The sequence below is a fragment of the Pseudomonas sp. W2Jun17 genome (assembly GCF_023127795.1).
Lineage (GTDB): Bacteria > Pseudomonadota > Gammaproteobacteria > Pseudomonadales > Pseudomonadaceae > Aquipseudomonas > Aquipseudomonas synxantha_A.
On the sequence record NZ_SPKO01000025.1, the window covers coordinates 335,799 to 392,852 of the forward strand.

Sequence of the window (57,054 nt, forward strand, 5' to 3'; positions counted from 1 at the left end):
AGGTCCAGCCGGCCGGCAGGTAGCCGTTGAGCGGGTCGTGGGCGCTGGTCTGGTCGGTGACCATGTCCGGGCGCACGCCACGCTTGACCAGCTCTGGCAGAATTTCGGCGGCGTTGCCCAGCAGGGCGATGGAAATGGCCTTGCCTTCCTTGGTGTACTTGGCGATGCGCGCCAGGGCGTCATCGAGGTCGGTGGCTTGTTCGTCGACATAGCGGCTGGCCAGGCGGAAGTCGATGCTGACCTGTTGGCACTCGATATTCAGCGAGCAGGCGCCGGCCAGGGTCGCGGCCAACGGTTGCGCGCCGCCCATGCCGCCGAGGCCAGCGGTGAGGACCCAACGGCCCTGAAGGTTTGAATCGTAGTGCTGACGGCCAGCTTCGACGAAGGTTTCATAGGTGCCCTGGACGATGCCTTGGCTACCGATGTAGATCCAGCTGCCGGCGGTCATCTGGCCGTACATGGCCAGGCCCTTGGCATCCAGTTCGTTGAAGTGCTCCCAACTGGCCCAGTGTGGTACCAGGTTGGAGTTGGCGATCAGTACGCGCGGGGCGTTGCTATGGGTCTTGAACACGCCGACCGGCTTGCCGGACTGCACCAGCAGGGTTTCGTCATCGTTCAAATGGGTGAGGCTCTCGACAATCTGGTCGTAACATTCCCAGTTGCGCGCCGCACGGCCAATACCGCCGTAAACCACGAGTTCCTTGGGGTTCTCGGCCACTTGTGGGTCGAGGTTGTTCATCAACATGCGCAGCGGCGCTTCGGTCAGCCAGCTTTTGGCGGTGAGCTTGTTACCGCGGGCGGCGCGGATTTCGACGTCACGGTATTTTGTAGACTTGGTCACTGCTAGGACTCCTCGGCGATCGATGCGCGAACATGGATGGTGCGAAGGAAGCTCTTACGCACACATCTTTACTTGTATGTACAAGCATATGCAATCGAGCGGCCAACTTTAGCCGGGAGTGGTTGGGATTTTTTTGCACGGGGCGTGCGAGCCTTGTAAATCAAGGCTTCAACGCTTGATGAAATTTCTTACGGAGGTTTTTTGCAGCAAGGGAAATTTGTCACGGCAGCGAAGCTTTGCGTCACGCTGGGGCATTCGGTAACAAATTGGTGCGCGGGCTGGAAACAGATTTTGTGAACAATGCAAAAACAAATGTGGGAGCTGGCTTGCCTGCGATAACAGTGTGTCAGTCAGCACATCCTAGGCTGATACACCGCTATCGCAGGCAAGCCAGCTCCCACAGTTTTTAACCGAGTGCGGTCAATTCGATTACGCAGCTGCGGCCGCTGACCGAGATATCCAGCAAGCCAGTGTTACCGTCCACTTGCAGGCAATCGTGATGGCCGAGCTTCTCGCCCAACACCTTCACCTCATCCGCCACGCTGAACACCAACACCGTCTGCGCCGTGCTGAAAAACTGCTGCACGCCATCCACCCACTGCAACCGTGCATGGTAACGCTCGGGCGAGTAGATCAGGTTGAAGTCGCGGATCGGCCCAGTGATCAAGCGGCAGGAAACCTGGCTTTCACCCTGGAACGCGAACGGCTGCAACGGTAACAAGCCGCGCTGCTCCTCGCCGTCCACGGTCAACACCATGCCCGCGCCCTTGATCACCGTGATCACGCGCTGGTAACCGGCGAAGGTGGAAAAACCACCCGACTCAGCGATATCGGCAATCGACACACGCCAGCCAAATCCATCCAGGCCGGTGCCGGCGTCGCGGCTGATTTCTTCGGTGCTGCCGCCACCGTTTTTCCACGGCATGCGCACGTAGTCGGCGGCGCGCCAGACCTTCACTGTACTCATTTGCTGAAACGTCCTTCCAGGCTGTGACGGGAACCGGGGTGGATCAATCGCGCAGCGGTTACCGGCTGGCGACCCGACCAGGTGCGACGGCGAATCAACAGGCACGGCTCGCTCGGCTCGATCTGCAACAGCTTGCACTCGGCTGCGTCGGCAAGGATCGCTTCGACCACATGCTCACCCTCGGTCAACGGCGCGACCTGGTTCAGATAGGCATAGGGGGTTTGCTGGGTGAAGTCCTGCTGCAAATATTGCGGCGCAACCAGGGCGTTGACGAAACGATCTTCGATTTGCACGGGAATATCGTTCTCGTAATGCACGATCAACGAGTGGAACACTCGCCCACCTTCACGCATTTCCAGGGCGACGGCGCGTTCGGAACCCGCGGCCTCTTCGCCCAGGGTGATGACCTGGCACGTGTGCCGATGCCCGCGGGAAGCGATTTCATCGGCAATGTTGTGCACTTCAAACAGCGCCGACTGGCTCTTCGGCTCGGCCACGAACGTACCCACGCCTTGCATGCGCACCAGCAGCCCTTCGGCGGTAAGCTCACGCAGGGCGCGGTTAATGGTCATGCGGCTGAAACCCAGCTGGCTGACCAGTTCGCTTTCCGACGGCACGCGGTAATGGGGCGGCCAGTTGCCGTTGAGGATCTGCTGGCTGATCATCTGTTTGACGCGGGCATACAAGGGCGCCGGACTTTCGTCCATGTGGGCAGCCAGCGAAGACTTGGCAGGCGGAGTCGGCACGAGGAATCCTTGCAGGGGAAAAAGATGCATAGATTGCCGGAGTTTACCGAGCAGGCAAACGTCTGTATATGTATATACAAATAAACACACGACCGGGGTGCCTTGATCATGTCCGCTTTCTTTGCCGAACGCGCGCTGCTGCCTAATGGATGGGCCAACGATGTACGTCTTGAAGTCAGCGCCGATGGCCTGCTGACCCATGTTGAGCCCAATGCCAGTGCAGACGCTGCCGAACGGCTCAGAGGCCCAGTATTGGCGGGCATGCCAAACCTGCATTCCCATGCCTTCCAGCGCGCAATGGCAGGTCTGGCCGAAGTGGCCGGCAACCCCAATGACAGTTTCTGGACTTGGCGCGACCTGATGTACCGCATGGTCGGCAAGATCAACCCCGAGCAGTTACAGGTCATCGCCCGCCAGCTGTATATCGAAATGCTCAAGGCTGGGTACACCTCGGTGGCCGAGTTTCATTATGTGCATCACGATACCAACGGCCAGCCTTATGCCGACCGTACGGAACTGTCACGCCAGATCAGCCTGGCAGCCGCCAGCAGCGGGATCGGCCTGACCTTGCTGCCGGTGCTCTATACCCACGCAGGTTTCGGTGGCCAGGCGCCGAATGAGGGGCAGCGCCGGTTTATCAATAGCACCGAGCACTACCTGGACCTGCAAGCGCGTTTGCAGCCGATCCTGGCGGCACAACCTGCGCAGCAACTGGGCCTGTGTTTCCACTCCCTGCGTGCGGTCACCCCCGAACAGATCCAGCAAGTGCTGGCGGCCAGTGACAAGACCTGCCCGGTGCATATCCATATCGCCGAGCAGCAAAAAGAAGTCGACGATTGCCTGGCTTGGAGCGGCAAGCGCCCGCTGCAATGGCTGTATGACAACGTTGAAGTGGACGAGCGCTGGTGCCTGGTGCACGCCACTCATGCCGATGCTGACGAAGTGACGCGCATGGCCAACAGCCGAGCGATTGCCGGTTTGTGCCTGACCACCGAAGCCAACCTGGGCGATGGGATTTTCCCGGCGGTGGATTTCCTTGCCCAGGGCGGACGCATGGGTATCGGCTCCGACAGCCATGTTTCACTGAGCGTGGTGGAGGAATTACGTTGGCTGGAATACGGCCAGCGTCTTCGCGATCAACGGCGTAATCGCCTGTATCGCAGTGATCAGCCAATGGTTGGCCGCACGCTGTTCGATGCTGCGCTGGATGGTGGCGCACAGGCGCTTGGCCAGCCGATCGGGCGGCTGGAAGTCGGTAAACGGGCGGATTGGATTGTGCTGGACGGTAGCGACCCGTACCTGGCGACCGCCAGTGAGGATGGGATTCTCAACCGCTGGCTCTTCGCTGGTGGCGATCGGCAGGTGCGCGATGTGCTGGTCAATGGCAAGTGGGTGGTGCGGGATAGGCGGCATGCCGGTGAAGAAGAAAGCAACCGGGCATTCACCCAGGTCTTGAAGGCTTTGTTGGGCTAACGGCCAACACCTAACAAATGTGGGAGGGGGCTTGCTCCCGATAGCGGTGTGTCAGTATCAGATGTACTGGCTGACACACTGCATCGGGAGCAAGCCCCCTCCCACATTTGATTACTGCGAACTCTTGGCCATTTGTTTATCTGAAGTACGCCAGATCAACCGCGTGGTGTCATACCCCTGCTGGCGCGCCCTACTGAGCAAGTCTTCACGCGTCTCGGCACTCACCGTCGGCGTGCGCGACAGGATCCACATGTAGCGCCGGCTCGGGCTGCCGACGATGGCGGTCTTGTAGTCATCGCTGACATACAGCACCCAGTAATCGCCCTTGGCAACGCCCGGCAACAGTGACGTAAACCAGTTATTGAATTCCACCCAGAGCTTGTCGGTTTTGCCAGGCACCTGCGGCGTGGCCGTGCCTTTGGCTTCTTGCCACTTCCATTCAGGCGTCAGGCAGCGGTTGAACACCGACATGTCGCCATCCGGCAGCAAGGTGTAACGCGCCTCGGACTGCGCGCAGTTGCGCTGGAAGTACATCGGCAATCGGGCCAACTCATACCAGGTGCCCTGGTAACGCTTGAGGTTGACGTTGGTTGCCGTCTTGGGTTGCAGATCATCGCCAGAATGGCTGGCGCAGCCCGCCAAAAACAGGCTGGCGCAAAGGAACAAAACAAAACGCATCATTCTTCTTCTCCCGCAGGCTCGCGCCCCGGTTTACTTCAGGCCTTGCCCGGAAAACATCAGAACTTTGTCACCGGCGTACTGCACGCTGATAAAGCTGTTTTTATCGCCCCAGGTGCAGCTGGACATGCCCAGCGCACCGGAACAATCGGTCGGCTTACCCAGCAACGACTCCACCTCGGCCTTGGCCATGCCAGCCGACAGTTTCTGGTAGTTTTCTTGAGTGACCTTGCTGCAAGCGGCTAACAGCACGCAAAAAGTCAGCAGGGCGAGACGGCGTAAAGACATGGAAAAGCTCCTGGAGAGACAAAGCAGCTGGGGTATCTGCCAGAAGCTTAGAAGGGAAAAGGGGTGTCTGGTTCCCGACGAGCGAAAACAAAAAAGCCCCGAAAACGCTGAAACGTTTCGGGGCTTCTTCAAGGGTGAACGGCCTCACAACACAGTGGATAACTTATCGCCGTGTATTACTTCTTGTGGTAGCTGGTCACACGCTCAACTTCTTCCTTGGAACCCAGGAACACCGCCACACGCTGGTGCAAACCTTCAGGCTGGATGTCGAGGATGCGCTGGTGGCCATCGGTGGACGCACCGCCTGCCTGCTCAACCAGGAACGACATCGGGTTGGCTTCGTACATCAGGCGCAGTTTGCCCGGCTTGGACGGCTCGCGGCTGTCTCGTGGGTACATGAACAGGCCACCACGGGTCAGGATGCGGTGCACATCGGCAACCATCGCAGCGACCCAGCGCATATTGAAGTTCTTCTTCAACGGGCCTTCTTCGCCTTCCATCAACTCGTTGACGTAGCGTTTCACCGGTTCCTCCCAGTGACGCTGGTTAGACATGTTGATGGCGAATTCCTGGGTAGAAGCAGGAATCGAAATGTCTTCGTGGGTCAGCACGAAGCTGCCCATTTCGCGGTCCAGCGTGAAGCCTTTGACGCCATCACCCAGGGTCAGCACCAGCATTGTCTGCGGGCCGTAGATGGCATAACCGGCAGCGACCTGCTCGGTGCCCGGCTGCAGGAAGGCCTTTTCGTTCAGGGCTTCGTTCTGGCTCAGGTATTCATTCGGGCAACGCAGTACCGAGAAGATGGTGCCGACCGGTGCATTGATGTCGATGTTGGAAGAACCGTCCAGTGGGTCGAATACCAGCAGGTAAGCGCCTTTCGGGTACTTGCCAGGGATCTGGTAGGCATTGTCCATTTCTTCGGACGCCATGCCGGCCAGGTGACCGCCCCATTCGTTGGCTTCGAGCAGGATTTCGTTGGAGAGTACGTCGAGCTTCTTCTGCACTTCACCTTGGACGTTTTCAGTGCCCATGCTGCCCAGGACGCCGCCCAGTGCGCCTTTGGAAACGGCGTGGCTGATTTCCTTGCAAGCACGCGCCACCACTTCGATAAGGAAGCGCAGATCGGCAGGCGTGTTGTTGCTGCGGGTCTGCTCGATCAAATAGCGACTCAGGGTAACGCGGGACATGGAAGGCTCCGGAGAATGGGGGGCTGAAAACCCGCGCAGTTTAACGCGAGTCGAGGGTTATTTCCTCTAATCAGAGGATTTAACGCCAATAGAGTTCACGACCTGGCGCCACGACCCTCTCCAACATCGCAGAACCCATGTGGGAAGGGGCTTGCCCCTCCCACATTTTTTAACCGCAGTGGTCAGTCGAGGGCTTTCCAGATATCGGTGGCGTACTCGCGGATGGTCCGGTCCGAGCTGAACCAGCCCATGCGCGCGGTATTGAGCACCGCCGAACGCCACCATTCCTTGGAATCGTGCCAGTGGGCTTCGACCCGCGCCTGGGCGTCCCAGTAGGAATCAAAGTCGGCACACACCAGGAAACGGTCGTAGTCGATCAGCCCATCGATCAGGCCCACATAGCGCCCCGGATCATCCGGCGAGAACACCCCGCCACGGATCGCTTGCAACACGTCGTTCAAGCGATGGGACGCGGCGATGTCCGGCCCGGCGTTGAACTCACCGGCGTGCTTGCGGGCTTCCACCTGCTGGGCACTGAGGCCGAAGATAAACATGTGCTCGGCACCGACCCGCTCGTGCATCTCCACGTTGGCGCCGTCCATGGTGCCGATGGTCAGCGCGCCGTTGAGGCCGAACTTCATGTTGCTGGTACCCGAGGCCTCGAAGCCGGCAGTGGAAATCTGCTCCGACAAGTCCGCCGCCGGAATGATGCTCTCCGCCAGGCTGACGTTGTAGTTGGGCAGGAACACCACTTTGAGCAGACCGCGCACGGTCGGGTCGTTGTTGACGGTACGGGCGATGTCGTTGGTCAGCTTGATGATCAGCTTGGCCTGGTGGTAGCTGGCTGCAGCCTTGCCGGCGAAGATTTTCACCCGTGGCACCCAGTCGGTGCCCGGCTCGGCGCGGATCGCCTGGTACAGCGCCACGGTGTGCAGCAGGTTGAGCAGTTGGCGCTTGTACTCATGAATGCGCTTGACCTGCACATCGAACATCGCCGCCGGGTTGATCGCGATACCCAGGCGCTCATGGATGATCTGGGCCAGTGCACGCTTGCTGTGCAGGCGCTGTTCAGCGAAGGACTTGCGAAAAGCCTGCTTCTCGGCGAACGGCTCCAATTCGATCAAGCGCTGCTCGGGCTGGTCGAGAATATCCGGCCCCAGGGCTTCCACCAGCATATCGGTCAGCTTGGGGTTGGCCTGGTACAACCAGCGGCGGAAGGTGATGCCGTTGGTTTTGTTGTTGATGCGCTCGGGATACAGCTTGTGCAGCTCGGAGAACACCGTGCTGCGCATCAACTGGGTATGCAGGCCCGATACACCGTTGACGCTATGGGAGCCGAGGAATGCCAGGTTGCCCATGCGCACGCGGCGGCCGTTGTCCTCTTCGATCAGCGAGACGGCGCGCAGTACGTCGAAGTCGTGGATGCCCTTGGCGCGCAGCGAGTCGATGTGTTGGGCGTTGATCAGGTAGATGATCTGCATGTGCCGGGGCAACATGCGCTCCATCAGACCTACGGGCCAGGTTTCCAGCGCTTCGGGCAGCAAGGTGTGGTTGGTGTACGACAGGGTTTCGACGGTGACATCCCACGCAGCTTCCCACGGCACGTCATGCAGGTCGACCAGTTGGCGCATCAGCTCGGCCACAGCGATGGACGGATGGGTGTCGTTGAGCTGGATCGCCGCGTGTTCGCCCAGGCTCAGCACCGAACCATGCATGTTCTTGTGGCGGCGCAGCAAATCCTGCAAGGACGCCGAAACGAAGAAGTACTCCTGGCGCAGGCGCAGTTCCTGCCCCGCTTCAGTGCTGTCGGCCGGGTAAAGCACGCGAGAGATGCTTTCGGCACGGGCCACCTCGGCGACGGCGCCCAAGTGGTCACCGGCATTGAAGCGCTCCAGGTGCAAGTCTTCCACTGCCCGTGCACGCCAAAGGCGCAGGGTGTTGACGCTGGCGCCACGCCAGCCGACTACCGGGGTGTCATAGGCAACAGCCCTGACAGTTTCGTTGGGCGACCACACCTGGATCATCTTGCCGGAGGCGTCCGCCAGGGTTTCGACGCTGCCGCCAAAGCCGATCGGGTAAATCACTTCGGCGCGTTCGAACTCCCAAGGGTTACCAAAATCCAGCCAGCGTTCGGTCTGCTCCTGCTGCCAGCCATCAACGATGGCCTGGCGGAACAAGCCGTGTTCATAGCGAATACCATAGCCATGGCCGGCAATCCCCAAGGTCGACATGCTTTCCATAAAGCACGCCGCCAGACGGCCCAGGCCACCATTGCCGAGCGCCGCGTCGGGCTCAAGCAGGCGGATGCGCTCCAGATCGACGCCCAACTCCGACAGCGCTTCACGGGCGATCTCCAACACGCCCAGATTGCTCAGGCTGTCGTACAACAGACGGCCAATGAGAAATTCCAGCGAGAGGTAATAAACGCGCTTCTGGCCTTTGCGATAAATACGCCGCGTGTGGTCCATCCAGTGATCGACCATCTGGTCGCGGGCGGCCAGGGCAATGGCTTCGAACCAGTCATGGTCAAAGGCGTGATCCGGGTCTTTGCCCACCGCGTAGGTGAGTTTGGTCAAGACAGCATCGCGGAATGCGGCTACCTCTGCTTCTCGTGCAAGCGGTTCCTGAGACATCGGTGCGACCTCGGGCGAGATTGAAGGAGTTGCTAGAGCCTAGTCGGTCTGACAGACGGTAGACGTGCTGGTTCGGCAGTTTTTTAACTCATTCACCATTGGCTGAATTTGATGCAGGGGTCGTGCCCGATCAGGCCGCGGCGAAGCCTTTGAGCTGAAACCGTAAAATATTGTTCAAAAAACCACCAATCCCGGTATGATCCCGCGCCCTTATACCGCCCCACCCTGGAACCCTGATGAAGCCTCAACTGATCGCCGCCGCGGAACTCGACCGTCTCGAAACGTGGCAGAAATATTCCGCCCACATGTGCGGCGGCTGCGTGTCCAGCTGTTGCACCCTGCCGGTTGAGGTGAAGATCAAGGACCTGATCCGCATTGGCATCGTCGACGAGTTCGAGCGCGGCGACCCGCCGAAGAACATCGCCAAGCGTTTGCAGAAAGAAGGCATCGTCGAGCGCTACAACAACAAATCCGAGATTTTTACCCTGCAGCGCATGAGCAACAACGACTGCCTGTATCTGGATCGTAAGACGCGCTTCTGCACTATTTATGACAAGCGCCCGGATACTTGCCGCAACCACCCGAAAATCGGGCCGCGGCCGGGGTATTGCGCTTACAAGCCCAAGGAAGTGGTACGCGAGACCAACTTCAAGACTCTCGATAAATTCTGACTCGGGTTTTGTAGTGTTCTGAAGGGCCTCATCGGGGGCAAGCCCCCTCCCACATTTTGATTTGGGAACACATTCAAATGTGGGAGCTGGCTTGCCTGCGATGGGGCCAGTAAAGACAACACACAAACTGCGGGCACAAAAAAACGCCCCCGGCCTTTCGACCGGGGGCGTTTTTCATTCAGCCTGAGTTAACTCAGTTCTTGGCTTTCTTGGCAGCGCGGGTACGCTCGCCTTCGTCCAGGATCTTCTTACGCAGGCGGATCGACTTAGGCGTGACTTCGCACAGCTCGTCGTCCTGGATGAATTCCAGGGCCTGTTCCAGGGTGAAGCGAACAGGTGGAACCAGAGCGATGGTTTCGTCTTTGCCCGAAGCACGCATGTTGTCGAGCTTCTTGCCTTTGGTTGGGTTGACGCCCATGTCGTTGTCACGGCTGTTCAGACCAACGATCTGGCCGTTGTAGATCTCTTGACCGTGTTCAACGAACAGCTTGCCACGCGCCTGGAGGGTTTCCAGGGAGTAGGTCAGCGCCTTGCCGGTTTCTACCGATACCAGAACACCGTTCTGACGGCCGGACATGTCGCCGGACTTCATGGTGTCGTAGCGATCGAAGATCGAGGTCAGGATGCCAGCACCGTTGGTCAGGGTCAGGAACTGGTTACGGAAACCGATCAGACCACGAGCAGGGATGTTGTATTCCAGACGTACACGGCCTTTGCCATCCGGCACCATGTTGGTCAGGTCGCCCTTACGCAGGCCCATCTCTTCCATGACCTTGCCCTGGGATTCTTCAGGGGTGTCGATGGTGACGTTTTCGAACGGTTCCTGCTTCACGCCGTCAACAGTACGGATGATCACTTCCGGACGACCAACACCCATTTCGAAGCCTTCGCGACGCATGGTTTCGATCAGTACCGAGAGGTGCAGCTCACCACGGCCGGAGACCTTGAACTTGTCAGCCGAGTCGCCTTCTTCAACGCGCAGAGCAACGTTGTACAGCAGCTCCTTGTCCAGACGCTCCTTGATGTTACGGGAGGTCACGAACTTGCCTTCTTTACCGCAGAACGGCGAGTCGTTTACCTGGAAGGTCATGGAAACGGTTGGCTCGTCAACGGTCAGAGGCTTCATCGCCTCAACGTTGTCCGGCTGGCACAGGGTGTCGGAGATGAACAGCGAGTCCATGCCGCTTACGCATACGATGTCGCCAGCGAAAGCTTCTTCAACGTCGATACGGTGCAGACCGTGGTGACCCATCAGCTTCAGGATACGACCGTTACGCTTCTTGCCGTCGGCGCCGATAGCCACAACCGGGGTGTTCGGCTTGACGCTACCACGAGCGATACGGCCAACGCCGATAACACCCAGGAAGCTGTTGTAGTCCAGTGCCGAGATTTGCATCTGGAACGGGCCGTCACGGTCAACTTTCGGCGCGGGTACGTTGTCGACGATCGACTGGTACAGCGGGGTCATGTCTTCAGCCATGTCGGTGTGGTCAAGACCAGCAATACCGTTCAGGGCCGAGGCGTAGATGACCTGGAAGTCCAGCTGTTCTTCGGTGGCACCCAGGTTGTCGAACAGGTCGAAGATCTGGTCCAGAACCCAGTCCGGACGCGCGCCTGGACGGTCAACCTTGTTGATGCACACGATCGGACGCAGGCCGGCTTCGAAAGCCTTCTTGGTCACGAAACGGGTTTGCGGCATAGGGCCGTCTTGAGCGTCAACCAGCAGCAGAACGGAGTCAACCATCGACATTACGCGTTCTACTTCGCCGCCGAAGTCGGCGTGGCCCGGGGTATCCACGATGTTGATGTGGTAGCCGTTCCAGTTGATGGCGGTGTTTTTTGCCAGGATGGTAATACCGCGCTCTTTTTCCTGGTCGTTGGAGTCCATCACGCGCTCGTCGTTGAGCTCGTTGCGCTCCAGGGTGCCGGATTGACGCAGGAGTTTGTCTACCAGGGTGGTTTTACCATGGTCAACGTGAGCAATGATGGCGATGTTACGTAGATTTTCGATCACTTGTGTATCTCGATCAGAGGATTCGGTGTGCTGACAGGTCGTGGCAGCGATTAACAGTAGAGTCAGGCCTTGCCGTTACAGCTTGACGGCAGAGTCGGGGGGCCGGTGACGCAGGCCACAGGCAAACAGCCCCGGGCTCTTAGCTCGGTCGATAAACGCGCACATTGGCATGCCCCTCACTGAGCAAATGGTGGGCATGCAGGCGACTCATCACGCCTTTGTCGCAATACAACAGGTACTGACGGCTGTTATCCAGTTCCTTGAAACGCGCGTTCAGTGCGTAGAACGGCAGCGTTTGCACGTCGATGCCGGCGATTTCCAGCGGCTCATCCTCAGCGGCATCCGGGTGACGGATGTCGATGACGATCTGGCCGGCCAGGGCTTCGCTGACTTCTTCGATTTTTACATCCTGGCCCAACTCGTCGATCACCCGATCGATTGGGACCAGCTTGGCGTTCTCGAGCGCACGCTCCAGAATCGCCATGTCGAATTCTTTCTCTTCATGCTCCACGCGGTGACGCTTGGCGTGGGTCTTGGGGTTCACCGAGATGACCCCACAGTACTCGGGCATGTGCTTGGCAAAGTCGGCGGTGCCGATTTGCTCTGCCAGGTCGATGATGTCCTGCTTGTGGCTGGCGATCAGCGGGCGCAACACCAGCTTCTCGGTGACGCAGTCGATGATCGACAGGTTTGGCAGCGTCTGGCTGGACACCTGGGAAATCGCCTCGCCGGTCACCAGCGCGTCGATCTGCAATTGATCGGCGATTCGGGACGCGGCGCGCAACATCATACGCTTCAATACCACGCCCATATGACTGTTATCGACTTTGCCGAGAATTTCGCCCAGCACTTCCTCGAACGGCACGCTTACAAATAGCACGCGCTGGGAGCTGCCGTACTTCTTCCAGATAAAGTGCGCAACTTCCATCACGCCCAATTCATGGGCACGCCCGCCCAGGTTAAAGAAGCAGAAGTGGCTCATCAGGCCGCGGCGCATGATCTGGTAGGCCGCCACCGTGGAATCGAAACCGCCGGACATCAATACCAGGGTCTGTTCCAGGGCGCCCAGCGGGTAGCCGCCGATGCTGTTGTGCTGGCTGTGGATCACAAACAACCGTTGGTCGCGAATTTCCATGCGCACTTCAATTTGCGGCGCTTTAAGGGAAATTCCAGCGGCGCCGCACTCGCGACGCAGCTTGCTGCCGACGTATTTCTCGACATCCATGGAGCTGAAGGTGTGCTTGCCGGCACGCTTGCAGCGCACCGAAAAAATCTTCCCTTCAAGTGCACTGCCGTAGTGCTGCTTGCACTTTTCGGTGATGTCGTCGAAGTCGCCCAGCGGGTACTCATCCACCTGCAGGAAATGCGCGATGCCCGGCATGCAGCTCAGGCGCTCGGTCATGTCCTTCAAGGCTTTGGCGTCGGTAATGCGGGTTTCCAGCTCGAGGTTGTCCCAAACACCGTTCACCACCACAGCCGGGTCCAGGTCACGGAGCACGGCACGGATGTTCTTGGCCAACTGACGGATGAAACGCGTCCGTACCGGTCGGCTTTTGATGGTGATCTCGGGGAAGACTTTAACGATTAATTTCATGGAAACAGCGCGCGCCGGGCCTGCTGAAAAAGGGGGGCGCGGATTATAGCGGAAATCGCTCAAGGTTTAACCAGTTAATATGCATCGAACGTGCAACGCACCAAAACGGGTCATTTACACAAATAAACGCTACATTGCAGTGCGCTATTTCTCGCGCTTTGGCCTATTGCACCGCTATAGGGGCCATTTTGAGGCAAAAAGACCATGTTGGCGCACTGGCATGTAATTTGCTCTCTTGTGAGGCAGGTTGCCTTGGCGGAGTATCCGCGCCGGCATCACCCACATTCTAAGGGCTAACTCCACTACCCAAGCCCGAAGCCACCCGGAGGACACCATGTCGAAGTCGGTTCAACTCATCAAAGATCATGACGTTAAATGGATTGATCTGCGCTTCACGGACACAAAAGGCACTCAGCACCACGTGACCATGCCGGCTCGCGACGCGCTGGATGATGCTTTCTTCGAAGAAGGCAAAATGTTCGACGGCTCCTCCATCGCCGGCTGGAAAGGCATTGAAGCTTCCGACATGATCCTGATGCCGGACGACAGCACTGCCGTGCTGGACCCGTTCACCGAAGAGCCGACCCTGATCCTGGTCTGCGACGTGATCGAGCCGTCGACCATGCAAGGCTACGACCGCGACCCACGTGCGATCGCCAAGCGTGCCGAGGAATACCTGAAGTCCACCGGTATTGGTGACACTGTATTCGTGGGCCCGGAGCCAGAGTTCTTCATCTTCGACCAAGTGAAGTTCAAGTCCGACATCTCCGGCTCCATGTTCAAGATCTACTCCGAACAAGGTTCGTGGATGTCCGACCAGGACGTGGAAGGCGGCAACCATGGCCACCGTCCAGGCATCAAAGGCGGCTACTTCCCGGTTCCACCGTTCGACCACGACCACGAAATCCGTACCTCCATGTGCAACGCCATGGAAGACATGGGCCTGGTCATCGAAGTGCATCACCACGAAGTGGCGACTGCCGGCCAGAACGAAATCGGTGTGAAGTTCAACACCCTGGTGGCCAAGGCTGACGAAGTTCAGACCCTGAAGTACTGCGTACACAACACTGCCGTCGCTTACGGCCGTACCGCTACCTTCATGCCCAAGCCTCTGTACGGCGATAACGGTTCGGGTATGCACGTTCACCTGTCCATCGCCAAAGAAGGCAAGAACACCTTCGCAGGTGAAGGTTATGCCGGCCTGTCCGACACCGCCCTGTACTTCATCGGCGGCATCATCAAGCACGGTAAGGCCCTGAACGGCTTCACCAACCCGTCGACCAACTCCTACAAGCGTCTGGTCCCAGGTTTCGAAGCGCCGGTAATGCTGGCCTACTCGGCGCGTAACCGCTCTGCCTCGATCCGTATTCCTTACGTGTCCAGCCCGCGCGCTCGCCGTATCGAAGCTCGCTTCCCGGACCCGGCTGCCAACCCATACCTGGCCTTCGCTGCACTGGTCATGGCCGGCCTGGACGGTATCCAGAACAAGATCCACCCTGGCGACGCCGCCGACAAGAACTTGTACGACCTGCCGCCTGAAGAGGCCAAAGAGATCCCACAAGTGTGCGGCAGCCTGAAAGAAGCCCTGGAAGAGCTGGACAAGGGCCGTGCGTTCCTGACCAAAGGCGGCGTGTTCAGCGACGACTTCATCGACGCTTACATCGCCCTGAAAAGCGAAGAAGAAATCAAGGTGCGCACCTTCGTACACCCACTGGAATACGAGCTGTACTACAGCTGCTGATCCGGTAGCGCTGCTTCTTAAGAGCGGCGTGACGAAAAAGACCTCCCCCGGGAGGTCTTTTTTTTGCCTGGGCGTTATGCAGCTTCAAATCTGCAAACCCAATCAAAAAGGTGGGAGGGGGCTTGCTCCCGATGGCAGAGTGTCAGGCAATATGTGTGTTACTGACACACCGCCATCGGGAGCAAGCCCCCTCCCACAAGGAGATCTGCGTTGAAACATAAATTCGTGTTCGCCCTGCTGTTCGTCAGCGCCGGTGTTTACGCCGCCCCACCTACCTTGGAGCCACTGCTCAACAGCATCGCCGAACGCCTGGAGATTGCCGATCAGGTGGCCTTGAGCAAATGGGACAGCCACAAGCCCGTCGAAGACAAAAAACGCGAGCAGGAAGTGATCGCCAGCGTCGTCGCCCAAGCCCCGAGCTACAAGCTTGACCCTGCCGCCGCCGAGCAGTTTTTCTCGGCACAGATCGAGGCGAACAAACTGGTGCAATACACCCACCTGTCCGACTGGCAGTTCCAGGGCAAGGCCCCCGACGATCCGCGCCCGGATTTGGTCAAGCAGATCCGCCCGCAACTGGACGAGTTGCAAAAACGCCTGCTGCAACAACTGGCCGACTTCACCCCGCACCGTGCCGATCCACAGTGCCCCCAATGGCTGGCCACCGCCGTGCATGAGCCTTTGAACGATCCGCTGCGCCAACTGGCAATGATCCGCGCCACCGCCGAACTCTGCATCTACAAAGGTTAATGACTGCAAACCCGGTAAAAATGTGGGAGCAAGCCCCTTCCCACATTTGGACTGTATGCATTCAGGGCCATCTCTGGCAGCTTCCTGAACAACCTTCACAAAACCGCACTATATTGGTGCGATAGGTTGCACCCTTACTCCAGCCACAGCCCATTTTGGTTCGAATCTTCCCGACAAAGCTGGCAGAACGCCACAGTTTCGCGCCACAAACCCCTATTTCAGGGCTTTAACGCTTCTTTTCGGAGCCTTGGTTTGGTTTTTGCATTTTCCTTGTATCAGCGTGTGCCTCAAGCCTGCGCCTTGCTCCAAAAGAGGTCCCGATGACCATCAGCGATGCACTGCACCGTTTGTTACTCGACAACCTGACCACCGCGACCATCCTGCTCAATGCCGACCTGCGCCTTGAGTACATGAACCCGGCGGCGGAGATGCTCCTGGCCATCAGCGGCCAGCGCAGCCATGGGCAGTTCATCAGCGAGCTGTTCACCGAGTCGGCCGAAGCCTTGAGCTCGTTGCGCCAGGCCGTGGAGCAGGCACATCCGTTCACCAAGCGCGAAGCGATGCTCACCGCCCTCACCGGCCAGACCCTGACGGTCGATTACGCCGTAACCCCCATTCTGAGCAATGGCGCCACGCTGCTATTGCTCGAAGTACACCCCCGCGACCGCCTGCTGCGCATCACCAAGGAAGAGGCGCAGCTGTCCAAGCAGGAAACCAGCAAGATGCTGGTGCGCGGCCTGGCTCACGAGATCAAGAACCCGCTCGGCGGGATTCGCGGCGCCGCGCAGCTGCTGGCCCGCGAGCTGCCCGAGGAGCATCTCAAGGACTACACCAACGTCATCATCGAAGAAGCCGACCGCCTGCGTAACCTGGTGGACCGGATGCTCGGCTCCAACAAGTTGCCGTCATTGGCGATGACCAACGTGCATGAGGTGCTGGAGCGCGTCTGCCAACTGGTCGAGGCCGAAAGCCAGGGCTGTATCACCCTGGTACGCGACTATGACCCAAGCATTCCCGATGTATTGATCGACCGCGAGCAGATGATCCAGGCGGTGCTCAATATCGTGCGCAACGCCATGCAGGCCATCAGCAGCCAGAACGAGCTGCGCCTGGGCCGCATCAGCCTGCGTACCCGCGCCCTGCGCCAGTTCACCATCGGCCATGTACGCCATCGCCTGGTAACCAAGGTCGAGATCATCGACAACGGCCCCGGCATTCCCGCCGAACTGCAGGAAACCATCTTCTTCCCCATGGTCAGTGGCCGCCCGGACGGTACCGGGCTGGGCCTGGCCATTACCCAGAACATCATCAGCCAGCACCAGGGCCTGATCGAATGTGAGAGCCATCCCGGCCACACCACGTTCTCGATCTTCCTGCCATTGGAACAAGGAGCCCCCACGACATGAGCCGTAGTGAAACTGTCTGGATCGTCGATGACGACCGTTCTATCCGTTGGGTCCTGGAAAAAGCCTTGCAACAGGAAGGCATGACCACCCAGAGCTTCGACAGCGCCGACGGAGTGATGAGCCGCCTGGCACGCCAGCAGCCGGACGTGATCATCTCCGACATTCGTATGCCCGGCGCAAGCGGCCTGGACTTGCTGGCGCGCATCCGCGAGCAGCACCCGCGCTTGCCGGTGATCATCATGACTGCGCACTCGGACCTGGACAGCGCTGTCGCGTCCTACCAGGGCGGCGCCTTTGAATACCTGCCCAAGCCATTCGACGTGGATGAGGCGGTGGCGCTGGTCAAGCGCGCCAACCAGCACGCCCAGGAACAACAGAACCAGGAAGCCCCGCCAACCCTGACCCGTACCCCGGAAATCATCGGTGAAGCGCCGGCGATGCAGGAAGTGTTTCGCGCCATCGGGCGCTTGAGCCACTCCAACATCACTGTGCTGATCAATGGCGAGTCGGGCACCGGTAAAGAGCTGGTGGCCCATGCTCTGCACCGCCACAGCCCGCGTGCGGCCTCGCCGTTTATCGCGCTGAACATGGCGGCGATCCCCAAGGACCTGATGGAGTCCGAGCTGTTCGGCCATGAGAAAGGCGCGTTTACCGGCGCGGCCAACCTGCGGCGCGGGCGCTTTGAACAGGCCGACGGCGGCACGCTGTTTCTCGATGAGATCGGCGACATGCCGGCCGATACCCAGACCCGCTTGCTACGGGTGTTGGCGGACGGTGAGTTCTATCGTGTCGGCGGGCACACACCGGTCAAGGTCGATGTGCGCATCATTGCGGCCACCCACCAGAACCTCGAAACCCTGGTACACGCGGGCAAGTTCCGTGAGGACTTGTTCCACCGCCTCAATGTGATCCGTATCCATATCCCACGCATGTCGGACCGCCGCGAAGACATTCCCACCCTCGCCCGCCACTTCCTCAGCCGCGCCGCCCTGGAGCTGGCCGTAGAGCCGAAGCTGCTGAAAAGCGAGACCGAGGAATACCTCAAGAACCTGCCGTGGCCCGGCAACGTGCGCCAGCTGGAGAACACGTGCCGCTGGATCACCGTAATGGCCTCCGGGCGTGAAGTGCATATCAGCGACCTGCCGCCTGAGCTGCTGAGCCTGCCGCAGGATTCGGCACCGGTAACCAACTGGGAACAAGCGCTGCGCCAATGGGCCGACCAGGCGTTGGCGCGCGGCCAGTCGAACCTGCTGGACAGCGCCGTGCCGGCATTCGAGCGGATCATGATTGAGACCGCGTTGAAGCATACCGCCGGCCGCCGTCGCGATGCGGCCGTGCTACTGGGTTGGGGGCGCAATACCCTGACGCGCAAGATCAAGGAGTTGGGGATGAAGGTGGATGGTGGGGATGATGATGAGGGTGATGAGGCCTGATCACACATCCCAGTTCCACTGAAAGTCTAATGTGGGAGGGGGCTTGCTCCCGATAGCAGTAGTTCAGTCACCACATCTGTGTCTGACCCACCGCTATCGGGAGCAAGCCCCCTCCCACATTTGGATCTCTGCAATTCCACGACTGTGCACCGCTTCAATGCACCATGAACCGGCATCGGGCACGGGCTGGATACGTGGAAGACCGTTATCGCGGGACAACTCTCGCAAGCTGAAACCACCAAAGCCCCGGATTACGGGGCTTTGCGCTTTTTGGAAAAATTTTATGGGTGAAATTGCAAACTCTGGCACGCGCCCTGCAATAACCCTCGTACAACCCAGTTTCGGGGACCTTGGTACAGGCAGGCCGAGAATCCCCTCTTTAACACCGAAGCCTTAGGCTTCACCCCGTTTTGGGAGCCCTGGTACAGGCAGGCCGGGAACTCCCTCTTTTATTGCTCCTGGAGATGGACCTCCAGCCGCCAGCGGTCATCGACCTGCTCGCCTTTCCACTCCCCACGCAACGGTCGCGCCGCCACCAGGTTCAGCAGCAAACCGCCATCGGTCTTGCGCACACGCCAGTTCACGTCCTTGTCATTGACCTTGAGCTGCCCGCTGGCCGCCTTGCCCTGGGCGTCAAACAGCAGCGCCACGGTGCCGTCGATATGCTCACCGTGCAGCTTGGGCTCACGGTTGAACCACACCGCTACACCGTCGACAGCAGGCACCACCTCCAGTAACTGGACTGGGGCTGGCGTGGTCAGGCGACCGATCATCAAACCCACCATCAAGCCGACAATCGCCAACGAGCCCAAAACCCTCGGCAATAGCTTCGGCCTCGGGTCTTCTTCAGGGGTAGAATGCAGCGCATCTTTGCCTTCGGAGCCGTGCATGTTTCACGTCATCCTTTTTCAACCAGAAATTCCGCCGAATACCGGCAACGTTATCAGGCTGTGCGCCAACAGTGGCTGCCACCTGCATTTGATCGAGCCGTTGGGCTTCGACATGGACGACAAGCGCCTGCGCCGCGCCGGGCTGGACTACCACGAGTACGCCACCCTCAAGCGCCATGCAGACCTGGCCAGTTGCCTGGAAAGCCTGGGCCATCCGCGCCTGTTCGCATTCACCACCAAGGGTTCGCGACCATTTCACGATGCCAGCTTTGCCGAGGGCGATGCCTTCCTGTTCGGCCCGGAAAGCCGTGGCCTGCCGGCCGAGGTGCTCGACGCCCTGCCCGATGGCCATCGCCTGCGTTTGCCGATGCGTGAGGGCTGCCGCAGCCTGAACCTGTCCAACACCGTAGCCGTCGCCGTCTACGAAGGCTGGCGCCAACTCGGTTTCAAGTAGCACGCAAAACAAATGTGGGAGGGGGCTTGCTCCCGATGGCGGAGTGTCAGTCGACATCTAAGTGACTGTTCCACCGCTATCGGGAGCAAGCCCCCTCCCACATTGAGTGCTGCGTCGGGTTCGAGATTACTGAACCGTCGGCGCGCCTTCCTGTTGCATGCGCTGCAGCTCTTGGGCGTACAGGGCATCGAAGTTCACCGGAGCCAGCATCAGCGCCGGGAACGAGCCACGGGTAACCAGGCTGTCCAGGGTCTCACGGGCATACGGGAACAGGATGTTCGGGCAGAACGCGCCCAGGGTATGGCTCATGGACGCTTCGTCCAGGCCCTGGATCAGGAAGATACCGGCCTGTTGCACTTCAGCGATGAAGGCCACTTCTTCGCCGTTCTTGACGGTGACCGACAGAGTCAGCACCACTTCGTGGAAGTCGCCTTCCAGGGCTTTCTGACGGGTGTTCAAGTCCAAGGCAACGCTTGGGGTCCATTCCTGACGGAAGATCGCCGGGCTTTTCGGCGCTTCGAACGACAGGTCACGCACGTAGATACGCTGCAGCGAAAACTGTGGGCCTTGGTCTTGCGCTGCTTCGGTGTTCTGTTGATCAGTCATCGCAGATCCTTCTTTATCTTGGGGTTCTTAAGGGGTTAGCAGTCAGACGGACAGCAGCGCATCAAGTTTACCGGCGCGCTCCAGGGCGAACAGGTCATCGCAACCACCGATGTGCTTGGCGCCGATCCAGATCTGCGGGACCGACGTGCGGCCGGCCTTCTGGGCCATTTCGGCACGCACCTGGGGCTTGCCATCGACCTTGATCTCTTCGAAGGCAACACCCTTTTTCTCAAGCAGGGCCTTGGCCCGCATGCAGTAAGGGCACCAATCGCTGGAATACACGACAACCTTATTCATGTCACTTCACCAACGGCAGGTTATCGCCACGCCAGCTGCTGATACCACCCGACAGCTTGGCGGCGGTGAAGCCGGTCTTGAGCATCTCGCGGGCGTGGGTGCCGGAGTGCTGGCCTTGGGCGTCGACCAGAATGATGGTCTTGGCCTTGTATTTTTCCAGCTCGGCCAAGCGTGCGATCAGCTTGTCCTGGGGAATGTTCAGGGCGCCAACGATATGGCCGGCGGCATAATCCTTGGCCGGGCGAATATCGACGACAACGGCCTCATCCTTGTTGACCAGCGCGGTCAGCTCCGACGTGCTCAGGCTGCGACCACCGCGGCTCAGTTCATGTGCGATCAGCAACGCCAGCAGGATGACGAAGGCACCCACGAGCAGGTAGTGGGCAGTGGCAAATGCAATCAGGTGATCAACCATCAAGGAGGTTCCAGGGCGTTAAAATGGCGGTAAGTATACACAGCCGCCAAGGAGGGCCAACCCCCGTAAAGCGGTGACGCGCTCGGAACTTCGCTTTAAACTGCCACTCCCTTTTCCATTGTCTTCCTTTATTACCGCCGCGAGAGGATCTATGACTACCACGCCTAAACCTTTGGTCCTGATAATTCTCGATGGCTTCGGACACAGTGAAAGCCACCACGACAACGCCGTGTACTCGGCCAACAAGCCCGTGCTGGACCGCCTGAGCGCTACCGTCCCCAACGGATTGATCTCCGGTTCCGGCATGGACGTGGGCCTGCCGGACGGCCAGATGGGCAACTCGGAAGTCGGCCACATGAACCTCGGCGCCGGACGAGTGGTATACCAGGACTTCACCCGCGTCACCAAAGCGATCCGCGATGGCGAGTTTTTCGAGAACCCGACCATCTGCGCCGCGGTGGATAAAGCCGTGGCCGCCGGCAAGGCCGTGCATTTCATGGGTCTGCTGTCGGACGGCGGCGTACACAGCCATCAGGATCATCTGGTGGCAATGGCCGAACTGGCCTTCAAGCGCGGCGCCGACAAGATCTACCTGCACGCCTTCCTCGACGGTCGCGACACCCCGCCGAAAAGCGCGCAATCGTCCATCGAACTGCTCGACACCACCTTCGCCGCCCTCGGCAAGGGCCGCATCGCCAGCCTGGTGGGCCGTTACTTCGCCATGGACCGCGACAACCGCTGGGACCGCGTGTCCCAGGCCTACAACCTGATCGTCGACGGCCAGGCCGAATTCAATGCCGCCACGGCCCAGGAAGGCCTGGAAGCGGCCTACGCCCGTGGCGAAAGCGACGAGTTCGTCAAGGCCACTACCATCGGCGAGCCGGTGAAGGTCGAAGACGGCGACGCCGTAGTATTCATGAACTTCCGCGCCGACCGTGCCCGCGAGCTGAGCCATGTGTTCGTCGATGAAGGTTTCAAGGACTTCGAGCGCGCACGCCAGCCGAAAGTCGAGTTCGTCATGCTCACCCAGTACGCCGCCAACATCCCGGCCCCGTCGGCGTTCGCCCCGGGCAGCCTGGAAAACGTGCTGGGTGATTACCTGGCGAAAAACGGCAAGACCCAGCTGCGCATCGCCGAGACCGAGAAGTACGCCCACGTGACGTTCTTCTTCTCCGGTGGCCGTGAAGAACCGTTCCCGGGCGAAGAGCGCATCCTGATCCCGTCACCAAAAGTCGCCACCTACGACCTGCAGCCGGAAATGAGTGCGCCGGAAGTGACCGACAAAATCGTCGATGCCATCGACAACCAGCGTTACGACGTGATCGTGGTCAACTACGCCAACGGCGACATGGTCGGCCATAGCGGTAACCTGGAAGCGGCGGTCAAGGCCGTTGAATGCCTGGACCTGTGCGTTGGCCGCATTGTCGACGCCCTGGAAAAAGTCGGCGGCGAAGCGCTGATCACCGCAGACCATGGCAACTGCGAGCAGATGTCCGACGAATCCACCGGCCAGGCACACACCGCCCACACCACCGAGCCGGTGCCGTTCATCTATGTCGGCAAACGTGACCTGAAAGTGCGTGAAGGTGGCGTGCTGGCGGATGTGGCGCCGACCATGCTGATGCTGATGGGGCTGGAGAAGCCTGAAGAGATGACTGGGACCTCGATCCTGGTCTGATCCAAAGTACGCCACAAAACAGTGTGGGAGCGGGCTTGCCCGCGATAGCGGCTAATCAGTCGACATCTATGTCGCTGACCCACCGCAATCGCGGGCAAGCCCGCTCCCACATTGGTTTTGTGGTGTTTGATAGATGTCTTTTTGCCATACCACCGCCACTCGGCACCTATCTTGCCGTAACTCCCCAATTGGGCGTTTTTTTTGCAGCGCTTGGCGGGCATACTAGGCCGTCCTTTTCCCCTGGTGTCGCCCGCCTCTATGCTTCGCGCCTTGATAACCCTTGCTCTTGTCTGCCTGCTCCAACCGGCGTTTGCCGATGAGCGCGCACAAACCCAACAACAGTTGGACGCTACGCGTCAGGACATTACCGAGCTGAAAAAGCTGCTCGGCAAGCTCCAGGAAGAAAAATCCGGGGTGCAAAAAGACCTGCGCGGCACCGAAACCGAAATGGGCAAGCTTGAGAAGCAGGTCCAGGAGCTGCAAAAAGAACTAAAGAAGAGCGAGTCGGAACTGGAGCGACTCGACGCTGAGAAAAAAAAACTCCAGAGCGCACGCGTTGAACAGCAACGCCTGATCGCGATCCAGGCCCGTGCCGCCTACCAGAGCGGTCGCCAGGAATACCTCAAGCTGCTGCTCAACCAGCAGAACCCGGAAAAATTCGCCCGCACCCTCACCTATTACGATTACCTGAGCCAGGCGCGCCTGGCGCAATTGAAGGGTTTCAATGAAACCCTGCGCCAATTGGCCAATGTCGAGCAGGAAATTGCCGACCAGCAATCGCAACTGCTCGACCAGAAAAGCGCCCTCGACGTTCAGCGCGACCAGTTGGACAAGGTGCGCAAGGAGCGCCAGCAGGCCCTGGCCAAGCTCAACAGCGATGTAAAGGCCCGCGACGCCAAGCTCCAGGCCCGCGAGCAGGACCAGGCCGACCTGGCCAAAGTGCTCAAGACCATCGAAGAAACCCTGGCCCGCCAGGCACGCGAGGCCGAAGAAGCGCGGCAAAAAGCGCTGATCGCCCAGCAGGAAGCGGAAAAAAAGCGCCAGCGTGAGGCCGAACTGGCTGCCACCAGCGACGCGCCAGCACCGCGCAAACCCGCGCGCGCCAGCCCCGGCCCGCTGGTTTCCAGCAGCGGCGAGTCATTCGGCGGCCCTTTTGCTTCAGCGCGGGGCAAACTTCCATGGCCGGTTGATGGTCGACTATTGGCACGCTTTGGGGAAACCCGTGGCGATGACACCCGCGCCAAGTGGGATGGGGTGATGATCAGCGCCTCAGCCGGCAGCCAGGTCCATGCCGTTCACGGTGGGCGCGTGGTGTTTGCCGATTGGCTGCGGGGCGCCGGTTTACTGGTGATTCTCGACCATGGAAATGGCTATTTGAGCCTTTACGGCCACAATCAGACATTACTCAAGTCGGCAGGTGATGTTGTAAAAGCCGGTGAATCCATCTCCACTGTCGGTAACAGTGGCGGCCAGGACACACCGGCGCTGTACTTCGCTATTCGTCAGCAGGGTCGCCCGAGCGATCCCGCACAATGGTGCCGTTCCCAAGGATAGGGCCGCATCTACATTAGGAGTTCGTTCGACATGCTGCATTTGTCCCGCCTCACTTCGCTGGCCCTGACGATCGCCCTGGTGATCGGCGCGCCTCTGGCTTTTGCCGACCAGGCTGCACCCGCTGCAATGGCCGCGACCACCAAGGCGCCGTTGCCACTGGATGAGCTGCGCACCTTTGCCGAGGTCATGGACCGGATCAAGGCAGCGTATGTCGAACCCGTAGACGACAAGGCCCTGCTGGAAAATGCCATCAAGGGCATGCTCAGCAACCTCGACCCGCACTCCGCCTATCTGGGCCCTGAAGATTTCGCCGAGCTGCAGGAAAGCACCAGCGGCGAGTTCGGTGGCCTGGGCATCGAAGTGGGCTCCGAAGACGGCCAGATCAAAGTGGTCTCGCCCATCGACGACACCCCTGCGTCCAAGGCCGGTATCCAGGCCGGCGACCTGATCGTGAAGATCAACGGCCAGCCGACCCGTGGCCAGAGCATGACCGAGGCCGTCGACAAGATGCGCGGCAAGCTCGGCCAGAAAATCACCCTGACCCTGGTACGCGACGGCGGCAACCCGTTTGACGTGACCCTGGCCCGCGCGACCATCACGGTCAAGAGCGTGAAGAGCCAGTTGCTGGAGTCGGGTTACGGCTACATCCGTATCACCCAGTTCCAGGTCAAGACCGGCGACGAAGTGGCCAAGGCCCTGGCCAAGCTGCGCAAAGACAATGGCAAGAAACTCAACGGCATCGTGCTCGACCTGCGCAACAACCCCGGCGGCGTATTGCAGTCGGCAGTTGAGGTGGTCGACCACTTTGTCACCAAGGGCCTGATCGTTTATACCAAAGGCCGTATCGCCAATTCCGAACTGCGCTTCTCGGCCACCGGCAACGACCTGAGCGAAAACGTGCCACTGGCGGTGCTGATCAACGGCGGCAGTGCCTCAGCGTCGGAAATCGTCGCCGGCGCGCTGCAAGACCTCAAGCGCGGCGTGCTGATGGGCACCACCAGTTTTGGCAAAGGTTCGGTGCAGACGGTGTTGCCGTTGAACAACGAACGCGCATTGAAAATCACCACAGCGCTGTATTACACACCGAACGGCCGCTCGATCCAGGCCCAAGGCATCGTGCCGGACATCGAAGTGCGCAGGGCCAAGATCACCAACGAGATCGACGGCGAGTACTACAAGGAGGCCGACCTGCAGGGTCACCTGGGCAATGGCAACGGCGGCGCCGACCAGCCTACCGGCAGTGGCGCCAAGGCCAAGCCGATGCCGCAGGACGATGACTACCAACTGGCCCAGGCACTGAGCCTGCTCAAGGGCCTGAGCATCACGCGCAGCCGTTGATCATGCGTTTTGCCCTGATCATCGCTGTGCTGTGCAGCCTGGCAGGGGTCGCTCACGCGGCCCCTGCCGGCGAACCCCACAAAGCCTACCTGACTCTCATCATCGACGACCTGGGGCAAAACCTGCCGCGCGATCGCCGTGTACTTGCGCTGCCCGGCCCGGTGACCACCGCGATCATGCCCGACACGCCCCATGCCGCCGAATTCGCCCGCGAGGCGCACAAGGCCGGCAAGATCGTGATCCTGCACATGCCCATGGACCCGGCCACCGGCCCCTTCGCCTGGCACCCCGAGCTACCGGTGGAAGAACTCGGCAAGCGCCTGGACGCCGCGTTCCAGGCTGTGCCCTATACCGCCGGCATCAACAACCACATGGGCAGCCGCATGACCGCGCAGCCGCAGGCGATGGCGTGGTTGATGGCCGAGCTACAACGGCGCCACAAGTTCTTCGTGGACAGCCGCACCAGCGCGCAGACCGTCGCAGCCGCCGAGGCGCAGAAAATCGGCTTGGCGCATGTTTCGCGGGATGTGTTCCTCGATGACGAACGCACCGAGGCAGCAATTACCACCCAACTGCAAACCGCAATCAAGCTGGCGCATAAGCAGGGTTCGGCGGTGATGATCGGGCACCCTTACCCACAGACCCTGGCGGTGCTGGAGCGCGAGCTGCCCAAGCTCAAGGCCCAGGGTATCGACTGGATCGATATCAAGCTGATGATCAGCGTGCGCAGTAATCGGGCCATGAGTGCCCACGGCAAAAACGGCATTTACCGCTAAATGAAGGCAGCGAAGATCCAATGTGGGAGGGGGCTTGCCCCCGATGGCGGTGTGTCAGCTGAAAATGTATTGGCTGATCTACTGCTATCGGGGCAAGCCCCCTCCCACATTTTGACCGCGTTTATTCTGCGCAACTGCCAACTTCAGAGGTAACGCGCCATGATTTCGTCTACACGACCGCTCTTGCGCAACTCATCCAGCGCCGCCTGGAGCTTGGCGACCACCTCATCAGGCACTTCCCTGTTCAACGCCAAATAAAGCTGCGCACTGTTGAACCGCAACACCGTCTTGAGCCCGCTCACACCAACCTGGCGCGCCAGGTAACGCCCGGCGGGATCGCCGGTGGCCCACAGGTCGATCTGGCCGTCCATGAGCTTTTGCGCATTGTCCTGATCGCGCAGAGCGACAACCGGGTTAAGCCCCTGTTTCCCCAAGGTTTCCGCAATCGCATCGCCCTTGTAAGCACCGATCTTGTAGCGGCGGGCGTGCTCAAGATCGTTGAACTGGATTGTGCTGTCGGCCTTGGCCAGTAATACCCAATCGTCCGGCCCGATGGGGCCGACCCATTTGAACAAGGCTTCACGGTCCGGCAGCCGCGCCATCACAAATACACCGTAACCAGGCTTTTCCAGGGCGAGTTTGTAGATTCGCTCCCAAGGAAAACGCAACGTAAGGTTGTAGGAAATGCCGGCGCGCTGGAAGGTTTCGCGCACAATGTCCACGGCGATGCCTTCGATGTTCTCGTCCTTGGCGAAGTTCTTGCCGTTTTTCGCCATGTTGTAGGGCGGGAAATTTTCCGTCAGCAGCACCAGGGAGGCGTCAGACGGCTCTTCGGCTTGGGCCGTACCAGCCATGAGCAGCGAGGTACTGGCAAGGGCGAGCAGCAGGTGTTTGAACATGAAGGCTACCGGAATCCATGGCAAGCGCAGAGAGTGCCGCGAGCCTGCCATGGTGTCCAGCAGCGTTTAGCGAACGACGATACCGCGCGCTGCCATGTAGGCCTTGGCCTCAGGTACGGTGTATTCACCAAAGTGGAAAATACTCGCCGCCAGCACTGCGCTGGCATGGCCTTCGATAACACCGTCGGCCAAATGCTGCAGGTTACCGACGCCACCGGAGGCGATCACCGGGATACCCAGTGCATCGCTGATAGCGCGGGTCACGCCCAGGTCGAAGCCGTTTTTCATGCCGTCCTGGTCCATGCTGGTCAGCAGGATTTCACCGGCGCCCAAGCCTTCCATCTTCATCGCCCACTCCACCGCGTCCAGCCCGGTAGGTTTGCGCCCGCCGTGGGTGAAGATCTCCCAGCGCGGGGTTTCGCCCGGGCCGGAGACCTTCTTGGCGTCGATGGCAACCACGATGCACTGCGAGCCAAAGTGTTGCGCGGCTTCACCAACGAACTCGGGGTTGAATACCGCGGCGGTGTTGATCGAGACCTTGTCCGCGCCGGCATTGAGCAGGTTGCGGATGTCTTGCACAGTGCGCACGCCACCGCCCACGGTCAGCGGAATAAACACCTGGCTGGCCATGCGCTCGACGGTATGCAATGTGGTGTCGCGGCCATCGACGCTGGCCGTGATGTCGAGAAAGGTAATCTCGTCGGCACCTTGCTCATCGTAGCGACGGGCGATTTCCACCGGGTCGCCGGCATCGCGGATATTCTCGAACTTGACGCCCTTGACCACGCGACCGTTGTCGACGTCCAGGCAAGGGATGATGCGTTTGGCCAGCGCCATGGTCAGTCCTCAGCCGTTGTAGGCATCGCAGTAAGCCTGGGCTTGCGCAACGTCCAGGGTGCCTTCGTAAATCGCACGGCCAGTGATGGCGCCGATGATGCCAGGCGCCTTGGCGTCCAGCAGCGACTTGATGTCACCCAGGTTGTGAATGCCGCCGGAAGCGATCACCGGAATCTTCGTGGCCGCTGCCAAGGCTGCGGTGAACGGCACATTGCAGCCCTGCATCATGCCGTCTTTGGCGATATCGGTATAAACAATGGCGGACACGCCGTCGGCTTCGAACTGCCTGGCCAGGTCGATCACCTGCACGGTGCTGATCTCAGCCCAGCCGTCGGTAGCAACGAAGCCGTCTTTGGCATCCAGGCCAACGATGACCTTGCCAGGAAACGCACGGCAGGCTTCGGCGACGAAGGCCGGGTCTTTCACGGCCTTGGTGCCGATGATCACGTAGCTCACGCCAGCTTTGACGTAATGCTCGATGGTTTCCAGGGAGCGAATGCCGCCGCCGATCTGGATCGGCAGGTTCGGGTAGCGCTTGGCAATCGCGGTGACCACCTCACCATTGACCGGCTGGCCTTCGAAGGCACCGTTCAAGTCCACCAGATGCAAACGACGGCAGCCACCTTCCACCCATTTGGCGGCCATGCTCACCGGGTCGTCGGAGAACACCGTGGAATCTTCCATGCGGCCCTGGCGCAGGCGTACACAAGCGCCGTCCTTGAGATCGATAGCGGGGATAATCAGCATCTGGCAAACCTTATTCGATATTCAGCAATGCTTGGGAAATCAGGGCTTCTCAAGCGACCACAAGTCGCTTTCGATGCTTTCGAACCTTTCCTTAAGGAGCGTCTGCGTGTCGAAAATCGCCCTGTTGTAATAGTGCGGTGCCACTTCGGTGGTGAACAGCTCAAGAATCTCGGCGACCTCGAACGAGCCCAGCTTGAGCTCGAAGCGGTCTTCCATGAAACGCTTGATCTTGTCGGTTGCCTCACGCTCCTGCTCGGGCGTGAGGTTCAAGATCGGCGGCTTCGGTTTCCTGGCCATTTACCAGCGACCATCCCACGCGGCGAAGTTCTGCAGCAATTGCAGGCCATGGGTATGGCTCTTTTCCGGGTGGAATTGCACGGCAAAACGCGAACCTTCGGCCAGCGCTGCGGCGAAGTCGACACCATAGTGCCCGCCACCCACCACCTGGCGCGGGTTACCGGCAGCGATGTAGTAGCTGTGCACGAAGTAGAAACGCGCCATGTCCGGGATTTCGTGCCACAGCGGGTGGTCGACGGTGCGGCGCACCTCGTTCCAGCCCATGTGCGGGACCTTCAAATGCTCACCGTCTTCATGCAAGTCTTTGCCGAAGAACTTCACCTGGCCGGGAAACATACCGATGCAATCGACGCCGCCGTTCTCCTCACTGCTGTCGAGCAAGGCTTGCATGCCGACGCAGATACCGAGGAATGGACGATCCTGGCTGACCTCGCGCACCAGGCTGTCAAAGCCCAGGCGGCGGATTTCGGCCATGCAATCACGAATCGCACCGACGCCTGGGAACACCACTCTGTCGGCTTCGCGAATCACGTTGGCATCGCTGGTGATCAGCACCTTGCCGGCGCCTACGTGCTCGAGGGCCTTGGCCACCGAGTGCAGGTTGCCCATGCCGTAGTCGATAACCGCGACCGTCTGCATTACAGGACGCCCTTGGTCGACGGCATTTGCCCGCCCATGCGCTCATCGACTTCCACAGCCATGCGCAATGCGCGGCCGAAAGCCTTGAACACGGTTTCGATCTGGTGGTGGGTGTTGGTGCCGCGCAGGTTGTCGATATGCAGGCTGACCAGTGCGTGGTTGACGAAGCCCTGGAAGAATTCCTGGAACAGGTCCACATCAAAGCCACGGCCCACGTTGGCGCGGGTGTAGGGCACGTGCATCTGCAGGCCTGGGCGGCCGGAGAAGTCGATCACCACACGCGACAGCGCTTCATCCAGCGGAACATAGGCATGACCGTAGCGACGGATGCCTTTCTTGTCGCCGATGGCCTTGGCAAATGCCTGGCCGAGGGTGATGCCCACGTCTTCCACCATGTGGTGGTCGTCGATGTGCAGGTCGCCCTTGCCGACGATATCCAGGTCGATCAGCCCATGACGGGCGATCTGGTCCAGCATGTGCTCAAGAAAAGGTACACCGATATCAAATCGGGCCTTTCCGGTGCCATCCAGGTTGATCGAGGCTTTGATCTGGGTTTCCAGAGTGTCGCGCTCGACAGACGCCTTACGTTCGGCCATCACCAGCTCCGCAAAATCATTGGGCGAAAAAGGCAGCCATTATAGGGGCGCGGGCGCCAAACAGAAACATCGAAGGGGATAAGACTGACGGCGTGTCGGGGTTAGACATGTGCGTACATGCATAACCAATGTGGGAGGGGGCTTGCTCCCGATAGCGGTAGATCAGTCAACAATGCACTGACTGATGCGCCGCCATCGGGAGCAAGCCCCCTCCCACAAGGGTTTTGCAGTGTTAGTGGAACAGTACTGCGGTTTTCTGCAGGGTCACCCACACACCCCACGCCAACGGAATACCCACCACCAGCCACGCGGCAATCGCCAACGGCTTGCTGGCGGCGGAGGCCTTCCACTCCAGCACGGTGGACGCATCGGCACCCTTGTCATGCCCGAGCGCCTGTTCGGCGGCCAGTTCGGCATCGGTCATGAAGTACTTGTCGGCCACCGGGCGTACCAGCAGGTTGCAGATGAAACCCAGCACCAGCAGACCGGCAAGGATGTACAAGGTGATGTCATACGCCGCGGCGCGTTCAACGCCGATGCTCAGCTGATATTCACGCAGGTAGTTCACCAGTACCGGCCCCAACACGCCCGCAGCAGCCCAGGCGGTCAACAGGCGACCGTGAATAGCACCGACCATCTGGGTACCGAACAAGTCGGCCAGGTAAGCCGGAACCGTCGCAAAACCACCGCCGTACATCGACAGGATGATGCAGAACGCCGCCACGAACAGCGCCACGTTGCCCAGATGCCCCAGGTTCGGGATCAGCGCGTACAGGGCAAAGCCCAGGGCGAAGAACACAAAGTAGGTATTCTTACGTCCCAGGTAGTCGGAGAACGACGCCCAGAAGAACCGGCCACCGATGTTGAACAGGCTCAACAGGCCGGTAAAACCAGCGGCAATGGCTGCAATGGAGGCAAGCTGACCGGCATCCAGCTGGCCAAATGGCACATCAACACCCAGCAACTTGCCGCCGAACACTTCCTGCAACAGTGGCGAGGCCATGCCGAGGATACCGATACCGGCCGATACGTTCAGGCACAACACCAGCCATACCAGGCGGAATTGCGGGGTTTTCCAGGCGACATTCACATGCACGTGGCGATGAGTGATCATCGCATTGCTGGCTTTTTTCGCCGGCGCGGTCCAGCCCTCAGGCTTCCAGCCGGTCGGCGGAACGCGATACAGCAGTGCGCCACCGATCATGAACACGAAGTAAATCGCCGCCATGACCACAAAGCTCTGCCATACACCTACGCTGGTCGGCGAAGAGAAATGGCCCATCAGTGCCGCAGCCAAAGGCGCCCCCACCATCGCGCCGCCGCCAAAGCCCATGATCGCCATGCCGGTAGCCATGCCGCGCTTGTCCGGGAACCACTTGATCAAGGTCGAAACGGGCGAGATATAGCCCAGGCCCAGGCCGATACCGCCAATGACACCGGAGCCGATCCACATCAGCCAGATCTGGTGGGTATAGATGCCCAGCGCCGAGATCAGCAGGCCACCGCACCAGCACAACGCCGAGACCACACCGGCCTTGCGTGGCCCGGCATGTTCGAGCCAGCCGCCCCAGATCGCGGCCGAGCAGCCCAGAAAGATGAAGAACAAGGTGTAGATCCAGCCCAGCATGGAGATGGGCCAGTCGCATTGGGACGAGAAGACCTGGGCGATAAAGCTCATGTCTGGCGCGCAGGCGACCGGTGCGGTGATACCCAGCGCTTTGGACAACGGCAGCCAAAACACCGAGAAGCCGTAGGCCATGCCGATGCACAGGTGGATGGCCAGGGCGGCCGGTGGAACCAGCCAGCGGTTGAACCCCGGCTTGGCGATGATGCGCTCCTTGGACAGGAACGCAGGCTGTGCGGCGGCGGTGCCGGCCACAGTGCTAGTGCTCATTGGTGTTTCCCCCAGTTATTGGTATGCGTCCGTCAGGCGCTCTCCTCCTCGGCCTTGCACGCAAAGCGTGGCCGTTTTTTTGAGTGAAGCTCCATTTAAAGCGCGACGATACGTCGCAGAAGGCGGACGAACGTGCAGAGATTAGCATCAGTGGATGACAGAAAAATCAAACTGCCACTACCTTTTTTGGATTATCTGTACTTTTCTGACGTCAAAATCCCATTTCCGAGCCCCTGGATACAATGTAACGATCCGTGAACTGACGCAGGCCGTCGGGCGTTATACTCTTCGGCTAAATTTTGAAATCGACATACAAGGACTCGCCCATGAAAGCGTTCGGCAAAATCCTGGGTCTGGTACTTCTCGGGCTGTTGCTGATCATTGTGGCGCTCGGCTTTGCCCTGACCCACCTCTTCGATCCCAACGACTACAAAGAAGAAATTCGCCAGATAGCCCGCGACAAGGCCCACATCGAGCTGACGCTCAATGGCGATATCGGCTGGAGCCTGTTCCCCTGGCTGGGCCTGGAGTTGCACGAGGCCAGCGTCGCGACCCTGACCGCACCGACTCAACCTTTCGCCGATTTGCAAATGCTCGGCCTGTCGGTACGCGTACTGCCGCTGCTGCGCCGCGAAGTGCAGATGAGCGATGTGCGTGTCGAGGGCCTGAACCTGCGCCTGAACCGCGACAAGCAAGGCCATGGCAACTGGGAAGACATCGGCAAGAACCTGCCCGACGAAACCACGGATACCCCTGCGCCGGCCCCCGTCGAACCGGTGGCTGAAACCAAACCGGAAAAACCCCCGCAGCCGATCCGCCTGGACATCGACAGCCTGACCATCAACAACGCTCGCGTTGAATACACCGATGAACAGACCGGCAAGCAATTGAGTGCCGAGAGCATCCAGTTGAGCGCCGGGGCCATCCACGAGGGCGCCAGCATTCCGCTCAAACTCACCGCGTTCCTGGGCAGCAACCAGCCACTGATGCGCGTCAAGACCGAGCTGAACGGCAACTTGCGCATCCAGCGTGCCCTCAAGCGCTACCAGTTCGAAGACATGCGCCTGAGCGGCGAAGCCACCGGCGAGCCGCTGCAAGGCAAGACCGTCAGCTTCTCCACCCAGGGCCAATTGTCGGTGGATCTGGCGGCCAACGTCGCCGAATGGACCAACCTGAAACTGTCGGCCAACCAGTTGCGCGCCTTGGGCGAACTGAAGGTCAACGACCTGGACAAGACCCCGCAAGTCAGTGGCGCGCTGTCTGTGGCCCAGTTCGATCTGGCCAAGTTCCTTGAGAGCGTCGGCCACCCGCTGCCGGCCATGGCCCCAGGTAGCCTGAGCAAGGTCGAGCTGGTGAGCCGTCTCAAGGGCACGCCGACCAGCATCGCCCTGGAAAATCTGAACCTGAAACTCGACGAAAGCACCTTCAGCGGCCGTGTCGCTGTCGATGATTTCGCCAAGCAGTCCCTGCGCGTACAGCTCAAGGCCGATACCTTCAATGCCGACAACTACTTGCCGGCCAAATCAGAAGCAGCCAAAGGCGCAACCGCCGCTCGCCAGGCCGAAGTGCAGAACAGCGAGGCCGGTGCGATGGCAGCCGGCGGCAACACGCCACTGCCGGACGCCCCGACCAAAGGCGCCTGGAGCACCGACAAGCTGCTGCCGCTGACCCGCCTGCGCAGCCTGGATATCGACGCCGACCTTGCGTTCGGACAATTGACCCTGAGCCAGCTGCCGATCCAGAACGCGGCGCTGAAAGCCTCCGGCATCGACGGCCAGCTCAAGCTCGACACCCTGAGCGGTGGTCTCTACAACGGTACCTTCCAGGCCAATGGCACGCTCGATGTGCGCCAGGATCTCCCGCTTCTGGCCATGCAAACCCATATCAAGCAAGTACCGGTTGAGAAAATCCTGCAGGCCCAAGGGAAAAACCCGCCGGTCAAAGGCCAGGTCACCCTGGACAGCAACCTGACCGGGCGTGGCAACAGCCAGAAGGCACTGATCGACAGCCTCAACGGCACCGCCAGCTTTGTGATCAATAACGGTGTGTTGCTCAACGCCAATATCGAGCAACAGGTCTGCACCGGTATCGCCCTGCTCAACCGCAAGACCCTGGCCAGCACGCCACCGGGCAAGGACACCCCCTTCCAGGAACTGCGCGGCAACCTGACGTTGCGTAACGGCGTGGCCAGCAACCCTGACCTGAAAGTGCGTATCCCAGGGCTGACGGTCAATGGCAACGGCGATGTCGACTTGCGCGTGCTGGGCATGGACTACCGCGTCGGCATCATTGTCGAAGGCGACAAGCGCGAGGTGCCGGACCCGGCCTGCCAGGTCGGCGCCAACTTCCAGGGCATTGAAGTGCCGCTGCGCTGCCGTGGCCCGCTGGAGCTTGGCGCCAAGGCCTGCCGCCTGGACAAGGACGGCCTGGGCCAGGTCGCCCTCAAGGCTGCCGGCAATCGCCTGAACGAGAAGCTGGAGGAGAAGCTCGACAAGGTTAATCCCAAGCTCAAAGACGCATTGAAAGGCCTGTTCAACCGATGAGAAACGAGCAGTTTTCAGCGGCGGTACTCGATTGGTACGACCGCCACGGCCGCCATGACCTGCCCTGGCAACAGGGCATCACCCCGTACCGGGTGTGGGTGTCGGAGATCATGCTGCAACAGACCCAGGTGAGCACTGTGCTCAATTACTTCGACCGGTTCATGGCATCCCTGCCGACGGTCGAAGCCCTGGCCGCCGCACCGGAAGACGAAGTGCTGCACCTGTGGACCGGCCTGGGCTACTACACCCGGGCGCGCAACCTGCAAAAGACCGCCAGGATCGTGGTGGCCGAATACGGCGGCGAATTCCCCCGCGACGTCGAAAAGCTCACCGAACTGCCGGGCATCGGCCTATCGACTGCCGGTGCGATAGCCAGCCTGAGCATGGGCCTGCGCGCGCCGATCCTCGATGGCAACGTCAAGCGCGTGCTGGCACGCTTTACCGCGCAGGAGGGCTACCCGGGCGAGCCCAAGGTGGCCAAACAACTGTGGGCCACCGCAGAGCGCTTTACACCCTTTGAGCGCGTCAATGCCTACACCCAGGCGATGATGGACATGGGCGCCACGCTCTGCACCCGCAGCAAGCCCAGTTGCTTGCTGTGCCCGCTGGAAAAAGGCTGCGAAGCCCACATGCTCGGCCTGGAGACGCGTTACCCGATCCCCAAGCCACGCAAGACCATCCCGCAAAAGCGCACGCTGATGCCCATGCTGGCGAACGCCGAGGGCGCGATCCTGCTTTACCGTCGCCCCTCCACGGGCCTGTGGGGCGGTTTGTGGAGCTTGCCCGAGCTGGATGACCTGAGCGACCTCGACCACCTGGCCAACCAGCACGCACTCGCACTGGGCAAGCATCAGGAACTGCCGGGGTTGATCCACACCTTCAGCCACTTCCAGCTGGCTATCGAACCCTGGCTGGTCCAGGTCGAGGAATCCGCCCATCACGTGGCCGAGGCCGACTGGCTCTGGTATAACCTCGCCACCCCGCCGCGCCTGGGCCTTGCCGCTCCGGTGAAAAAACTGCTGAAGCGCGCGGCCGACGTATTGAACGCAGGAGTTTCGTCATGACCCGCACCGTTATGTGCCGCAAGTACAAAGAAGAACTGCCAGCCCTGGAACGCCCTCCGTACCCAGGTGCCAAGGGCCAGGACATCTACGACCATGTCTCCGCCAAAGCCTGGGGTGACTGGCTGAAACACCAGACCCTGCTGATCAATGAAAAACGCCTGAACATGATGAACGCCGAAGACCGCAAATACCTGGCCGGCGAAATGGATAAGTTCTTTTCCGGCGAGGAATACGCCCAAGCCGAAGGTTACGTGCCACCTGCTCAATAATTGATCAAAAACCGGGGTCGGCACGTAAGCGACGGTAATAATTAAATATTTTTTGAAAACTTGCTTGACGACCCCCTGAAAAACCCGTTTAATGCGCCCCGTTGCCCAGATAGCTCAGTCGGTAGAGCAGGGGATTGAAAATCCCCGTGTCGGCGGTTCGATTCCGTCTCTGGGCACCAAAATACCGAGAAACCCCAAGGAACAATGTTCCTTGGGGTTTTTTATTGCCTGCGATTTAATGGGCTCTGGATCACCTTGGACCCGGATGCCGAGCAGGAGCGCCTTGAATAAAGGCAATCACGATACCGGCACCGATCAAGCCCATCGGCAAAGCCGTCGAGGGAGTGAGCCTTCCAAGCGCCTGGATTTGAAATACTCTGTGGCGCCAGATAGTACGGACGCAAAAAATGCTCAAGGAAATATGTATGAAGTATTGCTGGATCGCACTTGCCCTGCTGCTTGGCGCCTGCGCAAGAACCCCTTCCCCAGAGCAACTGGCAGAACAGCAGTTATGGGAACAACAGTTGATAAGCCATATACAGCTGTTCAAATTTTACCCGGCAAACGCCCAGGCGCAGCGGCTGGAAGGCCAGGTCAATATTGAATTCGCCATCGATGCCCATGGCAACTTGTTGCGTCAGCGCGTGATCAGTCACTCAGGCTCTGAGCTTTTTGTTGCTGCCGTGCAGGCATCTCTTCCAGCAGCATCGCCAATGCCTGCTCCGCCTGCGTCAGTTCTCAAGGATGGTGAAGTCGAGGTGCGCGCACCCTTTGTGTTTTGCCTGACCCCATCCTGCGCAGGCCAAGCTAAGCCCCAGAGCGATTGAGGCTTGTTTTTCACTGGCTTCAATCGTCCACCCTTTACCCCATTCACAGCTGTAAGGTTTCTTTCATGACACGCCTCTTGCTCTGCTCGCTATTACTGCTGACTGCACTACTCAGTGGATGCGCCACGCAAATGGACGTAGCGATCAACGCGACACCCGATCCGGACTATCACTTCGACCGCCAGGCAACCGTACTGGTGACGTCTGTCGGGGGCAGCGACGAAAACGCACTCAATGCCCGGTACTACCTGCGCGACATGGTCATCGCCATGAAGGACCAGGGCTTTCGCAATGTCTTTACCGACACCACGCTGCCCAAGAACCATGCACCGATCAAAATGACCATCACCCTTGATGTCGAAAGCAAGCAGGTCACTTACCGCTACACCGCTACCGAGTATGGCCAGGTAGCAAACAGCACCACCACACAGTGCAAGAAGAACAAGAAAAAGACCGATCAACTGACCTGCACCAGCACCCCGAACACCTCCTATGGCCCGGTAGGCACATCGGAACGCACCGGCTACACCACCCTCACCACCTTCCGGGCTACCGCTCGGGACGAGGCGAGCAGGCGCGCCGTGTACGTGCTTCGAGTATCGTCCTATAACGACGATTGCCAGGCGGCCAAGGTCGAAGCCTTCCTGGTGCAGCAGGGCCTGCAGAACCTGAACTTCCAGGACCGCGTGCAGCGCAATTACACGGTGACGATGCCTGAGGGGTATCGCTGCAAATAGCTTGCTCCCGTCCGGATACAGCTTGGGCACCCTGACCAAAGCCAACCGGACCTAGTTTCATTTGGGATATTTTTCACTTATCCGAACTGTTTTTTTGAGATAGTGTAGGGCCTCATCAGGCCCCTAACGCCTTCCCTACGGGCATCAAATCAGCCTGCTTTCGAGATAATCAAAATATCAATTGGAGATACTTTCCATATGCCCGAGTTTGCTCATCACGATCTGGAGCTATTGAACCCCTCGTTCGACTCGGGCCTGGTTGATGTTCTGAGCGAGCTGGAACACCTGCGCCGCCTGCAACTGGGTGGCGATACACCGCCTGCTGTTTTTTTCCAGTTGAAAGCCCTGTTTCATACGCTGGAAAGCCTGGGCTCTGCACGTATCGAGGGCAACCACACGACACTGGCCGACTACATCGAAAGCAAAGTCGAAGGGGCAGCCGAGGCTTCAGATCCGTTGCGGGAAATTGCGAATATCGAAAAGGCCATGGACTACGTCGAAAGCATCATGCAGACCGGCGCTGATCTCACGGAGTTTGCGATTCGAGAGCTTCACTCAATCACCGTCCAGGGACTGCAACGCGAAGGTGATCGTACGCCAGGTGCTTACCGCGAGTCCGGGGTCAGCATTGCCCAGTCCGATCACCTCCCGCCCGAGGCGGTGATGGTGCCAGGCTACATGCAAGAACTCGTCGCCTTTGTGAATAAGCAGGATGCCCCCAAGTACGATCTGATGAAAGTCGCGCTGGCCCACCACCGGTTTGGCTGGATCCACCCATTTGGCAACGGCAATGGCCGCGTCGTGCGCCTTCTGACGTACGCAATGTTGATGAAGTACGGCTTCAACGTGAGCGCTGGCGGCCGAGTCCTGAATCCGACGGCAGTCTTCTGTATCGACCGCGAAAAGTATTACTCGATGCTTTCCACCGCTGACACAGGCACCAAGGAAGGCCTTGAGGCTTGGTGTACGTATGTGCTGGCAGGCATTAGAGATGAATTAGAGAAAGTCAGCAGGCTGACGGACTACCGCTACCTGACCAGGCACATTCTTGCCCCCACCATTGCATTGGCGAAAGACCGCGCATGGATAACGCCTCTTGAAGAGAAAATTCTGAGCACGGCGATCCAACTGAAGGTGGTCAAGTCGGGCGATATCGCTGACGCTCTACCCACACTGTCCGCCGCCCAAAGAACCTATCAAATAAAAAAACTGGTCGACCAAGGGATGCTGCTTCCCATCAGTCCAGGCGCTCGGCAGTACACAATCGGGTTCTCAAATAATTATTTGATCAGAGGGGTTATCAAATCCCTGCGCGAAGAAGGCTTTATCCCTGAGCAGCTGGACAAACCTTATCCATGAGGAGGCCCGCCAAGTTGCCCCCTCACTTCAGCAAAAACACCATCAACGGATTGTCATTCAACCGCCCCGCAAAGCTTGGCGCCAATTGCTCCACCGGCGAGCCCTTCAACAGCGCAGTCTCCTTGCGCGGCACAATCACCCAGGATGGCCGGGGCAGCTCACTCAGTTTCTCAAGCTGGTGACGCCCGACAAACAGTGGCTGCTCATCGTGATCCAGGTTCATCATGTAGCGCACCGCCCAGGTGTCCCGGGCCAGGTCGACAAACACCAAAGGGCCAGGCTGCGACTCACGCAGTGCCTCCACCTGGCTGACAAACCGTCGGGTGTCGAATTGCAGGTCCTTGGCCGGTTCTATCACCGCGACCAGCAACAACCATTGCGCCGCCAGTGCGATCACGCTGAGCCATACCAGACGCAACGGCCGGCGCCAGGCAATCAACGCCGCGAGTTGCAACACCACCAACACACCAATCATCAGCGGCAGGGAAATATCCGGCCAATAGCCCTGCTTGTGCCAGGCGTTCCGACACACAAACAACACAACCACGCACAACGCCGGTAACGCTGCGACAAGCCCTTCGTAACAACGGCGCACGCCCAACAGCCAGCCTTGCGCCTGGAGCAGCCCATAGGCCGCGACAGCCGCAAACATCGGCACCATCGGCAAGATGTAATAAGCGCGCTTGAAGTGCGGCACCGACAACCCGAGCAGAATCATCAAGCCACACGCCCCGAGGCGCACCAGCAGTTGCAGCTGCCCGTCGACCCAGCGCTCCGGCCAGCGATGGCGCAGCGCGACCAGAGTGGCTAACGCCAGCGGCACCACCGGGAAGTAACGGTACAAACTCAGCTGGAAATAGAAATAGAACGGCTCACCGGACTCATCCAGGCGCCCGCCGACCTGCATCCTGAACACTTCATCAGCAAAGGCATCACCGCCACTCAATCGCGCAAGCTTCATCAGCAGCCACCAGCACACTGCTAGCAGCACCAGGCCGATAACGCCGTGGATCAGGACTTGCCGGACGCGTTCGCCCGGCCTGCCCAGCGCCCAATACACGCACACCACCCCACAGACCTCAATCAACCCCAGGGGGCCACGAATGGCAAAGGCCAGGACGAACAACGGGAACACCGCCAATTGCCGCAGCCGCGACCCCAGGCGCTCGCCACTGTGCAGCAGATAGAAACTGCCGACACACAGCAGCGCGATCATCTGGTCCAGGCAGACCGAGCGCGATTTTTCGAGCAACTGGGTGGTGAGCAGCGTCAGCAGCACCGTCAAAAATGCCCATGGGCGACTGAACGGCGCCAGCAGGCGGTACATCAGTGCGATCACACCGGCCGATGCAAGCGCGGTGGGCAGCACATTCGCCAGATGGTTCGGCGCATCAAACCAGCGAGCGAATACAAAACTGAAGAAGGTCGCGGTGCCTGGGTAGTCCGCGTAAGGCTGACCGTAAGTGGTGGGGAAAAAACTGGCGCCGTGGCGAAACATTTCCTGCATGAACAGCACCCAGCGCCCATCAAAGCCCTGAGGCTGCTGATCCCAGATCCCCAACGTGAACAACAACAGGGCGATCAGAAAGAGGCCCAAGGACTCCAGGCGAAAACGGTTGCGATGATCCATCGGGTGACCTGTCAGGTGGGAAGCGCTGGCGTATGGTGCCGAGCACTGCCCTGAATAGCGCCTGAACGAACCTGAACATTCACGCTTTTATCGACTTGCGGGCCACACCACTGCCGGGATCAGGCGAACGTAGACCAACTCGGCCACCAACTCGACCAGGGTTTGCAGGATCACCGCCGCGGCAGCCAACCCGCGCATGTCCTCCGGCAAGGCCAGCGCCAATGGCAATACCACCAGCGAGTTGCGCGTCGAAGCACTGAACGTCACCGCCCGTGCACTTGGCGCAGGCAGCGCAAACAGTCGCGCAGCCAGGATCCCCATCAACGGCGCCAGCAGTACGAAGCCCAGGTAGATCGCAAGCACTGGCAGCAACAGGTCGAAGTCGCGCATGACCGATGTGATTTGCGACCCAATCACCACGAACAACACCAGGGCCATCGCCGGCACCGGCAACCAGGCCCACGCACTGCTCCATTTGTCGACCAGCCTTGATCGTCGCGCCAGGTAGGCCGTCAGCACAGCCAGCAGCATCGGCACCACGATCAACAACAGGAATGCCTCGATAAACGGGCCGATCTCAACCACCACACCCGAGTGTGCGCCCAGCATAAAACCCAGGTACACCGGCAGCAGTGCCAACTGCAACAGCAACAGCAACGGTGTGGCCGCCAGCATCAACCGCGAATCGCCCTTGCCGATGTGGGTGAACACCACCACGTAATCAATACAGGGCGTCAACAACACCAGTAATGCCCCCACCAACAGCGCGGGATGCCCCAGCAGGCCACGGGTCAGCGCCCACACCAGCAATGGCACCAGAACAAAGTTGGCCAGCAACAACGCCGAGACAAAGCGAATATTGCCCAAACCCTGGCGCAGATCGAGGAAAGGAATCTGCAGGAACATCGCGTACATCAATACCGCGATGGCGGGCGTGATCAATACGCTCAAGCCGTGAGCCACTAGAGGCGCGAACACACCACAGGCAGCGGCCAGCAGGATGGCGACAAAATAGAAGGGGATCTGGTTATGCTCAAGGGCATCGCGGGTCATGAAGACGCTCTGGCAGATGACAAAGGCATAGCCTATTGATCTATGGCCTGGTGGTCGAGCGCGATGAACGACCAAACCCGCCCGGATTTCCTTGGGATTTACCCCAACCTGCGCTTCAATACTCCACCCCGATCCAGAACCCAAGGATGTTGAGCCCATGGCTTCGCCGAACAAGCAGCAAAAACGCGCCCAGCGGGCAAAGACCAAGGCCAAGCAAAACCGCACCCAGCGCGCCGTCGCGGCCAAGCCGGATGCGTTCGCCGGCGACGACAGCCGCATCGATCTTGAATCGGTGGACTTGACCGAACTGTTCGTCGAGATGCGCACCGCAGGCGAGATCAGCCAGCAGGCACTGTGCGCGGTATTCCTCGCACACCCGCTGTTGGCGCTGGTGCTGGAGCAGGAAGGTGAAGAGGAAGCGACCGACTTTATCCTGGCGGCGCTGATTGAATATCGGCAGTGGGCCACTGACAGCGATGACGAGGCCGCTGCGTTGGCGTGGATCGAATCGCCGCAGTTCCAGGCGGACTATGTAGCAGCATCCCAGGCGCTGACAGCCTCAACAGACTGACACATACAAAATGTGGGAGGGGGCTGGCTCCCTCCCACATTTGCACCACATTCCGTCAGTTGAGCACTGCTGCACCTGATTTCTGGGCCTTGTCGCAGCTCGCCACTACCAATACCACCTGCAAGCTCAGCATCTCAGTCGCTGACAACCTCAGCAGACTGACGCGTATCAAAATGTGGGAGGGGGCTTGCTCCCGATGGCAGAGTCTCAGTCGACATCTCAGTGACTGACACACTGCATCGGGAGCAAGCCCCCTCCCACATTTGCATCACATTCCGTCAGTTGAGCACTGCTGCACCTGATTTCTGGGCCTTGTCGCAGCTCGCCACTACCAATACCACCTGCAAGCTCAGCATCTCAGTCGCTGACAACCTCAGCAGACTGACGCGTATCAAAATGTGGGAGGGGGCTTGCTCCCGATGGCAGAGTCTCAGTCGACATCTCAGTGACTGACACACTGCATCGAGAGCAAGCCCCCTCCCACATTTGCACCACATTCCGTCAGTTGAGCACTGCTGCGCCTGATTTCTGGGCCTTGCCGCAGCTCGCCACTACCAATACCACCTGCAAGCTCAGCATCTCAGTCGCTGACAACCTCAGCAGACTGACGCGTATCAAAATGTGGGAGGGGGCTTGCTCCCGATGGCAGAGTCTCAGTCGACATCTCAGTGACTGACACACTGCATCGAGAGCAAGCCCCCTCCCACATTTGCACCACATTCCGTCAGTTGAGCACTGCTGCGCCTACCTTCTGGGCCTTGCGGCGGCTCGCCACGAACAACCCCGCCAGCACTACCAGCAAGCTCAGGATCCCGGTGGCGATGATCTCGACCCGGTGCGCTTCTTGGAACAGCATGATGGTCAAGGTGCCGACGATAAACACCATCACCGCGTAGGTCAGTCCAGGGAACAGCCACATTTTGAACACGATCTTCTCGCCCGCCGCCGCACGTTTTTGACGCATGCGCAGTTGCGACACAGCGATCACCAAGTACACCAGCAAGGCGATGGCGCCGGAGCTGGCCAGCAGGAATTCGAACACGGCCGCCGGGGCCACGTAGTTGGCAAATACCGCGAGGAACGCCGCGCCGGTGGACAGCAACACCGCCCAATAAGGTGTACCACTTTTGTTGGTGCGCTTGGCCACCGCTGGTGCATCACCGCGACGCCCGAGGGAGAACAACATACGCGAGGCGGTGTAGAGCGCCGAGTTGAGGCAACTGGTAACAGCCACCAGCACCACCAGGTCGACGATCAGCTTGGCATTCGGGATGCCCATGCGCTCAAGTACCGTCTGGTAGGAACCTACGGCGGCCAGGGTCGGATCGTTCCAAGGCACCAGCGACACGACAATGAAGATCGACAGCAAGTAGAACAAACCAATCCGCCAGATGACCGAGTTGGTGGCCTTGGTGATTTGCTGGCCGGGGTTCTTGGATTCCGCTGCAGCGATGGTCACGATCTCAGTGCCCATGAACGAGAACATGGTGGTCAGGATCGCTGCCAGAACCGCGCCCATCCCATTAGGCATAAAGCCCTGGGTATCGAACAGGTGCGAAACACCGCTGACCTGGCTGGTGGGCAAAAAGCCGAAAATCGCGGCCAGGCCGAGGATTACAAAGCCGACGATGGCCACGACTTTAATCAATGCAAACCAGAACTCGAACTCACCGTAGTTCTTCACGCTGAACAGGTTGGTTGCAGTCAGCAACAACGTAATGACCAGGGTAAACACCCAAATCGCCACGTCGGGGAACCAGGCGTGCAGGATAGTCGCCGCCGCGTTGGCTTCCAACGGAATCACCAGCACCCAGAACCACCAGTACAACCAACCAATGGTAAACCCAGCCCAGTGACCGATTGCGCGGTCGGCATAGGTAGAGAACGAACCGGTATCGGGTGACGCAACAGCCATCTCGGCCAGCATCCGCATCACCAGCACCACCAACGTACCGGCGGCCGCGTAGGCCAGCAGCACGGCGGGGCCGGCGGCAGCAATCGCATGGCCAGAGCCGACAAACAAACCTGCGCCGATTACGCCGGCAATCGACAGCATGGTGACATGCCGCGGCTTGAGCCCCTGTTCGAGGTCATTGGAGCTTTGAGTACTACTCATTGACACACCTTTGCGAGGAATTGCGAAAACGGGTTCGCCCGGCCTGCAGCCTTTCTCGTGAAAAGAATCCAACAGGGCGTTCTTTATTTTTTACGCAAGATTTGCGCCAAAATGTAACAGAGCCGCCATTGACGCGGGCTGTAGGACAATTCATCAGCGCTCGCAAGTCTTTGAGAATCATGGCATTCCGCTATAGCGTTACCGTGCGACTCACCTTCAAGCCAATCAGGCGCACCAAAAACACACAAAAAGTACGTGACGCCCCATAAACGGGCTGATATGGACCGTTTGCCCGGTTAACCCTTCCAACACCCGGCCAAAGCTGGCACCATCGCGCCCTTTTTTACGCGAAGCCTGTGGATCTTTCGGGTTCAAACGTCTGTAGGTTGTTGATGGCGCGACACGCTACTGCGCCGATGCGACACACTGCCGCAGACCACCAGTTAACCGTCCGCAGCGCTGTTGGCTGTCATCCAAACGCTATGCTAGCTTGGCGCCTCGCCAGGAAGGCGGCCCAACAGCGAAGATCGCAACGAACACAATGAGGACCGCACATGGCCCAGGCCACGCCCGCGCTTGAAATCCGCAACTTGCACAAACGCTATGGTGAGCTTGAGGTACTCAAGGGTATCTCGCTGACCGCTCGCGACGGCGATGTGATCTCGATCCTGGGTTCCTCCGGTTCCGGCAAGTCCACCTTCCTGCGTTGCATCAACCTGCTGGAAAACCCGCATCAGGGCCAGATCCTGGTAGCCGGCGAAGAGCTCAAGCTCAAAGCCGCAAAAAACGGCGAGCTGATGGCCGCCGACGGCAAGCAGATCAACCGCCTGCGCAGCGAAATTGGTTTTGTGTTTCAAAACTTTAACCTGTGGCCGCACATGAGCATCCTCGACAACATCATCGAGGCCCCTCGTCGCGTGCTCGGCCAAAGCAAGGCTGAAGCAATAGAAGTGGCCGAGGCCTTGCTGGCCAAGGTCGGTATTGCCGACAAGCGTCACGCCTACCCTGCACAACTCTCCGGCGGCCAGCAACAACGGGCGGCGATCGCGCGCACCCTGGCGATGCAACCTAAAGTCATCCTGTTCGATGAACCCACGTCGGCGCTTGACCCGGAAATGGTTCAGGAAGTACTTAATGTGATCCGCGCACTGGCCGAAGAAGGCCGCACCATGCTGCTGGTCACCCACGAAATGGGCTTCGCCCGCCAGGTATCCAGCGAAGTGGTGTTTTTGCACCAAGGCCTGGTCGAAGAGCAAGGATCGCCACAGCAGGTGTTTGAAAACCCGCTTTCGGCGCGCTGCAAACAATTCATGTCCAGCAACCGCTAACGGAGCAACATGCATGCAGACCTATAAGAAATTCCTTCTGGCCGCGGCCGTCTCGATGGCGTTCAGCGCCACGGCCATGGCAGAAACCTTGAAAATGGGGATCGAAGCGGCTTACCCGCCCTTCAACAATAAAGACGCCAGCGGCAACGTAGTGGGCTTCGACAAGGACATCGGCGACGCCTTGTGCGCCAAGATGAAAGTCGAGAAGTGCGAAGTGTATGTGTCCGACTGGGACGGCATCATCCCGGCCCTGAACGCCAAGAAGTTCGACTTCCTGGTGTCTTCGCTGTCGATCACCGATGAGCGCAAGCAGGCAGTTGACTTCACCGACCCGTACTACTCCAACAAGCTGCAGTTCATTGCGCCAAAAGCCACGGCAGACTTCAAGACTGACGCCGCTTACCTGAAGGGCAAGGTGATCGGTGCACAGCGTGCAACGCTGGCCGGTACCTACCTGGAAGACAAGCTGCCGGACACCGAAGCCAAGCTCTACGACACTCAGGAAAACGCCTACCTCGACCTGACCTCCGGTCGCCTTGACGGCATCCTCGCCGACAAGTACGTGCAGTACGAGTGGCTCAAGAGCAAAGACGGTTCGGCCTATGAGTTCAAAGGCGACCCGGTGGTAGAAAGCGACAAGATCGGTATCGCCGTGCGCAAAGGCGACCCATTGCGCGAGCGCCTGAACAAAGCCCTGGCAGAGATCAAGGCAGACGGCACCTACAAAAAGATCAACGACAAGTACTTCCCGTTCAGCATCGAATGATCTGAACGACCTGCCCGGCGCGCTCCTGGGAGCGCGTCGGCTTTTAGCAATGCCTGCCGCGATATGAAAACACCATGAATTTCGATCTCTACGGATTCGGCCCGGCCCTCGCCGCCGGCGCGCTGATGACCGTCAAACTGGCGCTCACGGCCCTGTGCCTGGGGCTGGTGCTCGGCCTTGCCGGCGCCTTGGCCAAGACTTCGCCGTACAAGCCGCTGCAATGGCTGGGCGGTGCGTATTCGACCATCGTTCGCGGTATTCCCGAATTACTGTGGGTGCTGCTGATTTACTTCGGCACCGTCAATCTGATGCGCGCCCTGGGTGAGTTTTTTGGCAACCCCGACCTGTCGCTGAGTGCCTTCGCCGCCGGCGTCATCGCCCTGGGCCTGTGCTTCGGCGCCTACGCCACCGAAGTGTTTCGCGGCGCGATCCTCGCCATTCCCAAGGGTCACCGCGAAGCCGGTGTGGCATTGGGGCTGTCGAAATTTCGGATTTTCACCCGGTTGATCATGCCGCAGATGTGGCGTATCGCCCTGCCGGGCTTGGGCAACCTGTTCATGATCCTGATGAAAGACACCGCACTGGTGTCGGTGATCGGCCTTGAAGAGATCATGCGCCACGCGCAGATCGGCGTGACCGTGACCAAGCAGCCATTCACCTTCTTCATGGTTGCGGCGTTCATGTACCTGGGCCTGACCGTACTGGCGATGACCAGCATGCACTTCCTGGAAAAACGCGCCGCCCGCGGCTTTGCAAGGAGCACCCAATGAGCGGCGACTACAGTTGGCTATCGCACTTTGACCTGGGCCTGAACTGGGCCGTGATCATCAAGTGGCTGCCGAAGTTGGCCCAGGGCGCCACCCTGACCCTGGAGCTGGTGGCAATCGCCGTGATCGCCGGCCTGCTGCTGGCGATTCCACTGGGTATCGCGCGCTCTTCGCGCCGCTGGTACGTGAGCGCCCTGCCCTATGGCTACATCTTCTTCTTCCGTGGCACGCCGCTGCTGGTGCAGCTGTTCCTGGTGTATTACGGGCTGGCGCAGTTCGATGCCGTGCGCAACAGCTTCATGTGGCCGTACCTGCGCGACCCGTTCTGGTGCGCCACGGCCACCATGACCTTGCACACCGCGGCCTATATCGCCGAGATCCTGCGCGGTGCGATCCAGGCCATTCCGCCGGGCGAGATCGAAGCAGCGCGGGCATTGGGCATGTCCAAACCGAAAACGCTGTTCTACATCATCCTGCCCCGCGCCTCACGCATCGGCCTGCCGGCCTACAGCAACGAAGTGATCCTGATGCTCAAGGCCAGTGCCCTGGCCAGTACCGTGACCCTGCTGGAACTGACCGGCATGGCGCGCACCATCATTGCCCGCACTTACCTGCCGGTGGAGATTTTCTTCGCCGCGGGGTTGTTCTACCTGCTGATGGCCTACGTGCTGGTGCGCGGTTTCAAACTGCTGGAAAAGTGGCTGCGCGTCGATGCGTGCCAAGGACGTTGAGGCACGCTTCCAGGCACTGGATGCATTCCTGATCGAGTACCAAGGGCTGTGGCGACCACGGCCCTTTACTCAGTTGCAGTTGCCCTGGGAAACCGAGCATCTCGAGTTATCCCAGTGGCTGCGTCGGCGTTCGCTGGCCGAAGCTGAAGCCAGTCACAACCACCCCCACGACCTGCCTGCGCCTGCACCGTTTCCACAGCTGGCCGCTCAAGCGCTGCGCCTGAGTGCTGTGGGTAAGTTACCCGCCCACTCACTGGACCCCGCTCGCCACCGTATGAATGTGGACGTGCCCGGGCGCAAGTGGCAACAGATCGAAGCCTTCGGCGCCGCACTGACTTTTGCCCAGACGCCTGCCCACTGGCTGGACTGGTGCGCCGGCAAAGGCCATCTTGGCCGTCGCCTGCTGCAACCCGGCCAACGGTTGACCTGCCTGGAATATGACCCGGCCCTAATTGCGTCCGGCCAAGCCCTGAGCGATCACCACGGCTTGCCCGCTGCCCATTGCCTGCAAGACGTGATGGCCGATGTAGCGATCGACCCCGAACACACACCTGTGGCCCTGCACGCCTGCGGCGACCTGCACGTGCGCCTGCTGCAACTGGCCAGCGCCGCTGGCTGCAAACAATTGGCGCTGGCGCCCTGCTGCTACAACCGCATCAATGCCGAGCGCTACCAGGCACTGTCCGCCGCCGGGCGCGCATCCCTGCTAACCCTGTCGATTGATGATCTGGGATTACCCCTGAGCGAAACCGTCACCGCCGGCAACCGCGTGCGCCAGCAACGGGACACCTCCATGGCGCGGCGCCTGGGCTTTGATCGACTACAGCGGCAACTGCGCGGCTGCGACGACTACCTGCCGACGCCCTCCCTGCCCGCCAGTTGGCTGGATAAATCCTTCGCCGACTACTGCCGTGAGCTGGCAAACCTCAAGAATTTATCCACAGGTGAACAAGACTGGCCGGCGCTCGAAGCCCACGGCTGGCAGCGCCTGGCCGAAGTGCGAAACCTGGAGTTGGTAAGGGGTTTGTTTCGACGCCCACTGGAAATGTGGCTGGTGCTGGACCGCGCACTTTTTTTGAGCGAAAAGGGCTACAACGTCGAGGTCGGCACCTTCTGCGAACCAACGCTCACCCCACGCAACCTGATGGTGCTGGCCCAGCGCGAATAAGGTGCAAAATTTCCTGCACACGCCCTGTGGATAACTCTGTTGATGGAATCTTTGCAGAAGCTGTAGCAATGGGCGCTGAACGCCAAAAGCGAGGCTGGTCATTTTTTGTTCACAAAATAAAACGCACACAAAACAGGCAGTTGCAGCGTGTTGAGAACGGCTGCACAAAATGGCTGTTTCGTGACAGCTGTTACCAACCGATTGTGCATAAGCATCAGCCGTTAAACGTATAAAGCGGACTTTGCAGGGTGGTTTTTGGCGGTTTCAGCGGGTGGAGAAGCTCGTTGGACGTCGGATCGCTCAGGTACGCGGGGTACCTGGCCTGACGCCGAAGTGACGGCTTTTTACGCTGCCACGCCGTGTGGAAAACACGCTAATCGCAAGAAACCTTGGTTTTTGCAAAAATAGTCAGAATTCAGGGGTTTACAGAACCTTTCCAATCGCTATAATCGTCGCCCTAACACGCCGGTATAGCTCAGTTGGTAGAGCAACTGACTTGTAATCAGTAGGTCCCGGGTTCGACTCCTGGTGCCGGCACCATACAAAACAAGGGCTTGCAGCGATGCAGGCCCTTTGTTTTTCTGCCAAACGTACAAATAGACGTACATTGTTTTTGGCGACGCATGAGTTATCCACAGATATCCTAATGTGCCGTCTATCCGAATCTCTACCCTCCTTATACCGACTTGCCGTCAACCCTAACGCTGGCCGTGCTGCTGCCAGAGTTAGGAATCCAGACCTCGACCCGTTTGCCTGACTCGGTAGTGACTGTGATGACCACGCTGGTGGGCGGTGGACGCAGGTCATCGCCACATATCAGTTCGACAGCGTTCTCGCCTGACGCATTCTCATCGAGCGGGTCCCACAAGTCGCCATTCACAAGTGGTGCAGTTACTTTGATCGACATCCATATTTCCATCTGGTTAGGTTGATACCATGACGCTACCAGATGAGCGGGAAATATTCCCGTCGAGTTGAGGCGAGGAATAATTTCCGGAATATTCTGCGCCGGTTTTGTCGTGGCCGTGAACAGCTTGCGATTTTGCGCAAGCTGTAAGATCAGCCCTATTCCGTGTTTCCTACATGAATCGAGGTCATGCTAATTTTCACGGCCGCGAATGTAGGTCGGCGCCGGTCGTCTCACGGCACATCCTTGAAGAAGACATGGTGACCAAGGCGCAGCGTCTGTTTGGCCTTCGCAGCCCAGGCCGGGGCCTTTGGCATCGTGGTCGCGTAGTAGTGCGTGGCGCCGCCCGTTGGATCCGGTACCGCGCCAGACATCACCTGGTCAGCCGCGCGTTGGGCATGGGCGAACTGCGCGGCCGGGATTTGCTTGGCCCCGCTCAGGTAGGCGTAATTCGGGTCGTTCTGGTTCCAGCAGCTGAACTGCCAGGGTTTCAGGCACACACCGGCGTAGCCTTCCCCCCACCAAGACTTGGCCTTGCCGTCGAACACCCTGTTGCGAATGGTCCATGCCACGGCGATCTGGCCGGCCAGTCCCTCACCGCGAGCTTCCCCCCACAGCGTGCGCGCCAGGATGTCCCGGTCTTTCTCGGTTGCGTTCATGCTTTTCTCCAGGCGTAAAAAAGCCCGCTCAATTGGCGGGCTGCTATTCTTCGGTCGATCTGAGCGGCGGCGGCGTATCGACCTTGGGCATTTCAAGCCGCACATCGATCCAGCTATTCAGCGGGACATCCATAGGTGCGCCCCAGCCCGGCACCATCTCTCCGTCATCGGTGAGCGTCCAGCGCTGTTTGAATAGGCGAATGATGACAGTGCCGTCCTCTTCCTGATGACTGTCGGTGATACCAAGCATCCGTCCGCCGTCTGGGGAGCTTGGGTCGTGGGTCCGCCAACCCTCCAGTGCCAGGCCGAGGCTACCGGTCACCCGATACTCGCCAACGCCGAGGCGCTCAACAATAACGCCGCGTGCTTCATCGTTGGCCACACCCCATTCGCCGGCGGGGAGAAACGATTCCTCTTGGAGGTCGCGGCGCTCGCTGGCGGACACACTCGCGATTCTCAGGATTGGCGATGCCGCCGAAAGCGCACCGCCGGAACCGCGGGTGGTGTTGCCTGTGTGATAAAGCTTGTATGTGGGGCCGAATGCGCCGCCATTGTTAGATTCCGTAGTTCGAAAATGTAAGTTACCGGTGCCTTGAGCAACGGGGATGAGCAACTGCGCCTCGAAGTCCTGAGCATAGGGAATACGGATAACCGTGCTGTACGACAAGCCTGAAGATGAGCCCGGCGCGCCAAGTCTGGAAAAAGCACCACCTTGGCCGGGTTCGCCAGGCCTATCAGCTTGATAGGTTGTCGGCGCATTGTTCGAATAAAACCCACTATAGGTACCAGCAGGGATAAGCTCTCCGTCTTGCAGCCCAAAGCTTTTAGTTGAGGCAGCGCCTAGCCCTAAGCCTTGCCGGGCAGCAAGCTGCGTAGTCCCACCCGTGCCGCCTTTCGCAACGGGCAGCGCCGCGGGCAACTGTCCGTTAGCTGGCGCCCCAAGGGCAGTATAAAGCTCGTTCGAGTTGTCGTTATTCTTCTGGCTGGCAGTTCGGAACGTATCGCCGCCTTGACCTGTCGGCGCCGTGCCTAGATTGATCGCTGATCTTGCCATGATGGAATGAATCCTGTGATGAGTTTAAAGTTTGCTTATTAAATCAAGATAAAATCTTACAAAATACAGCTTGCAGCCTAAAATATATGGGGTTTGAAACAGTGGTGACGCTTATCCTAATTAATGAAGCGGGAAAATCCCACTGTAGGCCTGTTCTCCTCGACTCATTGTTGCCACCCATCATAGGCATTGTTCCATTATTGAGCATTAAATAGTCACCTAATGAATAGTTCATTGGAATCGAGTACCAGTTTGTTATAAGACCTTGCCCGGACTGCGTGGAGTGAGTGTAAGTCCAGTTTTGCATTACCCTCGTAAACACCGCCGCTTGAGTACCTGAGTCAAATAGCTGCTTGCCATCAGCGCCCCACATCCTCAACCCATATGTAGCGAGGGGCTTAGATGAAAAGGCTGCTACGAATATGTTTCCAGAGTGAACCGGCCCGCCTGTAACGGTAACGCCCGTCCATGCCCCCGCTGAACCTTCAAGAAGAACGCCCATCTGAATCAGTGAGCCATTATTCGGCGGCCTGATAAAAACAAGAGGTGGCTCCTGCGTGTCAACTATGTTTTGAAAGACAACAGACGCCCCCGAGGTATAGGTGCCTTTATGAAAAACACACAACCTCGCATATTCAGAGTCGAGGGATATAGCGCCAGAATCATTTACCACTTGCAAACCGTAACTCATCACGCCCACCTTGCGACAATGAGACGCATAGTTGCAAGAGAAACAGAATCGTTTGGCCTTTCGGCAAGGAAATTTCTAACATACACCTCGTTCGTTCCCATTTCACATTCAAGCTGATTGTTAGTCGACACCTGTGAGGTATCGTTGTTAATTGGCAGCAAGAAACAAATTGCATTATTTACATTGCAATTAGGCGCGGCAAATGTTCTGGTTCTTGGTCCTGATGATCCTGGCGAATAAGACACAAGCTCTGAAAGAACAATGCGATATGTAGATACACTTGTATCAAACTCTAGCGCTCCGTTAGAGGACCACATTCTTAGACCTGAGCTCATTCTGTTTGGTCTCCTAGCTGCACTCGCTTGACACCGTTAGCGTCCCAGAACCGCAGCGATCGATTTGTCATGATCGACCGTCCCTGACCCGGGACGACGCCGTTGATTTCGAAGGTTCCATCTTTGTTCAGGATCCAACCCTGCTGTCCGGCGATGTAATTCGTCGAACTGATGTATGCCCCAATCTTCGCATTGGTGATCGTCCCATCTTGGATGAATGCCGACTTGATGTAGGTTTCTGTCCCGTTGACCGCGAATGGCACGCTCGACCCTGCCGCCCCTACCGCGCCGTTGTAGATTGCAAACTGGTCGGCTTGGATAACGAAGCGTGAAGTAACTTGACCGTTAGCATCGGTTTCAATGCCAAGTCCTACCCCGGTTGAGTAAGGCGAACCGTTCACATCGAACTTGAATCGGAACGAGTAGGTGCCGGTGATCTTTCCGTTTACGTCTTGGTTGATGCTCGCTTGTTGCTGGAACTGCTGCGTGTGGCCGTTAACGGTTGTTTGCAGCTGAGTGGTCTGGCTTGCGGTGGCTGACGCCTGATCGGATACCGTCTTAATCTGCGTCTGTACGGTGGCTTTGTTCCCGTCAAAATCGGAGCGAAGAGCCGTTACCTGGTTGGTCGTAGCAGTCTGTTGGTTGACGAGCGCGGTCGTTGTCTCCTCATATGTGGCGTAGTTTTTGATGACCTGAGCTTCGACAGTTTGAGTGAGCTTGCCCTGGGCGTAGTCACCATCGGTAATGGCAGACTGGATAGACCAAACACCCGCATAGCCCTGTGTTCCGCCAGCAAGGTCATTCTCAGAGCCAGCCATAGGCGCATTGATTTCAGCGTAAACGCCATCAATTCGCTCCGTCTGCGCGGTCAACTTGTCATCGACGTTGTCTACTCGCTGATTCACTTGGGTAACGTTATTTGCCGTAGCCGCCAGGCCTGTTACCGGGTCATTTACCTTTGTCTGGAGCTGGGTAAGCTGGTCCTGAGTGGCAATCACCTTTCCATCGACTACCGTGATTTTCTGGTCAAGGTTATCAACCCGTATTGCCAAAGCGTTCGCATCAGTCAGGATGTCGCCTACGTCTTTCCAGTTTGCGCTGGGCGGCTGAGAGCCACTATTGGCCGCCAGGGCTTGGTACAGCTTGTTTCCCTGGCGAACGATGTCTCCCTTGGCGTAAGCCTTTGCTGCGTCCCACAACAGCGCATCAACATATGGCTTGATTTGAGCCTCGAGATCCTTTCTAAGCTGCTCATTTCGAGCGTTTACGGAGCCAGGCCCATCGCCGTCAATCAGATCGATGCGACCGTTAAGGGCTGGAGCCAACGACGATTCATCAATCTGCCCCTTGACCTGCTCAAGGAGCGGCCAAGCGTCCGAAACAGACTGGCCCATCACTCCGTTTACGGTCGGATAGAACGGGCCAATGTTCCCGGTGCGATCCACCAGGCGCGCCCAGAAGAACAGCGTTGCCCCTGACAGAAGCGACTGCATACGGTAGTCGGCCTGCGGGTATGCAAGGTCGGCCAGCTTCGTCGCAGCCTCCAGGTTGTTCGCTGGTCCATACCACAGCTCGGTCCGCTGGGTGTCCTCGGCGCCAGCAGGGAAGCCCCACTTGATGCTGATCCCGAACAGTTCGCCTTTAGTGGTGAGGGAAGACACCGCCGGCGGCAGGCCGGTCTTGCCTTCCAGGTTGGTCAGCATCGAAGCGGTCGGGATCGACGAAACGTTGAGCGCACTAACCGCCCGCACCCTGGCCATGTATTGGCCGGAGTAGATCCCGCGCACGTCCACCACAAGCTCGGCGGTGCGTGGAACTCTGATCCACTCCCGAGCGCCCCACTTCCATTCCACGTCATAAGCCACCGCACCAGGGGCTGCGTCCCAGGCGATCGACATAACAGTGATGGCTATGCCCTGCTCGATCACAACGTGCTGGCTAAGCAGCACTTGTACCGGCGCATCCTGTGTGCCAATTGGAATGCCGCTTATGGGTCGAGGATCTACAACTGCGCCGTGGTCAATAACATCAAACTTGCTCGGCTCGTACTGGATCACCTCAAGCTGGAACTGGTGCCACTCCGGGCGCGTCACGTTGCGCACGTAGAACTGCATGACTTTCAGGTCATCGGAGTCAATCGCCCAACCAAGCTCTGGCGTGGGAGTCTCGCTGTAATCTGCCATGACCGTGACATCCCGGCCGGCAACCGACTTGATTGCACGGCCCTCGGATTTACCGCTTGGTAGGTTGATCATCAGCCGAGCGGCAGCGGGCAACACTACTTCACGGTCCAGGGTAATCACCCGACCAGCCACTGAAGAGATTCGCCCGCTGTTTGCACGGCCTGCCAGCATTGGGTCGCCGACTCCAATCACTTGGCCAGGCTTTGGAATCTGACCGTCCAGGCCCACACGGAACACGGCGCCACGGGTTTGCAATTGTTCTGTCATCAGAGCCCATTGGCCCGCTCGCTGGGCTTGGCCAAGTGACGTGCAGCCGAAAGCATCGACTGTCAGCTCACGGACGGAGCCGTATTCGCCAAGGGCAACATCATCAAAGACCGGCTCTTTGTCAGTCTCAAAGCCTTGGTCGGGGTTGTCCCACGACACCATGGCGTTCGTGTGCCGGTCGCGCACCCGAGTTCCTTCATACTTGATAGCGCCATTGTTCAGGATCTGGGCTGGGCCATAGCTGAACACCGGATCTCCCGGCATGTCGGCATTGACCACTATCTGGCTTCCATCCCAAAAAGCCATACCGCGAAAGATTGAAGCCAGGTCTTGCAGGACTGCGTATGCCTCGGTCTGCTTCTGGAGGTACAGGTTGCAGGTGAAGCGCGGCTCCTGACCACCCTTCCCGTCCGGCACCAACTGGTCGCAGTACTGAGCGATCCGGTACAGCGCCCAACGGTCAACCATTGTCGCGTCGATGCGGTCGCCGAGGCCGTAGTACGGATGCAGCACTAGGTCATAGAAGATCCATGCCGGGTTGTTGGTGTAAGCCTCCTTAAAGGTGCCGTCCCAGATTCCATTGCTAGTGCCGGCGCCCGACGTCGCGTAAGTGCGAGTTGCAGCGTCATAGTTCGTTGGCACGCGGATGATTCGGCCGCGCATCAGCACGGCTATCTTGGCGATATCACCGCCGAACACCTGGGCGTCGTACTCGATACAACCCACAGCCGTCAGAGGGAACTCTTGGTCGCTGTCCACGACCTCCGCGATAGCTTTCACCAGCATCTGATCAACGACCAAATCACTGTTGGCCTCGGGCGTGAGACGGCGGGCACGAATAGTCCAGCGGCTGCCAGCAGGCAATTCAATACGGTGAGCTCGCTCGTACTCGGTCAAGTTCTTGCGGTCAACGAAAGAGGTCAGCACCTCAAGGAACGGGCCGCCATCGGTGGATATGTCCACCGCATAGTCGATCCGTACACCATCGATGTTGCCGGCCGAATCCTGCTTACGAAGTGTGGGCCAACTGAAGCGCAAGCGGATCGCATCCGCCACCGCGTTGGTGATGGTGTGCAACCATGGCGTGCCGTATTGCAGCTCCTTTTTTACATCGATCTCGTTACTCGACTCGGAAATACCCTCGAGACGTTCCTGATTGAGCTCGCCCGACCGAAACTGCCACTTAACGCCCGGATAGTTGATGGTGCCGTCTTCGCCCTGTACCGGGGTGCCGTTCAAGCGAACAGAGCGCAACCCGTTCACCGGGCCAACAATAGGCCCCCAGCTCCACAGGTAGACGATCCGGGCACGGGATAAAGAGGGAACGCTATTCGAGGCAATGACCGGCTGCTTTTGCTTGGCCTCGCCGCCCTTGCTGCCGACAACAGCACGGCGCTTTCTTTGAGCGCGCGCCGGTTTCTTTGTAGCTGCGCTCATGCGCCCCTCCAGAATGCAAAAACCCGCCGAAGCGGGCTGGGTGTAAAGGTAGGATCAGATGTTGTCCTGGGTGTAGATCCCGCCCGACTCGACGGCGCCGCCAATCTCACGCTCGCCATAGAGCAACGGGTACGGATTACCCTGGGCCGTGGTGGTCACCGCCGAACCGAAACCGTAGCTTGGGTTGTTGCCGTCATCGTTCCTGTCTGTGGTGCTGGTCTTGGTGGTAGGCGCCAGCATTTGCACCACGCCTCCC

The 57,054-nt window shown here is 59.1% G+C and carries 52 protein-coding genes and 2 tRNA genes (2 of these 54 running past the window's edge); 25 read left to right on the forward strand and 29 right to left on the reverse strand.

Annotated elements, in window-relative coordinates; translation table 11 throughout:
• The 3 genes from hutU to hutC form a co-directional block, all read right to left on the reverse strand.
• Window positions 1-841, reverse strand: the 5' portion of a protein-coding gene (hutU, locus tag E4O98_RS15065; RefSeq protein WP_032878345.1) for a urocanate hydratase. It extends 830 nt beyond the left edge of the window; 841 of the gene's 1,671 nt are visible here — the first part of the coding sequence; its start codon is at window positions 839-841; its stop codon lies beyond the left edge, outside the window.
• A 406-nt stretch (window positions 842-1,247) separates the two neighbouring features.
• Entirely contained in the window at window positions 1,248-1,808 is a 561-nt protein-coding gene (locus E4O98_RS15070) for a HutD family protein (RefSeq protein WP_078820072.1), read from the reverse strand.
• Window positions 1,805-2,515, reverse strand: coding sequence for a histidine utilization repressor (gene hutC, locus E4O98_RS15075; protein ID WP_171905445.1), 711 nt, complete (start codon window positions 2,513-2,515; stop codon window positions 1,805-1,807). Before hutC ends, E4O98_RS15070 begins: the two co-directional genes overlap by 4 nt.
• A gap of 147 nt (window positions 2,516-2,662) precedes the next feature.
• Between hutC and E4O98_RS15080 the strand changes: the two genes are divergently transcribed.
• Window positions 2,663-4,027 carry a formimidoylglutamate deiminase gene (locus tag E4O98_RS15080; protein WP_248135636.1) on the forward strand — a complete coding sequence of 455 codons (1,365 nt, stop codon included), beginning with the start codon at window positions 2,663-2,665 and terminating at the stop codon, window positions 4,025-4,027.
• A gap of 111 nt (window positions 4,028-4,138) precedes the next feature.
• Here E4O98_RS15080 and E4O98_RS15085 read toward each other — a convergent pair whose 3' ends face one another.
• The 4 genes from E4O98_RS15085 to E4O98_RS15100 form a co-directional block, all read right to left on the reverse strand.
• A complete protein-coding gene (locus E4O98_RS15085; protein WP_032878349.1) occupies window positions 4,139-4,708 on the reverse strand; it encodes a lipocalin family protein in 570 nt (189 codons plus the stop codon).
• Window positions 4,709-4,738: 30 nt separating this feature from the next.
• Window positions 4,739-4,993: a hypothetical protein gene (locus E4O98_RS15090; protein WP_005783949.1), complete on the reverse strand. Its 255-nt coding sequence runs from the start codon at window positions 4,991-4,993 to the stop codon at window positions 4,739-4,741.
• 176 nt (window positions 4,994-5,169) lie between these two features.
• Window positions 5,170-6,180 (reverse strand): class 1 fructose-bisphosphatase, encoded by a 1,011-nt coding sequence (locus E4O98_RS15095; RefSeq protein WP_032878350.1) that lies wholly within the window; start codon window positions 6,178-6,180, stop codon window positions 5,170-5,172.
• 182 nt (window positions 6,181-6,362) lie between these two features.
• On the reverse strand, window positions 6,363-8,813 hold the full coding sequence (locus tag E4O98_RS15100; RefSeq protein WP_248135637.1) for a glycogen/starch/alpha-glucan phosphorylase: 2,451 nt from the start codon (window positions 8,811-8,813) through the stop codon (window positions 6,363-6,365).
• Between the two features lie 236 nt (window positions 8,814-9,049).
• Between E4O98_RS15100 and E4O98_RS15105 the strand changes: the two genes are divergently transcribed.
• Window positions 9,050-9,484, forward strand: a complete 435-nt coding sequence (locus E4O98_RS15105; RefSeq protein WP_003187815.1) for a YkgJ family cysteine cluster protein — start codon at window positions 9,050-9,052, stop codon at window positions 9,482-9,484.
• Between the two features lie 193 nt (window positions 9,485-9,677).
• On the opposite strand, the gene typA is transcribed toward E4O98_RS15105, so the two are convergent.
• Complete coding sequence (typA, locus tag E4O98_RS15110; RefSeq protein ID WP_005783945.1) at window positions 9,678-11,498, reverse strand: translational GTPase TypA; 1,821 nt, start codon at window positions 11,496-11,498, stop codon at window positions 9,678-9,680.
• A 139-nt stretch (window positions 11,499-11,637) separates the two neighbouring features.
• A complete protein-coding gene (gene thiI, locus E4O98_RS15115) occupies window positions 11,638-13,092 on the reverse strand; it encodes a tRNA uracil 4-sulfurtransferase ThiI (RefSeq protein WP_005783943.1) in 1,455 nt (484 codons plus the stop codon).
• A 334-nt stretch (window positions 13,093-13,426) separates the two neighbouring features.
• On the opposite strand from thiI, the gene glnA reads away from it, so the two are divergent.
• From glnA to ntrC, 4 genes are all read left to right on the forward strand, one after another.
• On the forward strand, window positions 13,427-14,833 hold the full coding sequence (gene glnA / locus E4O98_RS15120) for a type I glutamate--ammonia ligase (RefSeq protein WP_005783941.1): 1,407 nt from the start codon (window positions 13,427-13,429) through the stop codon (window positions 14,831-14,833).
• Between the two features lie 210 nt (window positions 14,834-15,043).
• The gene (locus E4O98_RS15125) at window positions 15,044-15,580 is read left to right on the forward strand and encodes a chorismate mutase (protein WP_248135638.1); all 537 of its coding nucleotides are present in this window, start codon (window positions 15,044-15,046) and stop codon (window positions 15,578-15,580) included.
• 320 nt (window positions 15,581-15,900) lie between these two features.
• Complete coding sequence (glnL, locus tag E4O98_RS15130) at window positions 15,901-16,986, forward strand: nitrogen regulation protein NR(II) (protein WP_005783937.1); 1,086 nt, start codon at window positions 15,901-15,903, stop codon at window positions 16,984-16,986.
• A complete protein-coding gene (gene ntrC / locus E4O98_RS15135; protein ID WP_003187806.1) occupies window positions 16,983-18,419 on the forward strand; it encodes a nitrogen regulation protein NR(I) in 1,437 nt (478 codons plus the stop codon). The genes glnL and ntrC overlap by 4 nt, the downstream gene beginning before the upstream one ends.
• A 449-nt stretch (window positions 18,420-18,868) precedes the next feature.
• Here ntrC and E4O98_RS15140 read toward each other — a convergent pair whose 3' ends face one another.
• Window positions 18,869-19,309 (reverse strand): hypothetical protein, encoded by a 441-nt coding sequence (locus tag E4O98_RS15140; protein WP_148853055.1) that lies wholly within the window; start codon window positions 19,307-19,309, stop codon window positions 18,869-18,871.
• Between E4O98_RS15140 and E4O98_RS15145 the strand changes: the two genes are divergently transcribed.
• Window positions 19,308-19,763: a tRNA (cytidine(34)-2'-O)-methyltransferase gene (locus E4O98_RS15145; protein WP_003171120.1), complete on the forward strand. Its 456-nt coding sequence runs from the start codon at window positions 19,308-19,310 to the stop codon at window positions 19,761-19,763. The genes E4O98_RS15140 and E4O98_RS15145 overlap by 2 nt on opposite strands.
• 126 nt (window positions 19,764-19,889) lie before the next feature.
• Here E4O98_RS15145 and secB read toward each other — a convergent pair whose 3' ends face one another.
• The 3 genes from secB to E4O98_RS15160 are packed head-to-tail and all read right to left on the reverse strand — an operon-like array spanning window position 19,890 to window position 21,081.
• Window positions 19,890-20,369, reverse strand: a complete 480-nt coding sequence (secB, locus tag E4O98_RS15150; protein ID WP_005783933.1) for a protein-export chaperone SecB — start codon at window positions 20,367-20,369, stop codon at window positions 19,890-19,892.
• Between the two features lie 42 nt (window positions 20,370-20,411).
• The gene (grxC, locus tag E4O98_RS15155) at window positions 20,412-20,666 is read right to left on the reverse strand and encodes a glutaredoxin 3 (protein WP_078820067.1); all 255 of its coding nucleotides are present in this window, start codon (window positions 20,664-20,666) and stop codon (window positions 20,412-20,414) included.
• A 1-nt stretch (window position 20,667) separates the two neighbouring features.
• On the reverse strand, window positions 20,668-21,081 hold the full coding sequence (locus E4O98_RS15160; protein WP_003187796.1) for a rhodanese-like domain-containing protein: 414 nt from the start codon (window positions 21,079-21,081) through the stop codon (window positions 20,668-20,670).
• Between the two features lie 151 nt (window positions 21,082-21,232).
• On the opposite strand from E4O98_RS15160, the gene gpmI reads away from it, so the two are divergent.
• From gpmI to E4O98_RS15180, 4 genes are all read left to right on the forward strand, one after another.
• Window positions 21,233-22,759: a 2,3-bisphosphoglycerate-independent phosphoglycerate mutase gene (gpmI, locus tag E4O98_RS15165; protein ID WP_078820066.1), complete on the forward strand. Its 1,527-nt coding sequence runs from the start codon at window positions 21,233-21,235 to the stop codon at window positions 22,757-22,759.
• A 258-nt stretch (window positions 22,760-23,017) separates the two neighbouring features.
• Window positions 23,018-24,313, forward strand: a complete 1,296-nt coding sequence (locus E4O98_RS15170) for a murein hydrolase activator EnvC (protein ID WP_005783927.1) — start codon at window positions 23,018-23,020, stop codon at window positions 24,311-24,313.
• Between the two features lie 30 nt (window positions 24,314-24,343).
• Window positions 24,344-25,651, forward strand: a complete 1,308-nt coding sequence (locus tag E4O98_RS15175; protein ID WP_005783925.1) for a S41 family peptidase — start codon at window positions 24,344-24,346, stop codon at window positions 25,649-25,651.
• A gap of 2 nt (window positions 25,652-25,653) precedes the next feature.
• A complete protein-coding gene (locus E4O98_RS15180) occupies window positions 25,654-26,427 on the forward strand; it encodes a divergent polysaccharide deacetylase family protein (RefSeq protein WP_216090616.1) in 774 nt (257 codons plus the stop codon).
• A 143-nt stretch (window positions 26,428-26,570) separates the two neighbouring features.
• On the opposite strand, the gene E4O98_RS15185 is transcribed toward E4O98_RS15180, so the two are convergent.
• From E4O98_RS15185 to E4O98_RS15215, 7 genes are all read right to left on the reverse strand, one after another.
• Window positions 26,571-27,326 (reverse strand): ABC transporter substrate-binding protein, encoded by a 756-nt coding sequence (locus E4O98_RS15185; protein WP_228309246.1) that lies wholly within the window; start codon window positions 27,324-27,326, stop codon window positions 26,571-26,573.
• A 66-nt stretch (window positions 27,327-27,392) separates the two neighbouring features.
• Window positions 27,393-28,163 (reverse strand): imidazole glycerol phosphate synthase subunit HisF, encoded by a 771-nt coding sequence (gene hisF / locus E4O98_RS15190; protein WP_003171107.1) that lies wholly within the window; start codon window positions 28,161-28,163, stop codon window positions 27,393-27,395.
• Window positions 28,164-28,172: 9 nt separating this feature from the next.
• Window positions 28,173-28,910 carry a 1-(5-phosphoribosyl)-5-[(5-phosphoribosylamino)methylideneamino]imidazole-4-carboxamide isomerase gene (hisA, locus tag E4O98_RS15195; protein ID WP_003171106.1) on the reverse strand — a complete coding sequence of 246 codons (738 nt, stop codon included), beginning with the start codon at window positions 28,908-28,910 and terminating at the stop codon, window positions 28,173-28,175.
• Window positions 28,911-28,949: 39 nt separating this feature from the next.
• Window positions 28,950-29,207, reverse strand: a complete 258-nt coding sequence (locus E4O98_RS15200; protein WP_032878360.1) for a DUF2164 domain-containing protein — start codon at window positions 29,205-29,207, stop codon at window positions 28,950-28,952.
• Window positions 29,208-29,846, reverse strand: coding sequence for an imidazole glycerol phosphate synthase subunit HisH (gene hisH / locus E4O98_RS15205; protein ID WP_005783914.1), 639 nt, complete (start codon window positions 29,844-29,846; stop codon window positions 29,208-29,210). It lies immediately after the preceding gene.
• Window positions 29,846-30,442 carry an imidazoleglycerol-phosphate dehydratase HisB gene (hisB, locus tag E4O98_RS15210; RefSeq protein WP_003187781.1) on the reverse strand — a complete coding sequence of 199 codons (597 nt, stop codon included), beginning with the start codon at window positions 30,440-30,442 and terminating at the stop codon, window positions 29,846-29,848. Before hisB ends, hisH begins: the two co-directional genes overlap by 1 nt.
• Window positions 30,443-30,674: 232 nt before the next feature.
• Window positions 30,675-32,336 carry an OFA family MFS transporter gene (locus E4O98_RS15215; protein ID WP_005783912.1) on the reverse strand — a complete coding sequence of 554 codons (1,662 nt, stop codon included), beginning with the start codon at window positions 32,334-32,336 and terminating at the stop codon, window positions 30,675-30,677.
• A gap of 326 nt (window positions 32,337-32,662) precedes the next feature.
• On the opposite strand from E4O98_RS15215, the gene E4O98_RS15220 reads away from it, so the two are divergent.
• The 7 genes from E4O98_RS15220 to E4O98_RS15250 all read left to right on the forward strand — a co-directional run bounded on the left by E4O98_RS15220 (window position 32,663) and on the right by E4O98_RS15250 (window position 39,135).
• Window positions 32,663-34,879 carry an AsmA family protein gene (locus E4O98_RS15220; protein ID WP_248135639.1) on the forward strand — a complete coding sequence of 739 codons (2,217 nt, stop codon included), beginning with the start codon at window positions 32,663-32,665 and terminating at the stop codon, window positions 34,877-34,879.
• Entirely contained in the window at window positions 34,876-35,943 is a 1,068-nt protein-coding gene (mutY, locus tag E4O98_RS15225) for an A/G-specific adenine glycosylase (RefSeq protein WP_248135640.1), read from the forward strand. The genes E4O98_RS15220 and mutY overlap by 4 nt, the downstream gene beginning before the upstream one ends.
• Window positions 35,940-36,212, forward strand: a complete 273-nt coding sequence (locus E4O98_RS15230) for an oxidative damage protection protein (protein ID WP_017529562.1) — start codon at window positions 35,940-35,942, stop codon at window positions 36,210-36,212. Before mutY ends, E4O98_RS15230 begins: the two co-directional genes overlap by 4 nt.
• 103 nt (window positions 36,213-36,315) lie before the next feature.
• Window positions 36,316-36,391: transfer RNA gene (locus E4O98_RS15235), tRNA-Phe, on the forward strand.
• 228 nt (window positions 36,392-36,619) lie between these two features.
• A complete protein-coding gene (locus tag E4O98_RS15240) occupies window positions 36,620-37,039 on the forward strand; it encodes a TonB family protein (protein ID WP_248135641.1) in 420 nt (139 codons plus the stop codon).
• 65 nt (window positions 37,040-37,104) lie between these two features.
• Window positions 37,105-37,776, forward strand: coding sequence for a hypothetical protein (locus tag E4O98_RS15245; RefSeq protein ID WP_248135642.1), 672 nt, complete (start codon window positions 37,105-37,107; stop codon window positions 37,774-37,776).
• 198 nt (window positions 37,777-37,974) lie between these two features.
• Entirely contained in the window at window positions 37,975-39,135 is a 1,161-nt protein-coding gene (locus E4O98_RS15250; protein WP_032878370.1) for a Fic family protein, read from the forward strand.
• Between the two features lie 22 nt (window positions 39,136-39,157).
• Here the strand turns inward: E4O98_RS15250 and E4O98_RS15255 are convergent, their stop codons facing one another.
• Both E4O98_RS15255 and E4O98_RS15260 read right to left on the reverse strand, forming a co-directional pair.
• Window positions 39,158-40,765 (reverse strand): hypothetical protein, encoded by a 1,608-nt coding sequence (locus E4O98_RS15255; RefSeq protein ID WP_248135643.1) that lies wholly within the window; start codon window positions 40,763-40,765, stop codon window positions 39,158-39,160.
• Between the two features lie 87 nt (window positions 40,766-40,852).
• Complete coding sequence (locus E4O98_RS15260; protein ID WP_248135644.1) at window positions 40,853-41,818, reverse strand: arsenic resistance protein; 966 nt, start codon at window positions 41,816-41,818, stop codon at window positions 40,853-40,855.
• 157 nt (window positions 41,819-41,975) lie between these two features.
• Here E4O98_RS15260 and E4O98_RS15265 point away from each other — a divergent pair, with 157 nt between their 5' ends.
• Window positions 41,976-42,389 (forward strand): hypothetical protein, encoded by a 414-nt coding sequence (locus tag E4O98_RS15265; RefSeq protein ID WP_005783897.1) that lies wholly within the window; start codon window positions 41,976-41,978, stop codon window positions 42,387-42,389.
• A 724-nt stretch (window positions 42,390-43,113) separates the two neighbouring features.
• Here E4O98_RS15265 and gabP read toward each other — a convergent pair.
• Window positions 43,114-44,505: a GABA permease gene (gene gabP, locus E4O98_RS15270; protein ID WP_228309240.1), complete on the reverse strand. Its 1,392-nt coding sequence runs from the start codon at window positions 44,503-44,505 to the stop codon at window positions 43,114-43,116.
• A gap of 554 nt (window positions 44,506-45,059) precedes the next feature.
• Between gabP and E4O98_RS15275 the strand changes: the two genes are divergently transcribed.
• From E4O98_RS15275 to E4O98_RS15300, 6 genes are all read left to right on the forward strand, one after another.
• Window positions 45,060-45,833: an ABC transporter ATP-binding protein gene (locus E4O98_RS15275; RefSeq protein WP_003187760.1), complete on the forward strand. Its 774-nt coding sequence runs from the start codon at window positions 45,060-45,062 to the stop codon at window positions 45,831-45,833.
• 13 nt (window positions 45,834-45,846) lie between these two features.
• Window positions 45,847-46,599 (forward strand): ABC transporter substrate-binding protein, encoded by a 753-nt coding sequence (locus E4O98_RS15280; protein WP_005783892.1) that lies wholly within the window; start codon window positions 45,847-45,849, stop codon window positions 46,597-46,599.
• Window positions 46,600-46,673: 74 nt separating this feature from the next.
• Window positions 46,674-47,369: an ABC transporter permease gene (locus E4O98_RS15285; RefSeq protein ID WP_005783890.1), complete on the forward strand. Its 696-nt coding sequence runs from the start codon at window positions 46,674-46,676 to the stop codon at window positions 47,367-47,369.
• Window positions 47,370-47,407: 38 nt separating this feature from the next.
• On the forward strand, window positions 47,408-48,097 hold the full coding sequence (locus E4O98_RS15290; RefSeq protein ID WP_032803763.1) for an ABC transporter permease: 690 nt from the start codon (window positions 47,408-47,410) through the stop codon (window positions 48,095-48,097).
• Window positions 48,078-49,265 (forward strand): methyltransferase, encoded by a 1,188-nt coding sequence (locus E4O98_RS15295; protein WP_248135645.1) that lies wholly within the window; start codon window positions 48,078-48,080, stop codon window positions 49,263-49,265. Before E4O98_RS15290 ends, E4O98_RS15295 begins: the two co-directional genes overlap by 20 nt.
• A 464-nt stretch (window positions 49,266-49,729) precedes the next feature.
• Window positions 49,730-49,805: transfer RNA gene (locus E4O98_RS15300), tRNA-Thr, on the forward strand.
• A 136-nt stretch (window positions 49,806-49,941) separates the two neighbouring features.
• On the opposite strand, the gene E4O98_RS15305 is transcribed toward E4O98_RS15300, so the two are convergent.
• The 6 genes from E4O98_RS15305 to E4O98_RS15330 all read right to left on the reverse strand — a co-directional run.
• The gene (locus tag E4O98_RS15305) at window positions 49,942-50,172 is read right to left on the reverse strand and encodes a hypothetical protein (RefSeq protein ID WP_248135646.1); all 231 of its coding nucleotides are present in this window, start codon (window positions 50,170-50,172) and stop codon (window positions 49,942-49,944) included.
• 233 nt (window positions 50,173-50,405) lie between these two features.
• The gene (locus E4O98_RS15310) at window positions 50,406-50,831 is read right to left on the reverse strand and encodes a cell wall hydrolase (RefSeq protein ID WP_248135647.1); all 426 of its coding nucleotides are present in this window, start codon (window positions 50,829-50,831) and stop codon (window positions 50,406-50,408) included.
• Between the two features lie 43 nt (window positions 50,832-50,874).
• On the reverse strand, window positions 50,875-51,885 hold the full coding sequence (locus E4O98_RS15315; protein WP_248135648.1) for a hypothetical protein: 1,011 nt from the start codon (window positions 51,883-51,885) through the stop codon (window positions 50,875-50,877).
• 43 nt (window positions 51,886-51,928) lie between these two features.
• A complete protein-coding gene (locus E4O98_RS15320) occupies window positions 51,929-52,576 on the reverse strand; it encodes a hypothetical protein (RefSeq protein ID WP_248135649.1) in 648 nt (215 codons plus the stop codon).
• 331 nt (window positions 52,577-52,907) lie between these two features.
• Window positions 52,908-56,798 carry a phage tail protein gene (locus tag E4O98_RS15325; RefSeq protein ID WP_248135650.1) on the reverse strand — a complete coding sequence of 1,297 codons (3,891 nt, stop codon included), beginning with the start codon at window positions 56,796-56,798 and terminating at the stop codon, window positions 52,908-52,910.
• 54 nt (window positions 56,799-56,852) lie between these two features.
• Window positions 56,853-57,054, reverse strand: the end of a protein-coding gene (locus E4O98_RS15330; RefSeq protein ID WP_248135651.1) for a tail assembly protein. Its footprint extends 386 nt past the window's final position; the window shows 202 of its 588 coding nt (coding positions 387-588); the start codon falls outside the window, past its right edge; its stop codon occupies window positions 56,853-56,855.

What these genes read in the sequence shown, in the direction of transcription:
- E4O98_RS15070 (WP_078820072.1), bottom strand. Translation starts at nt 1,808, where the DNA reads ATGAGTACAGTGAAGGTCTGGCGCGCCGCCGACTACGTGCGCATGCCG.
- hutC (WP_171905445.1), bottom strand. Translation starts at nt 2,515, where the DNA reads ATGGACGAAAGTCCGGCGCCCTTGTATGCCCGCGTCAAACAGATGATC.
- E4O98_RS15080 (WP_248135636.1), top strand. Translation starts at nt 2,663, where the DNA reads ATGTCCGCTTTCTTTGCCGAACGCGCGCTGCTGCCTAATGGATGGGCC.
- E4O98_RS15085 (WP_032878349.1), bottom strand. Translation starts at nt 4,708, where the DNA reads ATGATGCGTTTTGTTTTGTTCCTTTGCGCCAGCCTGTTTTTGGCGGGC.
- E4O98_RS15090 (WP_005783949.1), bottom strand. Translation starts at nt 4,993, where the DNA reads ATGTCTTTACGCCGTCTCGCCCTGCTGACTTTTTGCGTGCTGTTAGCC.
- E4O98_RS15095 (WP_032878350.1), bottom strand. Translation starts at nt 6,180, where the DNA reads ATGTCCCGCGTTACCCTGAGTCGCTATTTGATCGAGCAGACCCGCAGC.
- E4O98_RS15100 (WP_248135637.1), bottom strand. Translation starts at nt 8,813, where the DNA reads ATGTCTCAGGAACCGCTTGCACGAGAAGCAGAGGTAGCCGCATTCCGC.
- E4O98_RS15105 (WP_003187815.1), top strand. Translation starts at nt 9,050, where the DNA reads ATGAAGCCTCAACTGATCGCCGCCGCGGAACTCGACCGTCTCGAAACG.
- thiI (WP_005783943.1), bottom strand. Translation starts at nt 13,092, where the DNA reads ATGAAATTAATCGTTAAAGTCTTCCCCGAGATCACCATCAAAAGCCGA.
- glnA (WP_005783941.1), top strand. Translation starts at nt 13,427, where the DNA reads ATGTCGAAGTCGGTTCAACTCATCAAAGATCATGACGTTAAATGGATT.
- glnL (WP_005783937.1), top strand. Translation starts at nt 15,901, where the DNA reads ATGACCATCAGCGATGCACTGCACCGTTTGTTACTCGACAACCTGACC.
- ntrC (WP_003187806.1), top strand. Translation starts at nt 16,983, where the DNA reads ATGAGCCGTAGTGAAACTGTCTGGATCGTCGATGACGACCGTTCTATC.
- E4O98_RS15145 (WP_003171120.1), top strand. Translation starts at nt 19,308, where the DNA reads ATGTTTCACGTCATCCTTTTTCAACCAGAAATTCCGCCGAATACCGGC.
- E4O98_RS15140 (WP_148853055.1), bottom strand. Translation starts at nt 19,309, where the DNA reads ATGCACGGCTCCGAAGGCAAAGATGCGCTGCATTCTACCCCTGAAGAA.
- secB (WP_005783933.1), bottom strand. Translation starts at nt 20,369, where the DNA reads ATGACTGATCAACAGAACACCGAAGCAGCGCAAGACCAAGGCCCACAG.
- grxC (WP_078820067.1), bottom strand. Translation starts at nt 20,666, where the DNA reads ATGAATAAGGTTGTCGTGTATTCCAGCGATTGGTGCCCTTACTGCATG.
- E4O98_RS15160 (WP_003187796.1), bottom strand. Translation starts at nt 21,081, where the DNA reads ATGGTTGATCACCTGATTGCATTTGCCACTGCCCACTACCTGCTCGTG.
- gpmI (WP_078820066.1), top strand. Translation starts at nt 21,233, where the DNA reads ATGACTACCACGCCTAAACCTTTGGTCCTGATAATTCTCGATGGCTTC.
- E4O98_RS15170 (WP_005783927.1), top strand. Translation starts at nt 23,018, where the DNA reads ATGCTTCGCGCCTTGATAACCCTTGCTCTTGTCTGCCTGCTCCAACCG.
- E4O98_RS15175 (WP_005783925.1), top strand. Translation starts at nt 24,344, where the DNA reads ATGCTGCATTTGTCCCGCCTCACTTCGCTGGCCCTGACGATCGCCCTG.
- E4O98_RS15180 (WP_216090616.1), top strand. Translation starts at nt 25,654, where the DNA reads ATGCGTTTTGCCCTGATCATCGCTGTGCTGTGCAGCCTGGCAGGGGTC.
- E4O98_RS15185 (WP_228309246.1), bottom strand. Translation starts at nt 27,326, where the DNA reads ATGTTCAAACACCTGCTGCTCGCCCTTGCCAGTACCTCGCTGCTCATG.
- hisF (WP_003171107.1), bottom strand. Translation starts at nt 28,163, where the DNA reads ATGGCGCTGGCCAAACGCATCATCCCTTGCCTGGACGTCGACAACGGT.
- hisA (WP_003171106.1), bottom strand. Translation starts at nt 28,910, where the DNA reads ATGCTGATTATCCCCGCTATCGATCTCAAGGACGGCGCTTGTGTACGC.
- E4O98_RS15200 (WP_032878360.1), bottom strand. Translation starts at nt 29,207, where the DNA reads ATGGCCAGGAAACCGAAGCCGCCGATCTTGAACCTCACGCCCGAGCAG.
- hisH (WP_005783914.1), bottom strand. Translation starts at nt 29,846, where the DNA reads ATGCAGACGGTCGCGGTTATCGACTACGGCATGGGCAACCTGCACTCG.
- hisB (WP_003187781.1), bottom strand. Translation starts at nt 30,442, where the DNA reads ATGGCCGAACGTAAGGCGTCTGTCGAGCGCGACACTCTGGAAACCCAG.
- E4O98_RS15215 (WP_005783912.1), bottom strand. Translation starts at nt 32,336, where the DNA reads ATGAGCACTAGCACTGTGGCCGGCACCGCCGCCGCACAGCCTGCGTTC.
- E4O98_RS15220 (WP_248135639.1), top strand. Translation starts at nt 32,663, where the DNA reads ATGAAAGCGTTCGGCAAAATCCTGGGTCTGGTACTTCTCGGGCTGTTG.
- mutY (WP_248135640.1), top strand. Translation starts at nt 34,876, where the DNA reads ATGAGAAACGAGCAGTTTTCAGCGGCGGTACTCGATTGGTACGACCGC.
- E4O98_RS15230 (WP_017529562.1), top strand. Translation starts at nt 35,940, where the DNA reads ATGACCCGCACCGTTATGTGCCGCAAGTACAAAGAAGAACTGCCAGCC.
- E4O98_RS15240 (WP_248135641.1), top strand. Translation starts at nt 36,620, where the DNA reads ATGCTCAAGGAAATATGTATGAAGTATTGCTGGATCGCACTTGCCCTG.
- E4O98_RS15245 (WP_248135642.1), top strand. Translation starts at nt 37,105, where the DNA reads ATGACACGCCTCTTGCTCTGCTCGCTATTACTGCTGACTGCACTACTC.
- E4O98_RS15250 (WP_032878370.1), top strand. Translation starts at nt 37,975, where the DNA reads ATGCCCGAGTTTGCTCATCACGATCTGGAGCTATTGAACCCCTCGTTC.
- E4O98_RS15255 (WP_248135643.1), bottom strand. Translation starts at nt 40,765, where the DNA reads ATGGATCATCGCAACCGTTTTCGCCTGGAGTCCTTGGGCCTCTTTCTG.
- E4O98_RS15260 (WP_248135644.1), bottom strand. Translation starts at nt 41,818, where the DNA reads ATGACCCGCGATGCCCTTGAGCATAACCAGATCCCCTTCTATTTTGTC.
- E4O98_RS15265 (WP_005783897.1), top strand. Translation starts at nt 41,976, where the DNA reads ATGGCTTCGCCGAACAAGCAGCAAAAACGCGCCCAGCGGGCAAAGACC.
- gabP (WP_228309240.1), bottom strand. Translation starts at nt 44,505, where the DNA reads ATGAGTAGTACTCAAAGCTCCAATGACCTCGAACAGGGGCTCAAGCCG.
- E4O98_RS15275 (WP_003187760.1), top strand. Translation starts at nt 45,060, where the DNA reads ATGGCCCAGGCCACGCCCGCGCTTGAAATCCGCAACTTGCACAAACGC.
- E4O98_RS15280 (WP_005783892.1), top strand. Translation starts at nt 45,847, where the DNA reads ATGCAGACCTATAAGAAATTCCTTCTGGCCGCGGCCGTCTCGATGGCG.
- E4O98_RS15285 (WP_005783890.1), top strand. Translation starts at nt 46,674, where the DNA reads ATGAATTTCGATCTCTACGGATTCGGCCCGGCCCTCGCCGCCGGCGCG.
- E4O98_RS15295 (WP_248135645.1), top strand. Translation starts at nt 48,078, where the DNA reads ATGCGTGCCAAGGACGTTGAGGCACGCTTCCAGGCACTGGATGCATTC.
- E4O98_RS15305 (WP_248135646.1), bottom strand. Translation starts at nt 50,172, where the DNA reads ATGTCGATCAAAGTAACTGCACCACTTGTGAATGGCGACTTGTGGGAC.
- E4O98_RS15310 (WP_248135647.1), bottom strand. Translation starts at nt 50,831, where the DNA reads ATGAACGCAACCGAGAAAGACCGGGACATCCTGGCGCGCACGCTGTGG.
- E4O98_RS15315 (WP_248135648.1), bottom strand. Translation starts at nt 51,885, where the DNA reads ATGGCAAGATCAGCGATCAATCTAGGCACGGCGCCGACAGGTCAAGGC.
- E4O98_RS15320 (WP_248135649.1), bottom strand. Translation starts at nt 52,576, where the DNA reads ATGAGTTACGGTTTGCAAGTGGTAAATGATTCTGGCGCTATATCCCTC.
- E4O98_RS15325 (WP_248135650.1), bottom strand. Translation starts at nt 56,798, where the DNA reads ATGAGCGCAGCTACAAAGAAACCGGCGCGCGCTCAAAGAAAGCGCCGT.